Source organism: Sphingomonas sp. CD22 (assembly GCF_034556155.1).
In the GTDB taxonomy this organism is placed as follows: domain Bacteria; phylum Pseudomonadota; class Alphaproteobacteria; order Sphingomonadales; family Sphingomonadaceae; genus Sphingomonas.
Genome location: NZ_JAYDYX010000005.1, coordinates 224791 through 282461 on the forward strand (window position 1 = coordinate 224791; position 57671 = coordinate 282461).

Consider the following 57671-nt stretch of genomic DNA (forward strand, 5'->3'; position numbering starts at 1 on the left):
GATAAACACTCCGGTGCGTTCCCGGCCGGGTTAACCCCTGTAAGCACCAATGGTGCAGATTAAAGATTTCGCGCAACCGAGTAATTCGCCGATCTTAGCCTAGCGGATGCGATCGACACCGCGACGATCATGCTTTGTACCGGAAATATGAAGTGTCGAAGCCAATTCGGGACGCTATCGTGAAATTGTTCCTTTGACTTTCAGCCGTCAAACTGCATGTAGGTTATAGCCGAGCCTCCCCCAGGTGTCCGGCGCATATTGTCCGACTAAGCGAGTACCCCCCGATGACGACGGAAACCAATACGGTCGAACTGGCCACCGAGCTGACCATTGCCTGGCTCAGCAATCCCAATACCCGCACCAATGCCGACGACGTGCCGGCCTTCCTCCAGTCGATGCATGCCGCGGTCGGCCGCCTCGCCAGCCCGGACGCCGCCGAGCCCGAGCAGGCGCAGCAGGACTATGTTCCCGCCGTTTCGGCGCGCAAATCGCTGGCATCGCGCGATCACATCATCTCGATGATCGACGGAAAGCCGTACCGCACGCTGCGCCGGCACCTGACCACGCACGGCCTGACACCGGACGAATATCGCCAGCGTTATGGCCTGAAGCCCGATTATCCGATGGTCGCGCCGTCCTACAGCGAGAGCCGCAGCGCGATGGCCAAGACGATCGGCCTGGGTCGCAAGGCCGGCCAGAAGGTCGATCAGGGCGCCGGCGCCGCTGCCGGTGCCGCCAAGGCGCCGCGCAAGGGCGGCAAGGCCGCGCTGCAGGCGGCCAAGGATACGCTCGGAACCGACGAGGAATAAGCGCCTCGCGGTGCTAACCGCCGGCGGCCCTCGTCGAGGGCCGCCGGCGACACGTCACATCATTCCAGGTCGTTTTCGCTGATCACGATCAACGGCTGATCCGGGTTGCGCGCCAGCGCGGCGAGCCCCGCCTCGGCAATCTCGTCCGAGAAACGGTTGAACATCTCGACCGCATCGTCTTCCTCGGGTGCATCGCCGCTCAACGCTTCGAGCACGTCGTATTGGACAGCGAACTGCAACTCCTCGGCGTCGACCTCGCCGGAAAACTCGACTTGCCGCTCGTTCGGATTGTCGAGGATGGAAGCATTGTCGATTTCGAGCTTGTCTGCGGCCACGTGATACCTCTTTCTTCAAATCATCCCGCGATCCGCGGGTCAGGTCGGATAGCGCTGGGCGTCCTATGATGTTCCATGCCGACGCGCCATCGACCATGACGCGCGGGCGTGAACACCGCGATCAGGCGGCAGTGCTGCCGGTCATCGCGGTGCGCAGCACCGGCTGCGGCGCGGCCAGCATCGGCGCCAAACGACGATAGGCCGCCAGCGCCTGTCCCACCACCTGGTCCATATTGTAGTAGCGATAGGTCGCCAATCGCCCGACGAAGCTGACATTGGGCTCGGCCACCGCCAGCGCCTCGTAACGCTTGTAGAGCGCCTGATTCTCATCGCGCGGGATCGGATAATAGGGATCGCCGGTCTCGCTGGGGAATTCGTAGGTCAGGCTGGTCCGCGCGGCGGTCTGGCCGGTGAGATGCTTGTATTCGGTGATGCGGGTGTGCGGCACCCCCTCGTCGGGATAATTCACCACCGCAACTGGCTGGAACTGCTGGGCTTCTAGGGTGCGATGTTCGAAGCGCAGCGAGCGATAGGGGAGATGACCGAAACGATGGTCGAAATATTCGTCGATCGGGCCGGTGAAGACGAGATGGTCGTGCGGATAGGCGTCGCGCACGTCCTTATAGTCTACGCCGAGCAGCAGATCGATGTTGGGATGATCCAGCATCGCCGCGAACATCCGCGTATAACCGTCGCGCGGCATCGCCTGGAACCGGTCGGTGAAATAGCGGTCGTCGGCATCGGTGCGCGTCGGCACGCGTGCGGTTACCGACTTGTCGAGCTCGGACGGGTCCATGCCCCATTGCTTGCGGGTATAGCCGCGAAAGAACGTCTCGTAGAGTTCGCGCCCGACCTTCGACACGACGACGTCGGCGGAGGTGCGGATCGGATCGACCGGCTCGGCGCGACTGGCAAGGAAGGCGTCGACCTCGGCATCGCTCGACAAATCGAGGCCGTAGAGCATGTTGAGCGTGGTGCGATTGATCGGCATCGGCAGCAGCTGCCCCCCGACATCGGCGAGCACGCGATGTTCGTACGGCCGCCACGCGGTGAAGCGCGAGAGATAGTCGACGATCTCGGTCGAATTGGTGTGGAAGATGTGCGGGCCGTATTGGTGGATCAATATCCCCGCGGCATCGAGACGGTCGAAGGCGTTGCCGGCGATATGCGACCGCTTGTCGACCACCAGCACGCGCTTGTTGCCGTCCGCGGCGAGCCGTTCGGCCATCACCGCGCCGGCGAAACCGGCACCGACGACCATCACGTCATAGCGTTCACGCGCAGCGGGCCAGACGATCGGCGACACCACCGGTTCGTGCCGGTTGCGTCCGGCGATCCCGGCCTCGATCAGCGCCGCCATGTCGCGCGCGGTGCTGCTCCACGAGCCGCGCGCGATCTGCGCATCGGCAGCGTCGCGCCACGCGGTGTCGCCGTGGCGCATCGCCAGCGCGGCCTCGCAGGCGGCGACGAACGCCCCCGCCGTGTCGGCGATCGCCACGGCTGAGAGGTCGCCGTAATGGCGGACGACATCGACGATCGGCGTCGACACCACGGGACAGCCGGCGGCGAGATACTCGGGCGTCTTGGTCGGGCTGATGAAGCGCGTCGCCTCGTTGATCGCGAAGGGCATCAGCGCGACGTCCCAGCCCGCCATATACTCAGGCAGGTCGGCATAGGATTTGCCGCCGAGATAATGGATGTTGGCGCGCATCGGCAGATCGTTCGGGTCGATCTTGACCACCGGCCCGACGATGACGAGCGACCAATTGGGGCGGGCATCGGCGACGGCGGCGAGCAGATCGATGTCCATCCGTTCGTCGACCACGCCGGCGAAGCCGAACCGCGGTGCGGGGATCGCCGCCTGATCCACCGGCGTCGCCACCGGGCCGCGGGCGCGGGCGAAATGGTCTGCATCGATGCTCGACGGGAAGGCGTGGACGTTCGAATGGCGACCACGTTTCGCCTCGTAGAGGCTGGTGCCGCCGGTGAAGACGATATCGGCGCGCTCGATTAGTCGCTGTTCGCGCTCCAACAATTCCGGCGGCGCGTTCTTGAACGCCGACAGTTCGTCCATGCAGTCATAGACGATGCAATCCGCCGCGACATGATCGGAGAAGGGCAGCATCATCGGCGTATAATACCAGCGGATCGTCCGCCCGGTCGCGCCGGCGAGCGCACCATCGAGCAACCTGGCGAGTTCCGCCTCGTCGTTCCCGCGCAGGCCGTCGTCGAGCAGCGGCGTCATGACGGTCACGCCGCTGTCGGGGCAGACGTGACGGCGCAATTGCGAGGCGCCGAGGCCGTGCGAGAATTCCGGTTCTTCCCAGAACAGCACCCGGTTGGCGCGCGCGAACCGCGTCATGAGATGCTGCGGGCGTTGAAATACGAAGGCCCAGCGCAGGTGACTAAAACAGATTAGCGTCGGCCGCTCGCCCGGTCGGGCATCTATAGTGGAAACGATATCGGCGGTCGGCGCAAGTACGGCCACGTGGATCCCCTTGATTTCGATCATTTACCATCGAGAAACAAGAAACATCACTTGATTGTTCCTCTAAACGCTTGATTCACAATGTAAATCAACACGATTTCAGGAACGTTGTGGGACCGCATCCGTTGGGCGCGGCGGGAGACGCACATGCATGACCTGGAGCTTTGGGGCGGTGTCGAATGCACCGTCAACCGAACCGGTGCGGGCTATCTCGACCAATCCGCGCTGAGCGGTCACGACCGGCGCGACGACGATCTCGACCTGTTCGCCGGCCTGGGCCTCACCGCGATCCGTTATCCGGTGTTGTGGGAGCGGGTGTCGCCCGACGCGGCGGTGGCGCCGGACTGGCGCTGGTCGGACGCCCGGCTGGCGCGGCTGCGCAGTCTCGGCATGCGGCCGATCGTCGGGCTGGTGCATCACGGCAGCGGGCCGCGTCACACCGACCTGCTCGACGACGGCTTCGCCCCCGGCCTCGGCGAGCACGCCCGGCAGGTCGCCGAACGTTATCCCTGGGTGGAGGAGTGGACGCCGGTCAACGAGCCGCTGACCACCGCGCGCTTCGCCGCGCTTTATGGCCATTGGTATCCGCATGCCACCGACGAGGGCGCGTTCTGGCGGGCGTTGCTCAACCAGATCGACGGCACCCGCGCCGCGATGCGCGCGATCCGCCGGGTCAATCCGGCGGCGAGGCTGATCCAGACCGACGATCTCGGCCGCACCTATGCGACGACGCGGCTCGGGGAGCAGGCGGCGTTCAACAATCTGCGCCGCTGGGCGAGCTGGGACCTGTTGTTCGGCCGGGTCGTGCCGCAGCACGCCTTGTGGCAGCGGATCGCGCGTCACGGGCTCGGCGACCGGCTGCGCGCGATCGCCGACGATCCCTGCCCGCCCGACGTGATCGGCGTGAACCATTATCTGACCAGCGACCGCTTCCTCGACCACCGGCTGCAACGCTATGCGGTCGAGACGCATGGCGGCACCGACCGGCTGGCCTATGCGGATACCGAGGCGGTGCGGGTGCTCGATCCGGCACCGGCGGGGCTCGGCGGAGCGATGCGCGAGGCGTGGCAGCGCTATCGCGTACCGCTGGCGATGACCGAGATCCACAACGGCTGCACCCGCGAGGAACAGCTCCGCTGGGCGGCGGAGGCCTGGGACACGGCGGTGACGCTGCGCGGCGAGGGGATCGACGTGCGGGCGGTCACCGCCTGGTCGCTGCTCGGCAGCCACGGCTGGAACAACCTGCTAACTCGGCCGCCGACCGGGCCCGATGCTTACGAGCCCGGTGTGTTCGACGTCTCGTCCGGCACGCCGCGGCCGACCGCGCTGGCGGCGCTGTGGCGCGGTCTGCCGGGCGGGGCGCCGCGCCATCCGGTGACCGCGGACGAAGGCTGGTGGCGCCGGCCGCAGCGGCTGATCTACCCGCCCCTGCTTCGCCCAGCGGGCACGCGGCCTGCCGATGCCGATGCCAATGCCGATCCGGCGCCGGTGCTGCTGATCTGCGGCGCGAGCGGGATGCTCGGCCGGGCGTTCGCGCGCGCCTGCGCGCTGCGCGGCATCCGATATGCGCTGACCGGGCGCGGCACGCTCGATCTGCGCGACGGCGCAGGGATCGGCGGCGTGCTCGACCGGCTGCGGCCGTGGGCGGTGGTCAATGCGACCGGCTGGGTGGCCGTCGACGGTGACGAGATCGAGGCGGCCGAGACCGACGAGGCCGCCTGTCACGCGGTCAACGCCACCGGCGTAATCGCGCTGGCGGCGGCGTGCGCGGCGCGCGGCATCGGCTGCCTCGGCCTGTCGAGCGACCTTGTCTTCGACGGCGGGCTCGACCGGCCCTATGTCGAATCCGATACGCCGCGGCCGCTCGGCGCCTATGGCCGCAGCAAGGCGGCGATGGAGGCGGGCTGCGCCGCCCAGCCGGGATCGCTGGTGATCCGCACCGCGGCGGTGTTCTCGGCGTTCGACGCGCGGAGTTTCGCGGTCGCCGCCGCCGGCACGCTGGCGCGCGGCCAGCCGTTCGCGGCGGCGCACGATCATGACGTCAGCCCCGGCTTCGCTCCCGATCTGGTCGATACCGCGCTCGACCTGCTGATCGACGGGATGACGGGCATCTGCCACGTCCCCGGTGGCGAGGGGATGAGCTGGGCCGCCTTCGCCGTGCGGATCGCGCACGCCTGCGGGCTCGACCCGCGGCTGGTGCGGCCGGTGGCGGGCGCGGCGCTCGGCTGGCGCGCGCCACGCCCGCGCGCGGTGACGCTGGCGAGCGACCGGATCGCGCTGCCCGGGTCGCTCGACACCGCGCTGGCGCGCTTCGCCGGCGATCGGCGGCAGCAGTGCGCGGGCGCGCGCGCGGCCTGAGCGGCCTTGCCTTCCCGGCGGCGAATGCGCAGATGCCCGCGCATGACCTCTTCTTCCCGCCGCGGCTTTCTGCGCGATGCCGGCCTCGGCCTCGGCGCGCTCGCGGTGCCGTGGCTGCCGGCCTGGGCGCAGCCGGTGTCGGCGGGGCTCGCGCCGGCGCTGCCGACGCTGAGCGGCACCGATATCGCGCTCACCGTCGATCACCTGATGGCGACGATCGACGGCCGGCCCATGCATGCGATCGGCGTCAACGGCACGTTGCCGGCGCCGCTGCTCCGCCTGCGCGAGGGACAGCGGGTACGGCTGACGGTGACCAACCGGCTCGCCGAGGAGACGTCGATCCACTGGCACGGGCTGCTGGTGCCGTTCCAGATGGACGGCGTGCCGGGGATCAGCTTTCCCGGCATCGCGCCGGGCACCAGCTTCACCTACGACTTCCCGATCGTGCAGGCGGGGACCTATTGGTATCACAGCCACTCCGGCCTGCAGGAGCAGATGGGGCATTACGGCCCGATCGTGATCGATCCCGCCGGCGCCGATCCGGTCGCGGCGGACCGCGAGCACGTTATCGTGCTGTCCGATCACAGCCCGCTGCACCCGCATGCGATCTTCACCAAGCTGAAGCAGCAGGGCGGCTATTTCAACTATCAGAAGCAGACGCTGGCCGGGCTGCTCGCCGGGCGGGACCAGCCCGCCGCGGATCGGCGCGCCTGGGGCGGCATGCGGATGGACCCCACCGACGTGTCCGACGTGACCGGCGCCACCTACACCTATCTGGTCAACGGCCATGGCCCCACGGACGACTGGACCGCGCTGTTCGCGCCCGGCGAGCGCGTGCGGCTGCGCATCGTCAACGCCGCGGCGATGACCAATTTCAACCTGCGCATCCCCGGCCTGCCGCTGACGATCGTGCAGGCGGACGGGCAGAACGTGCGGCCGGTGACGGTCGACGAACTCCAGATCGCGGTCGCCGAAACCTATGATCTGATCGTCACGCCGGCGGATCGCGCGTATGCGCTGGTCGCCGAGGCATGGGACCGGTCGGGGATGGCGCGGGCGACGCTGACCCCGACACCCGGCCTGCGCGCCGAGGTGCCGCCGCTGCGTCGGCGCCCGCTCGCGACGATGCGCGACATGGGGATGGGCGCGATGGCGGGGATGGCCGGCATGCACCACGGCATGCGCGACTTCGCCGCCGCGCCCGGACTGCCGCGCACGCCGGCCGTCCAGACGATCGCACCGATGCCGATCGACCGGACCGGCGAGCCGCCGCAGGGCCTCGCCGATGCCGGCCACCGGGTGCTCGTCTATCGCGATCTCGTCGCGCTCGACGCCAATCCCGATCCGCGCGCGCCGTCGCGGCAGTTGCGCATCCACCTGACCGGCAACATGGAACGTTATATGTGGGCGTTCGACGGGGTGAAGCTCAACGTGGTGACCGCGCCGATCGCGTTCCGCGAGGGCGAGCGCGTCCGCGTCACCCTGGTCAACGACACGATGATGGCGCACCCGATCCACCTGCACGGCCATTTCTTCGAACTGGTCACCGGCCATGGCGACCACAGCCCCCGCAAGCATACGATCAACGTCGCGCCCGGCGGCACCGCGACCTTCGACCTCACCGCCGATGCGCCGGGCGATTGGGCGTTCCATTGCCACATGCTCTACCACATGCATGCGGGAATGATGCAGGTGGTCAGCGTCCGCTCCGATCCCGCCCCCGGAGCGGGGGCGTGAGCGCGCTGCTGGCGACGCTGGCGCTCGCCGCGGCGCAGATGCACGACATGGGCGGGATGCAGATGCCCGGCATGCCCAAGCCCGCGCGCGCCAAGGTCGCGCCGAAGGCCAAGGCGAAGCCGCGGCCGGCGAAACCGCGAACCGCCGCGCCCGCCGCCTGCCCGCCGGAGCATGCGGCGATGGGTCATTGCAGCCCGCCCGCCGCGACCGGGGAAGCGATGCCGGCGATGCACGACATGCCCGGCATGGCCCCGGCCTCCTCGCCTGCCTCCACGTCTGCCGCGGCTGCGGCCGTCGGCACGGATCAGCCCGCCGGCGACGCGCCGCCGCCCGCGCCGCCGCGCGACCTCGCCGCGGCGCGCTTCTACGATCCGGCCGCGATGGCGGCGGCGGACCGGCGGATGCGCGCCGAACATGGCGGCATGACCTTCGGCCAGATCCTGTTCGACCTCGCCGAGGTGCAGGTGCGCGACGGGCGCGACGGGCTGCGCTGGGACGGCGAGGGCTGGTATGGCGGCGACATCCACCGGCTGGTCGTCAAGAGCGAGGGCGACGGCAGCATCGACCGGATCGACCGCGCCGAGGTGCAGGCGCTCTATTCGCGGGCGATCGGCCCCTATGTCGATCTGCAGGGCGGCCTGCGGCAGGACCTCGGCGCCGGTGCCAAGCGGACCTATGCGACGATCGGCGTCGAGGGGCTGGCGCCCTATTGGTTCCAGGTCGAGGGCGCGCTGTTCCTGTCCGACAAGGGCGATCTGCTCGGCCGCGTCCAGGCCTATTATGACCAGCGCGTCACCCAGCGGCTGATCCTGCAACCCCGCGCCGAACTCAATCTCGCCGCGCAGGACGTGCCGGCGAGCGGCATCGCCGCGGGATTATCGGAGGCGGAACTCGGCCTGCGCCTGCGCTACGAGATCAAGCGCGAGGTCGCGCCTTACGTCGGCGTGTCGTGGCAACACCGGCGGCGGGTGACGGCGCGCGACGATGCCGGCGGCGCGGCGCTGGTGCTCGGCGTACGCGGCTGGTTCTGACCGCCGGGAGGGATCGACGTTCATCGTCGTAGCGGAATTCCCCTCTCCCGCCAGGGCAGGGTGATCGCATACGGCCCTCCCCGTAAGTCGTTCGCCCTCCAATTCACTCCGTCACCCCGGCCCTGCGCCGGGGTCCCGCTTCTTTGAACGGCGCAAAGAACCGAGATGCCGGAGCAAGTCCGGCATAACGGATATGGGAAAGCCGTTGCAACACCCCGATCGGTCATACGCGATAGCCCTGCCCCGCCAGGGGGAGGACTTGTCATCTTCCACGAGATGAATGTCGATCGGCCCTGGACCCAAGCCCGATCAAAACCATTCAAAATAACATATTTTAAGCAGTCCTCAATGTCGACGCTGCAAAGGAGCATCATGCGGTGGCGGTGGTGCTCCTTTGCTGTGGTTCTGGCGGGTGCCGCATTCGGGTTGACCGGCTCGGCGGCGCGTCCGACTCCCGCCGCCATCCCCGTTCCCATCCCCGGCCTCGCCGCGGCCACCACGCCACACGCCGACCCCTGGGCCGGGGCCGCCGATCTGTTCTTCAAGGTCGCCGCGCGCGACGACGCCATTCCCGACGCCGGCCTGCCGCGCGCGGTCGCGCAGGACGGCGACGGCTTCATCTGGCTGGGCACCGACGGCGGCCTCGCCCGCTGGGATGGGACCGGCTTCAAGACCTATTCGACCGAGCCCGCCGACGGCGCCGGCGCGCTGCCGGAGCTGATGGTCAACACGCTCTTCACCGACCGCAGCGGGCGGCTGTGGCTCGGCATGAGCGCGGAGGGGCTGCTGTGGCGCGACCCGCTCACCGACAGCTTCCACCGCCCACCCAATCGCACGCCGCTGGACCGCGCGCATGTCGTCGCGATCGTCGACGACGACGCCGGGGGCCTGTGGGTCGGCAGCGAGGCCGGGTTGAGCCACATCCGCGGCTCCGATCATCATGCGACGCTCGTCACCGGCCTGCCGCCGGGCCGGATCGGCGCGGTGCATCGCGACCGCAACGGGCGATTGTGGGTCGGCGACGAATCGCGCCTGTTCCGCCGCGACGCCACCGGCGGCTTCGTCGCGGTGCCGGTGCCCGGCGTGGTCGGGGTGATCACCGCGCTGCATGCCGATGACCAGGGCCGGCTGTGGATCGCCACCGCGGGATCGGGCTTCCACGTCATCGCGGCGGACGGCAGCATCCGCCACCTGCCGGTCACCGTCGACGGGCATAACGTGCCGCTCGGCGCGATGATCGATGCCGGCAACGGCGAGATATGGACGGCGTCGCGGGCGGGCATCGTCGGGATCGATCCCGCGACGATGCGGATGCGGCGCCTCGCGCATGATCCGTACCTGCCCGCCAGCCTTGCCGAGAACGGCCTCAACCATGTCATGCGCGACCGATCGGGGCTGGTGTGGATCGTCGGCGACGCGACGCTGAGTTATGTCGATCCCGCGCCGCGCCGCGTGCTCGGTCTGGTCAACGCGTTGCGCGCCGATCCGCGGCAACAGCCCGACAGCGCCTGGTCGCTCGGCGTCGCGCCGGACGGGGCGCTCTGGTACGGCTCCGCGGACATCCCGGGATCGCGCCTCGCCCCCGCCCCCGCCGGCGGCCTCGCGCCGCCGCAGCGCCTGCCGGCCGCGGTGCGCAACGTCCAATCGATCGCCTTCGCCGCGGACGCCGCGTTCACCGCCGGCGAGAGCGGCCTGTTCCGCCTGTCGCTCGACGGGCGCCGCGTGCAGCGGCTGTCGGCGCAATCCTGGTCGCGCGTGCTGCTGCGCGGCGACCAGCTCTACGTCGGCAACGGCCTCGGCGTCGCGCTCGCCGATGCGCGCCGTCCGGGGCCGCCGCGGCGGCTGCCCTGGTCGGACGCGCTCACCGACCTGCGCGTCCGTTCGCTCGCCTTCACGCCCGACGGCCTGCTGTGGGTGGGAACCGCGCGCGGGCTCAACCGCGTCGATCCCGCCAGCGGTCGCGTCGTCGGCATCCGCCCCGGCGACGCAGGCGCCAACGCGCTGCGCGCCAATTTCGTCGGCACGTTGCTGTGCGATGCCGACGGGCGATTGTGGGCGGGGACGATCGGCGGCGGCATCACCATCTTCGGCCGCTCCGCCGGCGCGTGGCATGCGGTGGCGCATCTCGGCCGCCGCCAGGGGCTGCCGCACGATACCGTCGACAAATTGCTGCTCGGCAGCGACGGCGACGTCTGGGTGAGCACCGACGGCGGCATCGCGCGGATCGATCCGGCCAGCCTCACGATCACGCCGCTCCACGCCGCCGACGGCGTCCCCTTCACCGCTTATTGGACCGGCGCCGGCGCTACCCTGCCCGATGGCCGGCTGGTGTTCGCGGGGTTCGGCGGGCTGACGATGATCGATCCGGCGGCGCCGTCGCGCGAGACGGCGGACGCGCCGCTGCGCTTCACCGCGGTGCGCGGCAACGGCAAGGCGTTCGTGCCGACGCCGGGACGGATGCTGACCATCGGCGCCGGCGAGCGCAGCCTCACCGCCGACTTCGCGCGGCTCGATTATGCCGCGGCGCGCGATCAGGCCTATGTCTACCGCCTGTTCCCGCAGGAGACCAATTGGACGCGGGTCGATGCGCTGCACCGGAGCGCCCGCTACACCAATCTGCCGCCGGGCCGCTCGACCTTGGTGGTCCGCGCCTTGGGCACGGCGGATCGCGGCAGCCTGCACGTCGTCGGCGCGCCGCTGACGCTGGAGATCGACGTCGAGACGCTGTGGTACGAGACCACGCTGTTCCGCATCGTCGCCGCCGCGGTGATCGTCGCGACGCTGCTCGCGCTGCTCAACCTGCGGCTGCGCGCGGCGCGCAAACGCGAGCGGCAGCTCGAATCGCTGGTCGAGCGGCGGACCGCGGAGCTGCTCGTCAGCCAGTCCGAGTTGGAGAAGCTCGCCTATACCGACACGCTGACCGGGCTCGGCAACCGCCGCCTGTACGGCGAGATGCTCGGCCGCCACCTCGGCGGGGCGCGGCATGCGCCGTTCGGGCTGCTGCTGATCGATCTCGACCGGTTCAAACGGGTCAACGACGCGCTCGGCCACGACGTCGGCGATGCGCTGCTGATCGAGGTCGCCGACCGGCTGAGCGCGACGATCCGCCAGAACGACAGCATCTTCCGCCTGGGCGGCGACGAATTCGCGATCATCCTCGCCGGGCTCGACGGCGAACCCGCGATCGACGAGATGTGCCGCCGCCTCTACGCCGCCTTCGCCGCGCCGGTCACCGCGGGCATCCACCGCCTGCAGGTGGCGCTGAGCATCGGCGCGGTGGTCGCGCGGGCGGAGGGGATGTCGACCGAAGCGGTCTACAAGCTCGCCGATCTCGCGCTCTACGACGCCAAGCGCGCCGGCCGCGGCACCTGGCGCCTCTCGCCGCTCGATCCGGAGGGATAGGGGAGCGGCACAGTGTTCCTGCGTTCGCAGGATCATTGGTGGGGTTGAGCCGGCGCTCGCGTGGACCGCGGCCGCCGCAGCATTCCACCGATGCCCGGGAGCAGGCGAAAGCCCGGCAGGCGCGCTCGCCTCCACTCGTCGTGCGTGCGGAGCGCTTCGGCGGAGGAAACCGCTCGTGACGCCCCCGCCCCCGGCGTTGGCGCAGGCGCCCCGCCTATAAGGAGGAAGGGTCTGGGGTAAGGGAAGCGGGATCGCGTTGAACAAGCCGAAACCGCGGCAGGCGGGGCAGCGCTTCGCTCGCTTGCGTCACCGGCTTGCCGACGCGCGCGTGCGGATCGAACGCTGGTTCCCCGATCGCGAATTCATCATGCGCTCGCAGGGGCAGGTGCGCTTCCTCCGCGTCTCCGCACGCACGCAGAAGCGGGCGGCGACGGGCGTGGCGGTGCTCGCGCTGGCCTATGTCGGCTCGATCGTCACGCTGGCGGTGGTCCGCTGGCGCGAATCCTACGACATCGACGCGCTGCTGACCCGGCAGGCGCGCGTCGAGAAGGCCGAGAATCGCGTTTCCGCCTATCGCAGGAATATCGACGGCGTCGCATCCGACCTGCAACGACGGCAGGACTTCATCGAGAAGGTGACGCAGGCGCATCTCGGCAGATTGCCCAAGGACGCCAAAAGCGACGAGACCGTCACCAACAGCAGCGGCGAAGCGCGCAGGACGATCGACAAGGTCAGCGCCGCGGTGCCCGAGGCCGGCGCGCTCGCGCGGGCGGAGGCGCGCCAGCTCGCCTTCGTCGAAAGCCTGACGCGCTATGCCGACCGCCGCGCCGCGACCGACGCCGCGACGATGCGCCGGCTCGGCATCAACCCGCGGACGATGCTGGCGGCGCGCGACGATGGCGCGGCGATGGGCGGGCCGCTGTTCGCGCTGTCGACCAACGCCGACGGCTCGATCGATCCGCGCTTCGCCCGCCTCGGTGCCAGCCTGGCGCGGATGAGCGCGCTGGATCAGGCGCGCTCCCGCATGCCGCAGGTGCTGCCCGCCAGCATGGATTCGATCTCCAGCGGCTTCGGCTATCGTTCCGATCCATTCACCCGGCACGGATCGTTCCACCCCGGCCTCGACTTCCGCGGACCGCTCGGCGCGCCGATCTACGCCGCCGCGCGCGGCGTGGTGCGCTTCGTCGGCCAGCGCTCCGGGTACGGCAATTGCGTCGAGGTGACGCACGGCCCCGGGCTGGTCACGCGCTACGCCCATATGTCCGCGTTCCACAGCCATGTCGGCCAGCAGGTTTCGCCGGGGCAGACGATCGGCGCGATCGGCTCCACCGGGCGATCGACCGGCCCCCATCTGCATTTCGAGGTGCGGATCAACGGCCGTCCCACCAACCCCCGCCCATTCCTGGAGGCGCGCAGCCATGTTTCACCGAAGATCGTCCGCCAATCTGCCGGCCCCGCCACGACCGCCGGCGCCGCCGAAGATACCGGTCCAGACAAGGGTAGCGACTGACGCCATGAGCAAGAATTCCACCTTCTCGATGATCGGCGCCGATGTCGTCATCACCGGCGACGTCTCCGCCTCGGCCGACGTCCATATCGACGGCCGGATCCACGGCGACATCAACTGCCTGGCGCTGGTGCAGGGCGCCGGCAGCGAGCTGATCGGCACGATCACCGCCCAATCGGCGCATCTCGCCGGCACGGTGCGCGGCAGCATCGTCGTCGACGACCTCGTCATCCAGCGCAGCGCGCATGTCGTCGGCGACGTGCATTACGAGACGCTGACGATCGAACAGGGCGCCCGCGTCGAGGGCACGTTCGCCAAGGGCGGCGCCGGGGCACCGGGCACGACGAGCCCCGCCGAGCCGGCCGCCCGCGAACCCTATGAGAACCCGCCGCTGACATGGCAGGGCGACGACACCGACAGGACGGCGGAATGACTTGCGGGCCCGGCTATCCCTGCCAGCCCGGTCGCAGTGCCAGCCGCAGGACGCGGTCGTTCGCGGTCATGTAGAGCGCCCGGCCGTTCTCGCCGAACGCGCAATTGGCGATCGGCGCGCCGCTTTCGATCAGACCGAGCGGCTCGGCCTCGGGCGTCATGAGCATCATGCCGCCCGGCACCGAACAGACCAGAGTACCGTCGCGCGCGACCTTCATCCCGTCGGGCAGGCCCGGCCCGCCGGCCGCCTTCATCGCCTTCGCGTCGAGCAGCACGCGCCCTGCCCCAGGCTTGCCGGCGGCGTCGAGGTCGTAGACCATGATCCGCGGCGCCGCCTCGTCGGAGACCGAGACGTAGAGCCGCCGCTCGTCGGGCGACAATGCGACGCCGTTGGGGCGGGTCAGCCCGCCCTCGATCAGCGTCACCTTGCCGTCGGGATGGCGGCGGTAGACGCCGTTGACCGCTTGCTCCTTGAGCGGCGAGGCATCGCCGTCGGCGAAGCCATAGGGCGGATCGGTGAACCAGATGCTGCCGTCGCGCGCGACGTGGAGGTCGTTGCAGCTATTGAAACGCTTGCCGTCGTAGCGATCCGCCAGCACCGTCCGTTTCCGGCTGGCGAGATCGACGCGGTCGATGCTGCGCCCGCCGCTGTTGGCGATCAGCAACCCGCCGCCGCGATCGAGCGCGAGCCCGTTCGAGCCCGCCTCGCGCACCAATTTGGGGTCGGTGCCGGCGGCGCCCGACGGGCTGAGGAACGGCGTCGCGCCGCGGCCGCGCTGCCAGCGCCGGATGAGGTTGGCGGGCGGGTCGGAGAACAACAGATAGCCCCCCGCCGGCACCCACACCGGCCCCTCCGCCCAGCGGATGCCGGTGGCGATCACCTCGGGCTGCGTGCCGGGTGCGATCATCCTGTCGAGCCCGGGCGCGAGCCGGCGCACGCGCGGCGCCTCCGGCGTCTGCGCACCGGCCCGCGTCGCGAGGAGCGCCAGCCCGCCGGCCAGCATCGTGCGGCGGTCGAGCGCCATCATTCCGGCGCGACCTGCGCGGTGCCGGCGCGGGTCAGCGTCAGCATCGGCCGGGCGGTCGCGGTATAGCGGCCCCAGGCGGGCAGATCGGGTCCGTTGGGATCGCCCGTCTTCACGAAATTGACCAGATAGCGGCTGATCGTCCGCGCCGCGGCGCGATCGGTGTCGCTGGTCGCGGCGCCATATTTGATCGCGGCGGTGTCGAAGAAGAAGGGGATGTCGGTGGCGTGGCCGGCGCCCTTGGTCTGCGGCGTCTGCGCGGAGGTCGCGACATAGTCGAAGCGATAATGATAGACGGGCACGCCCTTGCTCGCGAGCAATGCGGCGACGTCGCGCGCGCCGGCGATCATCGGTCCCGTCGGGCCGCCGATGTCGGCGCTGGTCGCGCCGATCATCACCGGCACCTTGGCAAAGCGGCCGGCATCGTATGCGGCGCGCGCATCGACGAAGGTGCGCCCGTCCGGCACCGGCCCGCTATAGCCGCCCTGCCCCATCGATGCGAGGTTCAGGCCATCGACCACCTGTTCGGCGGGCAGCGCGCGCAGCTTGGCGGCGGCCTGCGGATCGTCGGCGGCGATGCCCTTGCCGCTGGCGAAGCCGACGCCCGCCGCCTCTGCGGTGGCCAGCGACACGCCGTGGCTCGACCCGTCGCCACCCGACTGGACCACCGCGCGCTGGAACAGCCCCGCCGCCGCCGGCGAGCTGAGCATCGCATGGACCGACATGCCGCCGGCGCTCTCGCCGATGATCGTGACGTTGCCGGGGTCGCCGCCGAAGCGCGCGATATTGGCCTTCACCCAGCGCAGCGCCGCGAGCTGGTCGAGCAGCCCGTAATCGGCGTCGGCGGGCTTGAGGCCGGGATGCGCAAAGCTGCCGAACCGGCCGAGCCGATAGTTGAAGCTCATCACCAATATGCCCGATCGCGCCAGCGCCGCGCCGCTATAGGTCGGCGGCGACGAGCCGCCGTTGACGAAGCCGCCGCCGTAGATCCACACCATCACCGGCAGCTTCCTGGCATCGCCCGCCGGCCGCCAGACGTTGGCGTAGAGGCAATCCTCCGCCGGCGCGGTGCCGAGCGGCGCGGCGTCGCTCGGGAAGGGCAATTGCATGCAATCGGCGGCATAAGCGGTGGCGTCGCGCACCGCGGTCCAGCGCGCCACCGGCTGCGGCGCCCGCCAGCGCAATGCGCCGACCGGCGGCGCGGCGAAGGGGATGCCCTTGAAGGCGACGATCCCGCCCTCGGTCGCGCCGCGAACCGGCCCGTCGACGGTGCGCACCACCGGCCGGTCCTGCGCCGCCGCCGCGCCCGGCACCGCCGCGAGCAGCAGCGCCAGCCGTAAATATCCCGATATCATGCACCGCTCTCCGGTCGTTTCTTGTCCGCCCCTCGATGACACGCCGACGCCCCCTTGGGCAACGACTGGATTGATCCGGCCCGACGACCCTGACCAAAGTCGATAGGTGCCCGGCGTCACTCGAGATAGGCGGCGAGGCGCTCGGCGGTGCCGGCGGGCACGTGCAGGCCGAGCTTGCTGCGCCGCCACAGCACGTCTTCGGCGGTGCGCGCCCATTCCTGCGCGACGAGATAGTCGACCTCCGCGGTGAACAGCCCGCCGCCGAGGTCCTGCCCCGGATCGCGATCGAGGATCGCAGTCGCGCGCGTGCCATAGGCCCGCGCCAGCCGCCGCAGCAGATCGCGCGACACGTCGGGATAGCGCACCTGCAAGCCGGACAGGAAGCGGCCGAAATCCGCATCCGGCATGTCGCCGCCGGGCAGCGCCGCGCCCGCCGTCCACGCCGCCGCCTGCGATCCGAGCAGCGGCGCAAGATCGCGCAGCGCGTGTTCGGCGAGCTTGCGATAGGTGGTGATCTTGCCGCCGTAGACGCTGAGCATCGGCGCCCGCCCCTCGCCCGCGTCGAGATCGAGCACGTAATCGCGCGTCACCGCCGAGGCATTGGCGGCCTTGTCGTCGTAGAGCGGCCGGATACCGGCATAGCTCCAGACGATGTCGTCCTCGCCGACCTTATGCTCGAAATAGCGCGCGATGGTATCGAGCAGATAGCGCGTCTCGTCCGCGTCGATCGTCGCGCGGCCGGGGGGCGCGTCCCACGCCGTGTCGGTCGTCCCGACCAGGGTGAAGCGGCCTTCGTAGGGGATGGCGAAGACGATTCGCCGGTCGTCGTTCTGGAGCATGAAGGCGTGATCGCCCTCGTACAGCTGCGGCACGACGATATGGCTGCCCTTGACCAACCGGACGCCGCGGTCGTTGCGCGCGCCGGCGGTGCGCCCCAGCACGTCGGCGACCCACGGCCCCGCCGCATTGACCAGCGCGCGCGCGCCGACCATCTGGACGTGGCCGTCCTTGTCGGCGATCTCCGCGGTCCAGCCGTCCGCACCGCGCTGCGCGCTCACCAGCCGCGTCCGCGTCGCGATGGTCGCGCCATGCTCCGCGGCGTCGCGCGCGTTGAGCACGACGAGCCGGCTGTCCTCGACCCAGCAATCCGAATAGACGAACGCTTTGCCCGCCCGCGGCGCCAGCCCCTGCCCCAGCGGCGACCGCGCCAGCGCGATGCTGTCCGTCGCCGGCAAGCGCTTGCGCCCGCCGAGATGGTCGTAGAGGAACAGCCCCGTCCGCACCATCCACGCCGGCCGCGGCGAGTGCGTCTGCGGCAGCACGAAGCGCAGCGGCCAGATGATGTGCGGCGCCATCCCCCACAAGCGCTCGCGCTCGATCAGCGCCTCGCGCACCAGCCGGAACTCGCCATATTCGAGGTAGCGCAGCCCGCCGTGGATCAGCTTGGTCGAGGCGGACGAGGTGTGGCTGGCGAGATCCTCCTGCTCGACCAGCAGCACCGACAGCCCCCGCCCCGCCGCGTCGCGTGCGATGCCGGTGCCGTTGATGCCGCCGCCGACGACCAGCATGTCGACGCTCTCGTCCGGCCCCCGCTCCATCGTCAAAATCCTTCGCTTTCGTGGCGCTGCGAGCAATACCGCATCCCGGAGCAAAACGAAGCACGAGGAGAGACGGGTGGCCAAGACGCACATTCTGGTCATCGATCAGGGCACGACCTCGACGCGCGCGATCGTCTTCGACGGCGCCGCGCGCCGCGTCGCCATCGCCCAGACCGAATTCGCGCAACATTATCCCGCGCCCGGCTGGGTCGAGCACGATCCAGAGGACATCTGGCGCGACGTGCTCGCCACCGCGCGCGATGCGCTGGGCAGGAGCGGCCTCGCCGCCGCCGACCTCGCCGCGATCGGCATCACCAACCAGCGCGAGACGGCGGTGGTCTGGGATCGCGCCACCGGCGAGCCGATCCACCGCGCGATCGTCTGGCAGGACCGGCGCGGCGCGGCACGCTGCCAGGCGTTGAAGGCCGATGGCGCCGAGGATCTGGTCCGCGCGCGCACCGGTTTGCTGATCGATCCCTATTTCTCCGCGACCAAGATCGCCTGGCTGCTCGACCATGTCGCCGGCGCGCGGACGCGGGCCGAGCGCGGCGAACTCGCCTTCGGGACGATCGACAGCTTCCTGCTCTGGCGGCTGACCGGCGGCGCGGTGCACGCGACCGACATCACCAACGCGTCGCGGACGATGCTGTACGACATCCACCGCCAATGCTGGGATGTCGAGCTATGCCGGCTGCTGCGCGTGCCCGAAGCGATGCTGCCGCAGGTCCACGACAATGCGCATCTCTACGGCACCACCGTGCCCGATCTGCTCGGCGCGGCGGTGCCGGTCGCGGGGATCGCCGGCGACCAGCAGGCGGCGCTGTTCGGACAGGCGTGTTTCGCACCCGGCATGGCCAAATCGACCTATGGCACCGGCTGTTTCATGCTGCTCAACACCGGCACCGAGGCGGTCGCCTCGCAGCATCACATGCTCACCACACCGGCCTATCGCCTCGACGGCCGCACCGTCTATGCGCTGGAAGGGTCGATCTTCGTCGCCGGTGCCGCGGTGAAGTGGCTGCGCGACGGCATCGGCGTCATCACCCACGCCAGCCAGACCGACGATCTCGCCACCCGCGTTCCCGACAATCACGGCGTCTATATGGTCCCCGCCTTTACCGGGCTCGGTGCGCCGCATTGGGACCCGGACGCGCGCGGGGCGATCTACGGCCTGACCCTCGGCGCCGGCGCCGCGCATCTTGCCCGCGCCGCGCTGGAGGCGGTGGCGTTCCAGACGATGGACCTCGCCGCGGCGATGGCGGCGGACGGCGGCGGCCGCCCGGCGATCCTGCGCGTCGACGGCGGCATGGCGGCGAACGACTGGCTGTGCGGCTTCCTCGCCGACATGATCGACACGCCGGTTGAGCGCCCCGCCGACCTCGAGACGACCGCACGCGGCGCCGCCTTCCACGCCGGGCTGGCGACGGGGGTCTGGTCGGGCCTCGACCACCTCTCGCGTCTGTGGTCGCGCGACCGCTGCTTCGAACCGACGATGCGCGCCGAAGAACGCGCGCCGCTCGCCGCCGGCTGGCACGATGCCGTGCGTCGGACGCTGACGACGTATTAAGCAAAGGCGAAGTGGCCTGTAATCCGGAGCACTTACGGCAAGTCGAGCCGCGTCCCTAGCAGCAATATCGCGGCCAAATGTCTCGCCGCAAACGTTAATTCGATTTTCCTGCCGCCAGCAGCTTTAGTGTCAACAAGGACAAACCCGCGATCGAAAGGTTTTATCATCAGTAAAAATCGGAGTTGCTGCGCCAGACAGCCATGCGGAGTCTCTACAAGGACTGGACAAATAAAACGATCCAGGGGGACTTTTATGCGCTATCGTCTTTCGCTTCATGCACGATGCTTGATCGCCGCCTCCGCTGCCGCGCTCGCAGCATCACCGACCAGCGCCCAGACGCAGGGGGCAGCGCCCAAACCGGATACCGTCAAGGAGGGCGCCGACGGCGAGATCATCGTCACTACGACCGCGCAGAAGCGGTTCGAGAACCTTCAGAACGTGCCCATGCCTGTGCAGGTCGTACTGCCTTCGCAGCTCGATGCGCAGGGCGCGCATCACTTCCAGGATCTCGACAAGGTGATGCCGTCGCTCGTCATCCGGCCGGCGAACCATCCGGTGAATTACAACGTGGCGATGCGCGGCATCGGCACTTTCGCTTATGCGATCGGAGTGGAATCGAGCGTTGCGGCAACCGTGGATGGCGCGCCGGTCGCGTTTCTGGCGCGCGCGATCACCGACCTGCCCGACGTCGCGATGATCGAAGTGCTGCGCGGGCCGCAAAGCACGCTGTACGGCAAGTCCGCATCGGCGGGTCTCATCAAGATCATGACAACGCAGCCGACCGACCAGCTGCATATCCGTGCCAATGCCCGCATCACCGGCGATCATGAATTCGCCGAGCAGCTGAGCCTCACCGGGCCGCTGACCGATACGCTCGGCTTCGTCTTCTCGGGCGGCTACACGCATTGGGACGGCAACGCGCGCAACCTTGGCAACGGCAAGCGCGCCAATGGCCGCGAGACGCTCAATTCGCGCGCCAAGCTGCGCTGGAAGGCCAGTCCCGGCCTCACCTTCACCCTGTCGGGCAATTATCTGACCGGCAATTCCGCCGCCGCGCGGCCGTTCGTGGCGATGTCCCCCGACGCACGGTTGCGCGGCGATCCCGCCCTGACCAGCGCGGTGGTGCTGCCGGGGGTCGCGATCGGTCCCGGCAATCAGGACGTCGCCTACAACGACCGTTCGGGCACGCAATATCACGGCGGCGGCGGACTGCTGCGCACCGAACTCAATCTGGGTACGCTGAACCTGCTCAGCCTGACGGGCTACGACCGGTTCAAGCTCGACGACTATTTCGACTATGACGATACCGCTGCGACGAAACGCATCGGCAATGCGCGCGAAATCGGCACCTTCCGGTCGCGGCTGTTCAGCCAGGAGGTGCGGCTGCTGTCCCCCGACGATGCGGCGTTCCGCTATGCTTTGGGCGTCTATTATGCGAACACCGGCTTCGAACGCCCGTTCGACCGCGGTCCCGGTTTCGCCTTGTCCAACCTGTACGCCACCGCGGGCTCGCGGCAGGTCGCCGGCTTCGGCCAGATCGACTGGGAGTTCGTGCCGCACCTCACCGCGACGGCCGGCGGCCGGGTCCAGAACGAGCGCGTCACTTATACCTATGCCAATCGCCTGCTGGCCCGACGCGATCCAACCGCGAAGAGCAATTTCGCCGGTCACGACAGCGACAATGTCTTCACCTACCGTCTCGGCCTCGATTATCAGGCGACCCGCGACCTGATGCTCTTCGGCAGCTATGCGACCGGCTACAAGGGGCAGGCCTATGACCTGTCGACGGGGTTCGACCAGCAGCGCGCCGACAGCGGCCCGATCCGGCCCGAACGCTCGCGCGACAAGGAAATCGGCGTGCGTAGCCAGTGGTTCGATCGTCACCTGACGTTCAACCTCACCTTCTTCAACACCCATTATCGCGATCTGCAGGCACAGACGATCGAGACCTTTCCCGATGGCACGTTCATCAACCGGCTGACCAACGTCGGCCGGCTGGTGACGCGTGGCATCGAGATTGAAAGCTCGGTACGGCCGACGGACGATTTCACGCTGACCGGCAATGCCACCTATCTCCGCGCGAACTACGTCTCCTTCCCCTCCGCGCCCTGCTATGCGTTGCAGACCGAGGCGCTGGGTTGCACCGGCAGTCCCCGTCGCCAGAACCTCAGCGGCGAACGCCTGCCGCAGGCGCCGACGTGGCGGATCAATGCGAGCGCGGAATATTCGCCCGCGCTCGACGACCAACGGCGCGGCGTGATGCAGGTCGCGTGGCAATATCAGGGCGCGCTTTATTATGCGCCGCGCGACCCGCAGGTGCTGCAGAACGCCTATCACATCGTCAACGTCAATCTCGGCGTGCGCGATCAGGCGCACCGTTGGGAAGCAGTCGCTTTCCTCGACAACGTGTTCGACCAGCGCCACTATAGCGCGATGGTCAACGTCGCGAGCAACTTCGACAATCGTGTCGCCACCGTCGCGATGCTGCCTCGCGACTATCGCCGCTACGGCGGCCTCCGCGTCGGGCTCAACTTCTAGCCCGAGCATAAGCCTCGGATATACGACGATAATCCAGCTTGTATCTGTCTGACCGCCTCGACTACCAAGGTTGCGAGCCGTGAGTCGCGGCGGCAGACACATCGCTCGTCGGAGCGGCACAACGAGCCGGGCGATCCCCGGTCGGGAGGAGGAGCATGATGGCGATCGGATGCCGCCTCCGGTGCGGCACGACCCGGGCGTTCGATCCGTCGCGGCACGCGGCAGGCGCATCATCCGGCGCGCCGCTTATCCTGCACATCGGAGCCTGACATGGACATCGGACGTCGTGACCTCCTGCTGTCGGCGGCGGCGCTGACCGTCGGCTCCAGCGCGATCGGGCGGGCGGCGCCGGACCGGCCGCTCGGTTATGCCATCGTCGGGCTCGGCAGCTACGGCCTGGGCGTGATCATCCCGCAATTCGCCAATTGCACGCACAGCCGCCTCGTCGCGGTGGTGAGCGGCGACGCCGCCAAGGCGCAGCGCGTCGCGGCGGAGCACGGCCTGCCGGCGCGATCGGTCTATTCCTACGCCAATTTCGACACGATCCGCGACAATCCCGACGTCGACATCGTCTATGTCTGCCTGCCCAATTCGATGCATGCCGAATATACCATCCGCGCCGCCAAGGCCGGCAAGCACGTCATGTGCGAGAAGCCGATGGCGGTGTCGGTCGCCGAATGCGAGGCGATGATCGCCGCCTGCAAGAAGGCCAATCGCAAGCTGATGATCGGCTATCGCTGCCATTTCGAGCCGTTCAACCTTGAGGCGATGCGGCTGGCGCGCACCGGCGCCGCCGGCAAGATCCGCTACGTCCGCACCGAGCACGGCTTCACGCAGGGCAGCCCGTCGGCATGGCGGCTCAAGCGCGCGCTGGCGGGCGGCGGCTCGCTGATGGACATGGGCGTCTACAGCCTGCAGGCGGCGCGCTACATGACCGGCGAGGAGCCGATCGCGGTGACCGCGCGCGAATCCACCGACCGGCGCGATCCGCGCTTCACCGAGGTGGAGGACATGATCGAATGGACGCTGGAATTCCCGTCCGGCGCGATCGCCGGCTGCCAGTCGATGTATAGCGCCAACCAGAACCATATCCTGCTGATGGGCGACAAGGGCCGCATCGAACTGGAGCCGGCGACGCGCTACGACGGCAATCACATGTGGCTCGGCCGCGACGGTCGCGAGCGCGAGGTGACGCCGCCTGCCGGCCCGGCCAAGACGCAATTCGCCGGGCAACTCGACCACCTCGCGCAATGCGTGGTGAGCGGGCGCCAGCCGATCGTCTCCGGCGAGGAGGGGCTGCGCGACATGCGGATCATCGAGGCGATCTATCGCTCGGCCCGCGAGGGCCGGACGATCCGGCTGGACGGCCGCGCATGACCGTCGTGCGTCTTTGCGGCGCGCTGGCAATGCTGGTCGCCGCGCCGCTGCCGGCGCAGACTACCGCCCCCGCCCGCTTCGCCGCCGCCGCTGACGTACAGGCGCAGATCGCAACCATGGCCGAGGCGATGAAACCGGGCCAGGGCTTCGCCTGGCAGCCGCTGGTGCAGGCCAACGGCGATGTCGCCGCGCTGGAAATCTGGAAGAAGCCGGGACGCCCCGCGGTCCACCCCGCGCAGGCGGAATATGTCATGGTCGTCGACGGCGCCGGCACGATGATCTCGGGCGGCACGCTCGCCGATGCCACGCCGACCCGCGCCGACCTGACCGAAGGCAGCCGCATCGTCGGCGGCACGACGCGGACGCTGAAGCCGGGCGACGTGTTCCTCGTCCCGGCCGGCGTGCCGCATTGGTTCGGGATCACCGGCGACCGGCTGGTCCTGCTCGGCACCAAGCTTCCCGCCGCGCACTGACGGCCGGCACGCGCCGATCCTGCATCGCATTCGCACCCGATCCGCTGCAATTGCGGATCGGGATCGGCGATGGCCTACTATACGCAAATAGCCGTCCCTGACGCTGCACGCGCGACCCGCGTGCGACAGAATTTTGCGTGCGCGATGATTTTGCCGCGGCAACAGTTGCGGCATTAACGGCTTTTAAATCCATTCCTGACCAAAAGGCCGTCGTTAGCCGTCTCGCCCGCTTTAGCATCGGCCTGCCGGCAAACGGCGTTGCGGTGCTATAAATCAGCGAGGCGATCAAGACATGACCACCATGACGTTGGTGCTCAATGAAGACGCATGTCTGAAGACGATCGGCGATATTGCCGCTCGTCTACAGGATGCTGCGTCCGAGCATGACAGCATTTGCCTCGATCTCACCGCGGCGGGCAATATCGACCTGAGTATCTTGCAACTTATTGAGGCGGCACGGCGACACGCCGCGAACGGGGGCGCCGCGGTGACGCTGTCGCAGCCTGCCGCGCCGGCGCTCGCCGCGCTGCTCGACCGCACCGGCTTCCTCGCCGCGGCGTCGCCTGCCGACATCACCTTCTGGTTCCACGGAGAATTGCCGCAATGACCGCTTCCATCCTGACCGTCGACGACAGCGCGAGCCTGCGCATGGCGATCCGCATCGCCCTGACGGGCGCGGGCTATGCCGTGACCGAGGCGGGCGACGGCATCGAGGGGCTCGCCAAGGCAGCGGAGACGCGGTTCGACCTGATCGTCACCGATCTGAACATGCCGAACATGGACGGGCTGACGATGATTCGCGAGTTGCGCAAGCAGCCCGAACAGGCTGGCGTGCCGATCCTCTTCCTGACCACCGAATCGGACGGCGACGTCAAGGCGCAGGCGAAGGCGGCGGGCGCCACCGGCTGGCTGGTCAAGCCGTTCGTGCCAGAACAGCTCGTCAAGACCGCCCGCAAGGTGCTCGGCAGATGACCGAGGACCCCGCCGCCGCCTTCCGCGTCGAGGCCGCCGAACTGCTCGACCAGGTCGAACAGGGGCTGCTCGATCTCGGCCATCATCTCGGCGACATGGCCCTGGTCAATGCCGTGTTCCGCGGGCTGCACACGTTGAAAGGCTCGGGCGCGATGTTCGGCTTCGACGCGCTCGCCGCCTTCACCCATCATTGCGAAAGCGCGTTCGACAAGGTCCGCAAGGGCGAGGTGCCCGCGACCGAGGAACTCGTCGCGGTGATCCTGTCGGCGGGCGACCATATGCGCGCGCTGGTCGACGGCGATCCCGACGCCGGCGAGGGCGACGCGATCCTCGCGCGTCTCGCCGACGCGGTCGCAGCGGCGCAGAGCGATGGGCCCGCGGTCGCGGCGCCGGCGGTGGCGCAGCGCGGCTGGAAATTGTTCTTCCGTCTGCCCGTCGACGCGATGCGCAACGGCACCAACCCGCTGACCCTGCTCGACGAATTGCGTGAGCTGGGCGCGTGCACGATCGCGGTGCGCACCGATACGGTGCCGCCGCTGCCGGCGCTGGTGCCCACCGACTGCCATCTCGGCTGGGACGTGACGCTGACCGGCGACATCAGCCGCGAGGCGATCGAGGACGTCTTCATCTTCGTGATGGACGACATGACGCTCGACATCGAAGCGATCGAACCCGAGTCGCCGGTCGCGGAGGCGGTCGTCGCGGCAGCACCTGTCGAGGACGACGGCCAGAACGGGGCGAAGCTGCCCGTCAAGCCGGCGGCGGAGAGCGTCCGCGTTCCCGCGGAGCGGCTCGACCTGCTGATGGATCGCGTCGGCGAGTTCGTCATCGCGCAGAGCCGGCTGTCGCAGCTCGCGCATCAGGACGGCGGCGTCGCGATGCGTTCGGTGTCCGAGGAGATCGAGCGGCTGTCGGGTGAATTGCGGGATACGATGATGGGGCTGCGCATGGTGCCGGTCGGTGCGCTGTTCGGCCGTTTCCGCCGTCTCGTCCACGATCTCGCGCGCGATACCGGCAAAGCGATCGAGCTGGTCACCGACGGCGAGGCGACCGAGATCGACAAGACCGTCGTCGAACGCCTGTTCGATCCGCTCGTCCATATCGTCCGCAACAGCTGCGACCATGGCCTGGAGACGGCGGAGGTGCGGGCCGCCGCCGGCAAGCCCGCCGCCGGCACCGTCCGCCTGTCGGCGCATCAGGCCGGCGGCGAGGTGGTGATCACCATCCGCGACGACGGCCGCGGCATCGACCGCGCCCGCGTCCGCGCCAAGGCGGAGGCGAACGGCCTCGTCCAGCCCGGCCAGGTGCTGACCGACGGCGACCTGCTCGGGCTGATCTTCGCACCCGGCTTCTCGACCGCGGCGCAGGTGACGAGCCTGTCCGGCCGCGGCGTCGGCATGGACGTCGTCAAGCGCACGATCGAGACGCTGCGCGGTACGATCGACGTCGCCTCGGTCGATGGCGAGGGCTCGACGATCACCCTGCGCATCCCGCTGACGTTGGCGATCATCGACGGGCTGCTCGTCCGCGTCGGCGAGGGGCGTTACGTATTGCCGCTCGCCGCGGTCGAGGAATGCCTCGAACTCAGTCCCGAGGAGGATGTGCGCTCGCGCGGGCGCAGCCTGATCAGCCTGCGCGACCGGCTGGTGCCGTTCGTGCGGCTGCGCGACCTGTTCGCCACCGGCACCGCGCCCGATCCCTATCAGAAGATCGTCGTCGTCTCGATCGGCGCGGAGCGTGTCGGGCTGGTCGTCGACCAGATCATCGGCAACCACCAGACCGTCATCAAGTCGATGTCGGCGCTGCATCGCGACATCGGCTCCTTCTCGGGCGCCACCATCCTCGGCGACGGCAACGTCGCCCTCATCCTCGACATCGGCCATCTGGTCGATCTCGCCCAGCCCCGGGAGGAGCGGCTGCAGGCCGCGGGATAAGCCATGACCGATTCCACCTTCCTGCCCTGGACCGCCGACGGCACGCTCGAAGTGCTGTCCTTCGGCGTCGGCGGCGAAACCTTCGCGATCGAGGCCGTGCTGGTCCAGGAAATCCTCGACCTGATGCCGGAAACCGCGGTGCCGGGCGCCGATCCGCTGGTCGGTCACGTCATCAACTTCCGCGGCCGCGTCATCCCCCTCGCCGACCTGCGCCGCGCGTTCGACATGGCGCCGGCGGACACCAATCGCGACAACCGCATCGTCGTGATCGAACGGCCGATCGGCGAGACGCTCGAACTAATCGGCCTGCGCGCCGACCGGGTCAATGAGGTGACGACGCTGTCGGCGGCGGATTGCGAGGCGGCACCGGCGATCGGCATGCGCTGGCGCCGCGACCACATCCGCGGACTGATCCAGCACAAGGGCGAGATCGTCGTCCTGCCCGACCTCGACGCCATCTTCGCGACCCTCGTCCACTGATCAGCCGCCGCCGGCACTCGCAAGACAATAATAGGGGAGAACCTGTCATGACCGCATTCACCAATCTCTCGATACCGAAGAAACTGATCGTCTGTTTTACGATCCTGCTGCTGTTCGCGATCGGCGCCAACACGGTCATCTACAACAAGTCCAACGACTTGAAGGCGGCGACCGAGATGAACCAGCACACCTTCGCGGTGATCGGCGCAGCCAATCGGATCAAGGAGAATGCGGTCAATCAGGAGACCGGCTATCGCGGCTTTCTGCTGTCGGGCGACGCCAAATTCCTCGAACCCTATCGCAAGGGCGCGACCGACCTCAGCGCCGCGCTGGACGAGGCGCGCAAGCTGACCGCGGACAATCCGCGCCAGCAGGAGCGGTTGCAGAAGATCAAGTCACTGGTCGACGACTGGCACGACCGCGTCGCCGAACGCGCCATCCACCTGATGGGCAATCCGCAGACCGTCGGCGAGGCCCGCCAGATCGAGATCAGCGGCGCCGGCAAGCAGGTGTTCGACAGCCTGCGCGCCGAGATCGCCGCGGTGACCGATGAGGAGAACCGGCTGATGACCGAGCGCCAGGCCGCCCAAGCCGCGGCGTTCGCCACCATCGAGCGCGCGATCTTCATCGGCACCGCGCTGACGCTGGTGTTGCTCGTGGCGATCGGCTTCGGCATGACGGCGACGATCGCCCGCCCCGTCGGCCGCGTCGCCGAGCTGCTCGGCACGCTCGCGACCCCGCTCGCCACCGATCGCCGCGACGAGGTCGGGCGGATGATGGGCAGCGCGCAGGCGGTCGAGGCGGCGTTCCGCGACGTCTCCAACGTCGTCGCCGCGGTGTCGCTGGGCGACCTGTCGAAGCGGCTTGAGCGCGACTACGGCGGGCTGAGCAGCGAGGTCGGCCAGTTGCTGACGACGATGACCGTCAATCTCACCGCGATGGCGACCCTCGCCGACCGGATCGCCAACGGCGACCTGACCGTCGATCATTCGCCGCTGTCGGACAAGGACGTGCTCGGCCGCGCGCTGGCGACGATGATCGACCGGCTCGGCGTCGTCGTCGGCGACGCGATCGCCGCGGCGGAAAGCGTCGGCGCCGGCAGCCAGCAATTGTCGGCATCGTCGGAGCAGATGAGCCAGGGTGCGACCGAACAGGCCGCCGCCGCCGAGGAAGCCTCGGCATCGATGGAACAGATGGCCGCCAACATCAAACAGAACGCGGACAATGCCGCACAGACCGAAAAGATCGCGCGCCAGTCGTCGAGCGAGGCGGAGCGCAGCGGTGCCGCCGTCCAGCGGGCGGTGGGCGCGATGCGGACGATCGCCGAGAAGATCAGCTTCGTGCAGGAAATCGCCCGCCAGACCGATTTGCTCGCGCTTAACGCGGCGGTCGAGGCGGCACGCGCCGGCGACCATGGCAAGGGCTTCGCGGTCGTCGCCGCCGAAGTGCGCAAGCTCGCCGAGCGCAGCCAGGCCGCCGCGACCGAGATCAGCGCGATGTCCTCCGATACGGTCGGTGCCGCCACCGAGGCGGGCGACATGCTGATCCGGCTGGTGCCCGACATCCGCCGCACCGCGGAACTCGTCTCCGAGATCAGCGCCGCCTGCCGCGAACAGGATATCGGCGCGTCGCAGATCAATCAGGCGATCCAGCAGCTCGATCAGGTGACGCAGCAGAACGCCTCGGCGTCTGATCAAATTTCCTCGACCTCGGATGCGCTCGCCGATCAGGCGGAGGAATTGCAGCAGAGCATCGCCTTCTTTCGCCTTGCCGACGCCGACCGCGCCGTGCCGGCCCAACCCGCCGCACGCAAGGCGATCGCCACCGCTCCGACGCGCCGCCGCGCGCCGATCAAGGGCACCAAGACCGCCAGCCTGACCAAGGTGAAGCCGGGGACGATCACCGACCAGCAGTCGCGCGTCCGTGGCTACGCCCTCGACCTCAGCGTCGGCGGCCCGGATGCCGAGGACGCCGACTTCGGCCGCGCCGCCTGATCGACGGATCCGGATGGCGGCATGATCGCCATCCGGACCGCGAACGGGCGTCGGGCGACAAACCCCTTCAACGCGCGATCCAGCGCTTCCGATTTTTTTAGGATTTCACCATGCGGGCAACGATCAAGATGAAGCTGGGGATCGCATTCGCGGTCCTGACGGCGATGTTGCTGATGGTCATCGGCCTCGGCATCGCCAAGTCGAACACCCTCAACGACGCGATCACCGACGTCATCGCCGGTCCGGCCAAGCAGCTCCAGTCGGCGCAGCAGGTCGAGGCGCATCTCGGCTACATGCTGTCGAACCAGAAGGCGCTCGCGCTCAATTCCGATCAGCAGATCATGGCCGGCTACAACACCGACACCGCCCGCCGGATGCGCCAGTTCGAGACGCTGCTCGCGGATGGCGAAACCCGGGCCGCCGCGGACGACAAGCCGTTGTGGCGCCAGGCGCGGCAGGATTGGGAGGCGCTGAAGCCGGTCTACGAACGGATCAGCGCGCTCGGCACTGCCAACGAGAACGCCAAGGCCGGCGAGCTCACCGAAACCGAACAGAAGAAGATGGTCGAGGCGATCGTCCGCGACGTCAGCGGCATCGTCGATCGGCAGAGCGCGCACATGCACGAGGCGGACGAAGAGACGAACGTGCTCTATGCCAATGCGCGCAACCTGCTGATCGGCGTCGGCTGCGCCGCGACGCTTTTGGCGGCGGCCTGCGCGATCTGGATTTCGATGCTGGTGTCGCGCGGCCTGAAGCGGATCGGCGCTGCGATCGACGCGGTGGCGATCGGCGATCTCGACCATGATGTCGCCGCGACGAACAACGACGAGATCAAGGATTTGATCGACACCGTCAATCGCATGACGGTCAACCTGCGCCAGAGCGCGCAGCTCGCCCAGTCGGTGTCGACCGGCGATCTCACCATCGATCACAAGCCGTTGTCCGACAAGGATATGCTCGGCCATGCCTTGGTTACGATGATCGAGAAGCTGCGCACCGTCGTCGGCGATGCGACGCAGGCCTCCGCCAGCGTCGCCGCGGGCAGCCAGCAATTGTCGTCGGCGTCCGAACAGGTCAGCCAGGGCGCGACCGAACAGGCCGCCGCCGCCGAGGAAGCCTCGGCATCGATGGAACAGATGGCCGCCAACATCAAACAGAACGCCGACAACGCCGACAACGCCGCGCAGACCGAGAAGATCGCCCGTCATTCGTCGAGCGAGGCGGACCGCAGCGGCGCCGCCGTCCAGCGTGCGGTGGGTGCGATGCGGACGATCGCCGAGAAGATCGGCTTCGTGCAGGAAATCGCCCGCCAGACCGATCTGCTCGCGCTCAACGCGGCCGTCGAGGCGGCGCGCGCCGGCGACCATGGCAAGGGCTTTGCGGTCGTCGCCGCCGAAGTGCGCAAGCTCGCCGAGCGCAGCCAGGCCGCCGCGACCGAGATCAGCGCGATGTCCGCGGACACGGTCGGTGCCGCCACCGAGGCGGGCGACATGCTGATCCGCCTCGTCCCCGATATCCGCCGCACCGCGGAGCTGGTCTCCGAGATCAGCGCCGCCTGCCGCGAACAGGATATCGGTGCCTCGCAGATCAACCAGGCGATCCAGCAGCTCGACCAGGTGACGCAGCAGAACGCCTCTGCCTCCGAGCAGATTTCCTCGACCTCGGAAGCGCTGTCCGATCAGGCGGAGGAACTGGAGCACAGCATCGCCTTCTTCCGGCTCGCCGACGATCGGCGGGATAGCGCGCCGCAGGCACGCCGCGTCGCGAAGGCCGCTCCGGTGCGCCGCGCCGAGATCAAGGGAACCAAGATGGCCCGATTGTCCAAGCCCAAGGCGGGATCGATCGCCGATCAGCAGACCCGCGTGCGCGGCTTCGCGCTCGACCTGACCAATGGCGGCCCGGATGCGGAAGACGCCGATTTCGGACGCGCGGCATGAACGGCGGCGACGGCACGCTGCAGACGATCGTCTTCGGCATCGGCGACGAACTGTTCGCGTTGCCGATCGGCGTCGTCCGCGAGATCCTCGATCACGGCCCGGCGTTCCGCGTTCCCAATGCGCCCGACTGGCTGATCGGCCTGTGCGACGTGCGCGGCCTGTCGGTGCCGATGGTCGATTTCCGCATCTGCCTGGGGCTGCCCACCGCCGCGGTGACACCGGCGACGCGCGTGCTGGTGGTCGAAGCGGACACCGGCGGCGAGCGTGCGCTCGTCATCGGGCTGGTGGTCGACCGGGTGCTCGACGTCAGCACCTGGTCGCGCGAGGCGATCGAGCCGCTACCCGACACCGGCACCGCCTGGCATTCGCGCCATGTCGTCAGCGTGCTGCGTCGGGAAGGCGGCTTCGTCGGCCTGCTCGAACTCGACGGCGTGCTGGCCGGCATGGCGGAGATTCTGGCCCAGTCGAGCACGGCGACGCCGGTCGCGGCGGTGTCGTGAGCGACTTCAGCTATGACCGCATCACCGAGGATCTGCTGTCGGCGCGCGATTTCGCCCGCATCTCCGCCTATGTGACCGATGTCTCGGGCATCAAGATGCCCTCCAACAAATCGTCGATGCTCAGCGGGCGGCTGCGCCGCCGGGTGCGGGCGACCGGCCACGACACGCTCACCGACTATTGCGGCTGGCTGTTCGAGGATGGCGGCCTCGCGGTGGAAGCGGAGCATCTGATCAACGCGATCACCACCAACAAGACCGATTTCTTCCGCGAGCCGGGCCATTTCGACTTTCTGAACGCCACACTGCTGCCCGCGCTCGTCGCGGAGGGCCGCAACCGCATCCGCGTGTGGAGCGCCGGCTGCTCGACCGGCGCGGAGCCCTATACGCTGGCGATGCTGCTCGACGCCTTCGCGCAGGATCGCGGCGGGCCGGATTTCGGCATCCTCGCCACCGATCTCGATACCGACGTGCTGGCGGTCGCCCGGCGCGGCGTCTTCCCGCGCGTCGCGGTCGAACCGGTGCCGCCATTGCTCCAGCAGCGCTACGTGCTGCGCCCCACGGCGCCGGGCCGCGACGAGGTGCGCATCGTGCCGGCGCTGCGCGCGGCGATCGGTTTCGCGCCGCTCAACCTGATGGACGATCATTATCCCGTCGGCGCGCCGATGGACATGATCTTCTGCCGCAACGTGCTGATCTACTTCGATCGCGAGACGCAGGAGAAGGTCGTGCGGCGGCTGCTCGCCAATCTGCGCTCGGGCGGCCATCTGTTCCTCGGCCATTCGGAATCGATCGCCGATCTCGACCTTCCGCTCACGCTGGTGGGCAACACCATCTTCAGGCGCCACTGACATGCCGGCCAAGCCAGTCCGCGTCCTGATCATCGACGACAGCGCCAGCGTGCGCCAGGCGATGACCCGCATCCTCTCCGCCGACCCGGAGATCGAGGTGATCGCCGCCGCCGCCGATCCGTTCGCCGCGGCGCGCTACATCCAGGCCGAGGTGCCCGACGTCATCACCCTCGACGTCGAGATGCCGCGGATGGACGGCATCACCTTCCTGCGCCGGATGATGGCGCAATGCCCGACGCCGGTCGTGATGTGCTCGTCGCTGGTCGAGGAAGGGTCGGAGACGCTGCTCCAGGCGCTCGAGGCGGGCGCGGTCGATGTCATCCTCAAGCCGCGCGTCGGCATCGCCGATCATCTGGTCGAGACGCATCTGCATATCTGCGAGACGGTGAAGGGCGCCGCCAAGGCGCGGCTCGGCCGCCGCCAGCCCGCCGGTACCGCGCCGCAGCAGCGATTGACCGCCGACGCGGTGCTGCCGCCGCCGAGCGGCCGCGCGATGAGCCGCACGACCGAGATGGTGGTGTGCATCGGCGCCTCGACCGGCGGAACCGAGGCGCTGCGCGAGGTGCTGACCGCGCTGCCCGCCAATTCGCCGGCGATCGTCGTCGTCCAGCATATGCCGGAAAGCTTCACCCGCGCGTTCGCCCGGCGGCTCGACGGCATGTGCGAGGTCGACGTCAAGGAGGCCGAGGACGGCGACACGGTGATGCGCGGCCGGGTGCTGATCGCGCCGGGCGGCCTGCGCCACATGATGCTCGAACGCCAGGGCGCGCGCTATGTCGCCGCGGTGCGCGAGGGGCCTCTGGTGTCGCGGCATCGCCCGTCGGTCGACGTGCTGTTCCGCTCCGCCGCGCGCAACGCCGGTTCGAACGCGGTCGGCATCATCATGACCGGCATGGGCGACGACGGCGCGCGCGGCCTGCTCGAAATGAAGGAAGCGGGCGCCCGTACGCTCGCGCAGGACGAGGCGACCTCGATCGTCTTCGGCATGCCCAAGGAAGCGATCGCCCGCGGCGCGGCGGATCGCGTCGTGCCGCTCGGCGCGATCGCCCGTGAACTGCTGCTCGCCGCCGCGCGATAACAAGGACAAGACGATGTTCCAGGATAGCAACGCGTTGGTCGTGGTCGAAACCGCGGAATGCCCGATCCGGCGGGGGCTGGCGCAGCTCGCCGCCAATCTCGATACGCGCTTCCTGCGCGCGGGTACGACGCTGGCGGAGGCGATCGGGATGATCGACCGGATCGTCGGCGGCCTCGACACGATCGTCGATGCGCTCGACGCGAGCAACGCCGGCGCCGCCGCCGCCGATCTCACCCAGGTCGCCGAACGCATCACCGCTCTGCCCGCGGCGCTCGCCGGCCGCACCGGGCGGATCAAGACGATCGCCGGCATCGCCGCGCTGCTGCGCCAGCATGTGCTCGACATGCACCGGTCGCTGCGCGTGCTCGGCATCTACGGCATGAACATCAAGATCGCCGCCTCGGGCGAGCCGCAATTCGTCGGCTTCGTCAACGGCATGAACGGCAAGCTCGCCGCCGGCGAGACGCTGCTGACCGAGGTGATCAGCAAACTCAAGGAGCTGGAGACGGGGCTCGCCAGCGTCCAGCAGGTCGATCGCCTGCTCACCGCCGAATGCGTCAAGGCGGTGCCGGCGGTGCCGCAGCGGCTCGCCGCGGATGCGGCCGCGCTCGGCGTCCACCTTCAGGGCGCCGCGCAGCTCGCCCGCCGCGTCGCCGCGATCGCGCGCAGCATCCAGACCAAGGTGGCGGTGCTGCTCGGCGCGTTGCAGGTCGGCGACAGCACCCGCCAGCGGCTGGAGCATGTTGTCGCCGCGCTGCAACTGGTCGAATCGCACGGCTGCGGCCCGGGGGCGGCGGCGCATGTCGATCGCCTGCTCTCCGCGCAGCTCGACGCCGTCGTCCACGATTTCGGCCGCGAGACCGGCGCGCTGGTCGCCTCGCTCGATGCGCTGATCCCCGATGGTCACGCCTTGCTCGACCTGATCGCCGAACAGGCCGGCGAGGACAATCGCGGCTTCCTCACCCGGCTGGAGGAGAGCGTCACCGGCATGGACCGGATCATCGTCCAGCTCCAGTCCGCGCATCAGCAGGCGGAGGGAATGACCGGGCTGATCGATGCCACCGTCACCGAGCTGACGCAGCGCGTCGGCCGGCTGAGCGCGATCCGCACCGACGTGCAGGACATCGCCACCAACACGCGGCTGCTCTGCCGCCGCCACGGTGCGGTCGGCCGCGCCGTCGCGGTGGTCGCGCAGGAGGTGGACGCCTATGCGCGCGATCTCGGCGCGACGACGATCGACGTCGGGCGGACGATCGGGCGGCTCGGCGATGCCGAAGTCTCGCTGGCGCTTGGCGACGACGAGCCGGATGTCGCCACGATGCTCGCCCGCGCGCTGCTCGTGATCCGCAAGGCGTGCCGCCGTACCGAACAGGTCGTGCTGCAGGGCGGCGACGACGCGCAACGGCTGGTCGAGCTGGTCGAGGCGACCGCGGTCGATCTCGCGCAGGAGCTGTCGCTGACCGGCACGATGGAAGAGGCATCGGCGATCCTGGCGGAACGCGCCAGCGACCTGCCCGAGCTGACCCCGGACGACGAGGGCGCGTTGCACGCCGTCCTGCCCACAATCGCCAAGCTCTACACGATGGCGGCGGAGCGCGACGTCCACGCCCGCTTCCTGCTGCCCGGCATGGCGACGACCGCGCATGCGGCGAACGACGATGACGACGACGACGGGCTGTTCTGAGCCGCGTCGGCGCCACCGTCACCGGCCTGACCCAATCCGCGGCTAGCCCGCCGCGGATGACGCTCCTCCGCCTGCTGCCCGCCGCCCTGCTCCTCTTCGCTGCGCCCGCGCCGCTCGCCGCGCGGCCGGCGCTTGCCGTCGAGCGCGTCGTCGTGCTGATGCGACATGGCGTGCGCGCGCCGATCGACGGCGAAGCGCCGGCGGGCACGCGTACCGCCGCGCCCTGGCCGCGCTGGCCGGTGCCGGCGGAGCATCTCACCCCACGTGGCGCGCAGGCGATGACGCTCCTCGGCGCGGAGGATCGCCGCGTGTTGGTCGCCGCCGGGCTGGTGCCGCGCACCGGCTGCCCCGCCCCGCGCACCCTGCGGATTCACGCCAACACCGCCGAGCGCACCATCGCCAGCGGCATCGCCTTCGCCGCCGGCGTCGCGCCGGGCTGCACGATCCCGGTCGAGCACCTCGCGCCCGATCGCGCCGATCCGCTGTTCGAGCCGCTGCGCGCCGGCGCGACCCGGTTCGATCCGGCGACCGCGATCGCCGACATCCAGCGCCATACCGGCGGCATCGACGCGCTCGCCCGCCGCCATGCCGCGGCGATCGCGGAGCTCGACACGTTGCTCGGCTGCGGCGCGCCGCAGGGGTGCAGCCCGATCACCCCCTCCCGCATCCTCCCGTCCGCCGACGGCCGCGGCATCGACCTCAGCGGGCCGATCCGCACCACCTCGGGCACCGCGCAGGTCCTCCTGCTGCAATATGCCGAGGGGCTCGATGTCCCCGGCTGGCCGCGGATCGACGCGGCGGCGCTCCGCCGGGTCGGCACGCTGCACGCCGCGCTGTTCGACGTCTTCACCCGCCCGCCCTATATGGCCGCGCATCAGGCGGCCGTCCTGGGCCGCCACATGCTCGCCGCGCTGACCGAAGCGGACGCCGCACCGGTCGACATATTGGTCGGCCACGACACCAACGTCACCGCGCTGGCCGCCGTGCTGCACGTCCCCCTGCACGCACCCGGCTATGCCGAGGGCGACGTCGCCCCCGGCGGCGCGATCTGGCTCGAACGATTGTACGATCCCGCCCGCAAGCGGCGCTACGTCCGCGCCTCCTATCGGACGCAATCGCCGGACGATCTGCGCCGCCTGTCGCCCAGGGTGACGGTCACGCCGCTGCCGATACCCGGCTGCGGCGTGAGCGGTCTATGCGAGCTGGCGACGTTCGACCGGATGATCCGCCGCCGCCTCGCCCCGGCTCAATAAGCGGCGGTGAAGCGGCCGCGGCTGTGCTGCGGCCGTTCGAGTTCGTCGACCATCGCGATCGCGAAATCGGCGAAACTGATCCGGCTCTCGCCATTCGCATCGACGACGAGCTGGTCGCCGCCGGTGCGATACCGGCCGGTCCGCGGTCCTTCGAAGATCAGCGCCGCCGGCGAGAAGAACGTCCAGTCGACCTCCCGCTCGTCCCGCAACGCATCGAGGAAAGCGATCCCGCCGGCCGCGAACGGCTTCCACTCCTCCGGAAAGTCCGGCGTGTCGAACAGCCGCCGGCCCGGTGCGACCTCCAGGCTGGCGGCACCGCCGGTCACCAGCAGCCGCGGCACGCCCGCGCGCTTGACCGCCGCCAGCAATGTATCCGCCGTGACGTCGAAATGCAGCGCGCTGATGACCGCATCGCTGCCGCGGATCAGTTCGGCGAGCGCCGCCGGGTCGGACGCGTCGCCCGCCACCGCCTCGATCCCGTCCGCCTGCGGGATCGCCGCGGGGTTGCGGGCGATGCCGCGCACCTTGTGGCCGCGCGCGGCGAGTTCCTTGGCGATCTCCGATCCGGCGTGGCCGCTCGCACCCAATACCGATATTTGCATGTCGCAACTCCCTTTGGTTTCCATCGGTGACCAACATCGGTAAAGGTGACCTATGATGCAAGACGGCACCTTCGACTCCCTTGGTCACTCGCGCGAAACCACCATCGGACGCGGCGACGCTTATGCGCGCGACTGCCCGACCCGCCAGTTGCTCGACCGGATCGGCGACAAATGGAGCGTGCTGATCCTGCTGCTGCTCGGCGATCAGGAGCGGCGCTTCGGCCAGCTCAAGCAGCGGATCGGCGGCATCTCGCAGAAGATGCTCAGCCAGACGCTGCGCGCGCTCGAACGCGACGGGCTGGTGACGCGCCACGCCGTCGCGACGGTGCCGGTCACCGTCAGCTATCGCGTCACGCCGCTCGGCCGCGACCTGCTCGCCGCGCTGCGGCTGATGATCGACTGGGCGGAGACGCGCATGCCAGAGGTGGCGGCGGCGCAGGGCCGTTACGACACGCGCACCGCGGCGAGCCACTGATCGGACGCGCGCGCTCCCGCTGCATCGCCTGCCCGGTCTAAGCGTTGATCCACGATGGCCGTCTTCTTCACCGCCGATACGCATTTCGGCGACCACCGCACGATCAACATCCAGCGCCGGCCCTTCGCGGACACCGCGACGATGGACGCGACGCTGATCGCGCGCTGGAACGCCCGCGTTGCGCCGGGCGACATCGTCTGGCACCTCGGCGACGTCGCGCGCCGTGCCGGCGATGTCACCGGGCTGCTCGACCAGCTGCACGGCACCAAGCATCTGCTGTCCGGCAATAACGATCCTGACGGCACCCGCACCGCCGCCGGCTGGGCGAGCGTCGGGGATTATGCGGAGGTGTCGCTGGACGGTCATGCGCTCGTCCTCTGCCATTATCCCTTCCGCAGCTGGAACGGCCAGCATCGCCGCGCGATCAATCTGCACGGCCATAGCCACGGCCGCCTGAAGCCGATGCCGCGCCAGTTCGACGTCGGCGTCGACGCCCGCGATTTCGCGCCGGTCACGCTTGCCGAATTGCTGGCCCCGATGCTGCCGGCCGCTCGTTGAGCAGACACAACGCCAAGGATATCATCATGATCGACCAGCCAGACGACGCAACCGACCGCCCCGATACCGACGACACCGCCGGCAAGACGACCCGCGTGATCGAGGAATCGGGCAGCAGCGGCACCGACGATAAGCACGTCGGCAAGGCGCAGGAGGATCTCGACGCGGACGACCTGAAAGGCTTCGTCAAGGATCCCCTCGAACAATGACGGATCGCGACACCTTCGGACGCGATGCCGGCCCGCGCGACGGCGCCGCCGGCAACCGCCCGTTGATCCGGCGGGTGATCATCGTGATGATCGCCTTTCTCGCCGTATCGATGGCCGGGATGCTGGCGCTCGGCATCGCGCTCTATCGCAGTTGACCGCCGTCGCCGGTCAATCCGCGTCGGGCATCATCCGCGCGGACAGGTCCATCAGGTTGCGCGCCGCATCGCGATCGGCGGCATCCTCGAACACCGCATCGAGCGCCGGCGCCGCATCCAGCATGTAGAGCAACGTCCACAAGGCGAACCGCCGCGCCCGGTCGCGCTCCAGGCCGAGGTCGACGCGCATATGCTCGATCCCCGCGGCGATCGCCTCCGGCGGCACCGTCGCCAATTGGTCGGTGCCGAAATAGCGGCGCATCTGGTCGTCGAGGTCCATCGCCGAGCCTCCTAGCGGCAGATCATCCGGCGGCAAGCCCGCGGGGCCGCCGGCTCATCCTTCCTCCGCCGGATTGTCGCGCCAGATCCGTTCGGCGAGCAGCGTGGCGAAGCCGAGCCAGGCGACGAACGGCACGCCGACCGCCGCCGCCGGCCGGTCCACGCACGCCGCGGTCGCGACATAAGCGGCGCTCGACGCCACCATCGCGCCCGACGCCACCGCGCTCGCACCGAGCTCCTTCTCGCGGAAGAACAATTGCGTCCACCCGCCGACCATCGCGGTATTGAGCAGCCAGAGCCCGACCGCGGCATTGCGCGCCGGCCCCGACGGCCGTCGCAGCAGGCGATAGCCGCCGACCGCGAGGCCCGTCTCGAGTACCGGCCATACCGCGCCGAATGCCGCATCGGGCGGGGTGAAGCCGGGCTTGTCGAGCCGGCGATACCAGCGGCGGATGCCGGGATGCGACGGATCGGGCGCGTTGCGCCGGCCGAGCACCGCGCTCGCCCCGAGCACGACGCCCACCGCGCCGAGCGCGAGCAGCGGCGACAGCCCGCTCGCCACCGGCGCCGCGGCGACGGTTGGCGTCCGCGGTGGCGCGGCGATCGTCGCGTCGGTCGGGATCGCGTCGGCGTAGCGCGACAAATCGAGTTCCTTCGGGCTGCCGCCGAACACCTTGCCCACCATATTATGGACGATCGGCCGGCTCGCCACCGCCAGCACGCCATGCAGCAGCCGGATGGCGAGCCGGCTCTGCGGGTTCATCAGGCGCGGCGCGATCTTGGGGACGCCCTGCGCATCCTCCACCATCGGGCGCATCGCCTCGTCATAAGCCGCAAACGCCGCGGTCACGTCGTCGTGCCGCGCCAGCTCCGCCGCCAGCACATAGGCGCCGGTGATCGCCAGCGTCGTGCCGATCCCGGCGATCGGCGTCGCGCACCAGGCGGCATCGCCGGTCAGCACCACCCTGCCCCTCGACCAGCGCTTCATCCGCACCTGTCGCAGCACGTCGAAATAGAAATCGTCGGTGGTGTCCATGCCGTCCAGCACGCGCGCGGCCTGCCAGCCGGCATCGGCGAACCGCTCGCGCAGCCACGCCTTCTGGCGATCCGTGCTCCAATCCTGCTCGCCGCCCGGCCGCTGCTGCACCGACAGCATCGCGCGGGTCGTGCCGTAACGGTCGGGGCGCAGCGACACGCTGCGGCCGCCGGTCGCATTGTACCAGCGCCACAATCGCCCGTCGTCCGGAGTCCGCGGGATCGTGAAATACGCGATCGTCAGGTCCATCCAGCGCGGCGCATTCTCGTTCGCGAAGACGCGCGATCGGGTCGCCGATCCCACCCCCTCGGCGACGATGACCGCGTCGTATCGCGCTGTGCGTCCGCTGGCGAAGGTGACAATCGCCGCCTCGTCATCCTCGTCGATCGCCGCCACGCTGTCGCCGAAGCGATAGGTGGCGCGCGCCGCGGCGGGTTCGTAGAGCAAGCGGGCGAGATCGCCTCGCAGGATCTCCATCTCGGCGGTGGGTCCGTCGGCACCCAGGTCAGCGGTGATGAACTGCGCGGCGACGCTGCCGTCGCCGTTCACCCAGGCGGTGCCCTCCTCGCCGGTGCCCCGGTCCAGCGCCGCCTGCTCCAGCCCCATCCGCCGCAGCACCTCGCGGCCGACGCCGCGCACGTCGATATTCTGGCCGCCGTCGCGAAACGCAGGCGTCCGTTCGACCACCTCGACATCGAAGCCGGCGCGGCCCAGCCACCACGCCGCGGTATTGCCGGCGACGCTGGCACCGGTGATCAGGATACGGCGGGACATGGCATATTCTCCTCTGCCCCGCACAACGGTCGAGGTGACGGAAGGTCGCGTCTCCTCAACCGTCACGCCGCGCCAGCCGGCTCACCACCGGCGTGATGATCACCGCGAGGATCGCGATCGCCGCCGCGACATAGCCGACCGATCCCAGTCCGAGATGCTGGATCACCGATCCCCCGATGATCGCACCCAGCCCGATACCGGCATTGGCCATCGACACGTTGAGCGTCCCCGCCAGCGCCTGCGCATGGCTGGCGGATTGCATCACCCGGACCTGGCAGATCGGGTAGAGCGCGGTGTTGGCGATACCCCAGACGGCCAGCGCGATCGCGAGCCAGAGCGGCGAGCCGGCGAGCAGCGTCGTCGCGGCCATGCCGATCGCGAGAACCAGCGCGGTGATCGCGGTGACCATCAGCGGCCCGCGCCCGACGAACTGGCCACCCAGCCAGTTCCCGGCAAGCCCGACGATGCCGAAGCCCATCAACCACCAGCCGACCTGCCCTGCCGGAATATGCGCGATCTGCTCGAGCGTGTCGGCAAGATAGGTGTAGGCGGTGAACATCGCGGTGAACACGACGACCGACAGGATGACGTTGCCCAGGAAATACGGGTCCTTGAGGATCCGCGCCTGTTCCGCGAGCTTCACGCGGGCAGGACGGGCCAGCGTCGGCATCACGACGAGCAGCAGCACCGCCATCAGCAACGACAACCCCGACAGGGTCCAGAACGTCCCGCGCCAGCCGAATGCGGTCGACGCCAGCGTGCCCAGCGGGATGCCCAGCACCATCGCGCCGGAAATGCCGAGATAGACGTTGGCGACCGCCTTGCCGGCCTTTTCCGGTCCGGCGAGTTCCCCGGCGGTCTCGCTCGCCGTCCCCCAGAACACCGGCAGCGCCAGCGCCGGCAGGAACCGCGCGATGCCCAGCACCCAGATATTCGGCGCCGCCGCGGCGAGCGCATTGGCTCCGGCGAAGATCACCAGGATCACGACGAACAGCCGCTTGCGTTCGACATGCGACAGCATCGCCGTCAGTACCGGCCCGGCGAGCATGACGGTGAACGCGAACAACGTCACGAGCTGCCCCGCGACCGCGATCGACAGGCCAAGATCCCGCGCGAGCTTCGGCAACAATCCGACGATGATGAATTCGGTCGTGACGATCACGAAGGCGGAGATCGCCAGCAGCAGAACGGCCAGGCCATGGCCCGCGGCGGTCGCGGCCGGCGGCGTCGCGGTAATCGAATGGGCGGGGGACGACATCGGCAAACTCCTGTATCCCGCCGGCTCTAGACGCGACACGAAGCACCGTCCTGCGGCATGAATTCGCGCTTGGCGGGATAATAATTCCAGAATGGAAGACGCCGATGATCCCCTCCGAACGCCTGAAGGGCATCGAAGCCTTCGTCTGCACGGTCGATGCGGGCAGCTTCACCGCCGCCGGCATGCGGCTGAACCTCACCAACTCGGCGGTCAGCAAGAGCGTGGCACGGCTCGAGGCGCGGCTCGGCAGCCGGCTCTTCGAACGGACGACCCGCCGCCTTACGCTGACCGATGCCGGTGCGGCCTTCTACGACACCTGCGTTCGCGTCCTGGGCGACCTCGCCGATGCCGAAGCGGTACTGGCGGCGCATCGGTCGGAGATCGTCGGACGGCTGAAGGTCGACGTGCCGATCGCCTTCGGGCGGATGCAGGCGATGCCGGTGCTGCTCGCCTTCGCCGAACGCCATCCGAACCTCCGACCAGTCATCACCTTCACCGACCGCAAGGTCGACCTCGTCGAGGAGGGCGTCGACGTCGCGATCCGGATCGGCGCGGCGGAGCCGTGGGCGGACCATCTCGGCCACCGCTATCTCGGCAGCGAACGCGTCATCTTCTGCGCCGCTCCCGCCTATATCGCGCGCTGCGGCACGCCGTCGTCGGCGGACGATCTCGCCGCCTTCGACTGTATCCTCTACGGCCGCAGCGACGGCAGCACGATCAACTGGCGGTTCGCCGATGCCGCCGGCCGCACCGAGGAGCGGGCGATGACACCGCGCATCGTGCTCGGCAGCGCGGAAGCGCAGGTCGGTGCGGTCAAGGCCGGCTTCGGCATCGCCCAGCTCGCGACATGGCTGATCGAGACCGAACTCGAACGCGGCGAGCTCGTCGAGATCCTCCCCGACCGCGCCACCGTCGGCCTCCCCCTCCACCTCGTCTGGCCGCGACGACGGCAGCTCACCCCGAAGGTCGACGCGGTGCTCGACGCACTGACGCACGGATTGCGGATCGAATGATGGGAGGGGTGATGGGATGTCCCGAAACTAAACGACTTGATACAAGTGCGCTTATCGGAGCTCAACTCGTTTCGCAGTGAGAAGGTGATGGCGGTAGCCGACGCTAAGATTTAGCGGAATTTCCATACAAGCTTCTTACTATTAGTTAACCACGCATTCGAATGCGTCGAGGCGGCCTACGGCGCTCTGAATTATCGAGCAGGCGCAGCTTTGATGGCGCTGTCGGTCGCAGTAGTTTGAGTTACTGCGACCGACCGTCACCAGCGCACCAAGCGCTCCCGCTTATATCTTGTTATCAAGCATTGCAAGACACATCGGCTATTGCTATTCACCTCAACTTTTTAGACCACTTGTCCGGATCGTACCGTTCATCCCCGCCGGGAAGAACGCCCCCGAGGATGCGACTGATGCGTTGGCGTAGAGGACGCCCAACGCTTGTTCGGGCGTGCGACGGATCGCAACATAATTGGCATCGGTCACGCCGATATTCGCCTGAAGATTGTTTACCGAGCCGCTGCCGATACCTTGATCGCGGTCGCCAGGACCGTCGAACTGATCGCGACCATCGCTCATCACGTTGGCGCGCGAGAACAGCGATGTCGCGCCCGTCGTGCCCGCCGCGGGCTCGCGCGCGGCGAGCGTGAAAAGCGCATTGCGGAACACAGAGTCATGGGCTGCCACGCTTGCGGACAGCGCACCCATCGGGCCGCGCAGGCTGGCGGCATACCCGGACGCCAGATTGGTGATCGCACTCGTCGCCACCGCGTGGCAGCTGGTGCTCAACGTGACGCTGTTGCACGCACTGCAGGCGCATGGCGCGGGTGCATGGAATTATCCGTCATGGTCGATCAGTGCAGAGTGGATCGCATATTGCGCCTTTCCGTTGCTTTCCGCCGCCATCCTGCGGCGCGGGGACGGTCATGCTGGAAGACGATTGATCCCGTTGGGAATCGTGGTCCTCCTCGTATGGGCGGTGGCGCCGCTCGCGTTCGGGACGGGGCTCTTTGATCTTCACGCCAACTTCGGCTGGGCCCGCATACTGCCCGAATTCGCATTCGGCATCGCGCTCTATGCGTGGGGCCGTCGGGTGCAGCTTGCCGCCTTGGCATCCTCGATGGCCTTGCTGCTGCTATGTGCGGCTATCGCCGTTCTCGCATGGTACGGCATGACGCTCGCCATGCTGGCGCCACTCGCGCTGCTCATTCTCGCTGGCGCCGAAATGGCGCGAAGCGACGGCGTCCGCTTCCTTTCGCTGCCACCCTTCATCGAGGCCGGCGAAATCTCGTACGCGCTCTACATGATCCATCTGCCCGTAGCGACGGTCGTGTTGCGTGGTACGCGCGGCGCGGGCGGTGTGACACCGCTGTGGGCACTTCCCCTGGCCGCATTCCTCGCGCTGATAGCCGCCATCGCCTGCCATCGCTTCGTCGAAAAACCGGGCCATCGCCTCATCATGCGCCTTTCGCCCAATTCCAGGAGACAGACATGATCTCGATCGTCGTTCCGACCCGCAATCGCGCTTACACGCTACGCAAGGTGCTGCCGTCCTACTTCGTTCAGGATGGCGTCGACGAGGTGCTGCTGGTCGATGACGCGGGGGATGACGAAACAGCCGACATCGCGGCGGCGATTGCCGAGAATTTCCCGAACGTGGCGCTGCGCATCGTCCGCCACGATCAGCGCAGGGGTGCCGCAGCGTCGCGTCAGGACGGCGCCGCAGCGGCCGCGGGTGAATTCGTGCTGTTCTGCGACGACGAATATCTAGAGCCGGGATACGCGGCTGAATGCCTCAGACTTTTACTGGAACACGGCGCGGGAGCCGTATCCGGGCGCCGCGTGTACATGCTGGCCGGCGAGACGCGGGCGCATGCCCTGCACAGGTTCGGCAACGGCATGCGGCGCGGAAAGCCGTTCGACTACGCCCTGTGCGAGAACGTGAATGGCGCCGTCTTCGAAGGGGTGGTGAGCTTGCCGATTACCAACTCCAACATCTTGACGCGTCGCAGTTATGTTGAGCGCTTCGGTTTCGACCCCCACTATGCGGGCGGGAATGGATACCGCGAGGAAAGTGACTTCCAGATGTCGCTGTTTCTGTCAGGGCACCCGATCCTGGCCAGCAACGATGCGCATAGTGTCCACCTGCCGATGGGGGAGGTAAGGACAGGTGGACAGCGCGTCCATGCAGCGCGCAAATTTTTTTGGTCGGTACGCTACAACGCTTATTTTCTTGAAAAGCATTATGGTCGATATGCCAGAAAGGTCGGCTTACGCCAGCCGCTCTGGCTCGCCAAATTGCACGCGCTCTTCTACCTGGCTTGGCGCAACTTCTTCCGCCCCCCATTATATGCGATCGTCATGTCGGCTCGGTTCGGCTTACGCACGTGATCGCAGCACCCGCCCGACCGTTGCGGATCCTGTTGTCAATACATCACAGGCTTGAGCGGAGCAGCGGCGCTGCGGGTGTCGTGATGCGGATCGCCGAGGAATATCGCCATCTTGGCCACGACGCCACGGTTGCGTCGCATGAGGACGTGCCGACGATCGTACCGAAGTTATTACGCGGCTTGCTGTTCCCCTTCGTTCTCGCAGCGATGATCCGCCGGCGGCAACCGGATGTCGTCGACGCGAGCAGCGGCGACGGCTGGTTCGCCTATTCACGGGATGCTGGTCGAGCCCGTCTGCATGTCACACACAGTCATGGGCTCGAGCACCTTTCGTCCGAGCGCGAGTGTGCTGGAGGCCGCTTCCTGCCATTCCATAAGCGGATTTGGCGGCACGGGCTGAGGCTGCGACTGGTAGCCCGATCCTTTGCCCTCGCCGATCTTTCTCTAGTGCTTAATGACGCCGAAGCCGACCACCTGAGCAAGGCTTTGGGCATAGAGCCATCGACAATTCATCGTATACGGCTCGGCACCGATCATGCCGGCATCCTCGTCGACGATGGCCCCCGCCATCCCGCAGCGATCGTCCAGATCGGGGCCTATACGCAAAGGAAGGGGGTGACGGTTGTTGCGGCCGCGATGGTGCCGATCTTGGAAGAAACGCCAGGTTCTTCCATGATGTTCGTCGGGACAGGTGTACCGCGCCAAATCGTCCTCGACGACTATCCGGATCATCTTCACGATCGGATCATTGTCGTCGAACATTATAGCAATGATATGCTGCCCGGACTGCTGGCCGATCGGTACATCTGCCTCATGCCATCCTTGTTCGAAGGATATGGCATCGCGAAGCTCGAAGCCATGGCCTGCGGCCTCGCAGTCGTGGTCAGCGATGACGCGGGTGCGAAGGCAGATGTCATAGATGGCTGCAACGGTCTGATCGTGGCGTGTGGCGAAGCAGAGGCCTTGCGTCAGGCCGTCAGGACATTAGTGGCGCAGCCGCAATATGTCAGGCGCTTACGAGCAGCGGGTTTCGAGACCAGCAAAATACTCTCTTGGGACAAAATAGCACGAGATAGGGCATCGCTTTATGCCACTCATTTTGCATTAAAAGAGGCCCGAAATCGTCAACATATAGGTTATTCTTGTCCGATGCCGCTGGCTTCGGGCGGTAGAAAGGAACATAAGAATTTATCGTCTGTGCCTTCTTTGTGAGCACGCAGACGGCAGAGAGATTATGTCTCCCGCTTGCAAAATCGGGTGTTCTTTTCGTGGATTCTTATAGCATCGCCTCTCAGGCCAAAATTGCGAAGCCGGGGATGAGCGCACTCCCTGTTTGGACAAATTTTGTTCAAAGCCGATCTGGCCGTGACTTTTATCCAACAGGTGCATCGCATTGTGGTCAGGACAACGGGTCAGACAGCCAGCGCGACGGTGAACCACGATGAGCAACCATTTGCGCCCTCGCGTGGATAGGGATCGGGTTGCATCGCGCGCGATGAACTTGGATGCGAGCCCAGCTGACGTCACCGCTCTTTGCATCACCATGGGCATCCCATCAGCGCAATCGAGCCTTTGGCCACCAGTGGAACGCACGTCGTTGTTATGAACATGACCGATGCAACTCTACTGCGAGACGCGTTTGGTTCTATGGTACTCACTCATGACGTGCTACGTAATCGCTGGTTATTCCATGCCACCTAAGCATAGTCCGCGCCCTATAAGCAACGTTGCAACTTTAGATTTGTGATTAGTAGGTCGCCATTTTGAGCTCACGAGCCTAAGCGGCATCGAACCGATTAAAGCGCTTAGGCATCTTACAACTGAAAACCATACTATCACTTTGTGTAAATCTAGGCAGAAACACTTTTGGAATTTTCCGAACGTGAATGCTGTCCAAGTAAGTGGTATGGAACACACCGCATTGAACGCCTTGAGCTTAATGCGGCTGAGAGCCAGTTGCTCCCGCGCCGAGGGGACGCACGCTATGGACCTCAATTACATGCTAAAGCGCGAGCAGTACCAGTTGCATTTGGCAACGACGTCCCAATCCATGTCTGCTCGAACGGCCCATCGCGCTTTTGCAAAGGAATACGGGCCGGCGATCGCGGCGAGCGGGTTTCCCCACTCGTTCAACAAGCCAGGCGGTGCGTATCATGTCGTGAACGAGGCCCGCATTGTTGAACATAGGCCACTTCAGGATTGGGAAAACGAAGGCGGCAGCTTAAGCAATCCCAAGCATAAGCCGAATTGATGCCTGGCATCTACAACAATTGGCTGAAAATAAGACTATGACTGGAATACCCCTGATTGGGAGGGCACATCTCGACAAAGCGTACGAAGAGGGACGGCTTGCGGGGAGCGAAATAAATGTGGAGGAGCAAGACTGCCCCTTTCGCGGTCACACTGGTCCGACGTTGAGACACGCTTGGCTGCGGGCTTTTCAAGCGACGCGGGCTCCTATAGCGGCGTAAGTAGTCGCCAGATGTCCGGTAGCTTATCGCTGCTGCATCACGTTTAGCTGTTCGACATCTCGTACGCGTTTGACGTTTTGACCGAGCATGTTTCGGTACCCGATGCCAACTATATCGAAGCCTGACACAACCGAGACCAATAGTAAAAATTGTCGACCCGTTTGCGACAGCCGGACGGTCCTTGAATCTCTGTTAGGCCAGACTTTAGTCCATATCTGCCCATGCCATCACGCCGGATATCGGACAGCGGCCATCCAGCTAGGCACTGTTGTTGGGATTAGGAGTACGGACAATGAGTAGGGAACGGATCACCAGATCGCTCCTCTGGCTGGTCGTGACGTGCTCCCCAAAGCTCTACCGGTCATAACTGGAGTCCGGGGTTGGAATGGTGCCCCTCGGGGCGGTGTTGCACAACCCGCCTGGCAGCATCGGCGGGCGTCAGCCCGCCAACACCGCTATGCGGTCGCACGTGGTTGTAGTCGTCGCGCCAGAGCCGCAGCACCGAGCGGGCGTGACCGAGCGACACGAACAGCGTCTCGTTGAGGCACTCGTCACGCAGGCGCCCGTTGAAGCTCTCAACGTAGCCGTTCTGCTGCGGTTTGCCGGGTGCGATGTAGTGCCACTCGACAGGCCGCTCCTGCGTCCATCTGAGGATCGCCAGACTGGTCAGCTCGGTGCCGTTGTCGCTGATAATCATCAGCGGCAGCACGGCCCCTTGCGGCACGTTCTCGCGCGTCAGCAAATATCCATTCGAGAATGCGATCAAGAATTACACGCGCCGGCAGGAGGTGCGCGAGCGCGAGTTCGCCAAGCTGGACGTGCCCGCCACAGCGGCAGTCGCGGCCACCGGAACGGGAGTCGCGGTGACGGCGGGCATCCGGAAACTGGCGGACGGCTTCTATTCGATCGCGGGCGGCGCGGTCGATGCCAGCGGCAAGCTCTACTTCATCGACCGCTTTCACCACCGCATCCATGGCTGGTCGCAGGAGGAGGGATTGTCGCTGCTGACGGATACGCCGCTCGACCCGGTGAATCTGGCGGTCGGCCGCTCCGGCAACCTGATGGTGCTCTCGTCGGCAGGGACGGACGCCAGCGTGTACAGCATCGATCCCGCGCATCCCGAGCAGATCCGCACGATCACCGCCACCCCGGCGCGCAGACACAGCGACGCGGCGACGCTGCTGCCGGTCAACATCTATGCCAATGGCGAGTTCGCTGATCGGCTCGATCCCAAGACCTATGCCTTCCCGCCCCTGTCAGCATTCTTCGTGGACAAGATGGCCGACGCCAAGTCGCAGGAATATGTCTCGCCCGACGGGTCGCCGGTGCTGCCGGCGTTTCGCGTCTGGAACCAGAGCACGGCGGACAATCTCGGCTGGCGCTGGTCGGACTCGCTCGACGCTTATGGATTGGTGGCCGCGAAACAGGGTGAACGGGTGGTCCTGACGAATGCATCGGAAAATCGGACGTACAGCGGACTGGTCGGCATCGGCGGACAATTGACCGACCTGAAAGAGGTAGCCGACCGTGGCGGCGAGAGCGTCGCGCGGGATAACGCCGGGAACCTCTACGTCGCAAACGGGCAGGTGTTCGTATACGGTGCGGACGGAAAGCAGGAGCGCCGGATCGACACCCCCGAACGGCCGTTGCAGTTGTTGATCGGGGGCAAGGGCAAGCGCACGCTGTTCATTCTTACACATCACGCGGGTCGTGTCCGTCAACGTGGTGTAATTTGGGGTGTGGCCCCGGGCTGCATCGTTCAGGCGGCCTTGGGTGTAATCTGTAGCGGCGTCACCTCCTCGATCTGTGGTGTGGCGAGAGCGACCATGCCCTCGATCTGCATGTAGCGGTTCTGGAGCTGGTACTCGTCGTTCTGCTCGAGGAGCACGGCGCCAATGAGCCGGGTGATGCTGTCCTCGTTGGGGAAGATGCCCACCACGTCAGCCCGGCGCTTCACCTCCTTGTTGAGCCGTTCGAGCGGGTTGGTGCTGTTCAGCTTCACCCGGTGCTGCTCGGGAAAGGTCATGTAGGCGAGCACGTCGTGCTCGGCGTTGTCCATGCAGGCGCCGAGTTTCGGCCATCTGGCGCGGAGCTGGTCGGCGACATGGCGCCAGGTTCGGGTGGCGGCGGCATGGTCCGGCTGGAGGAAGACCTGCCGGATCGCGGCGGCGACCATGGTGTTGTGGCCCTTGGGGACGTGCGCCAGCGCGTTGCGCATGAAGTGGACGCGGCAGCGCTGCCAGGTGGCGCCGACGACGCGGGTGACGGCGGCCTTCAGCCCCTCGTGCGCGTCGGAAATGACCAGCTTCACGCCCTTGAGCCCGCGCCGGACGAGATCGCGCAGGAAGGTCGACCAGAACGGCTCGGCCTTGCTCGGGCCGATGTGCAGGCCGACGATCTCGCGCTTGCCCTCGGTGGTGACGGCGACAGCGATTATGGCGGCGACGCTGACGATGCGGCCGCCCTCGCGGACCTTGAGGTAGGTGGCGTCGAGCCAGAGGTACGGCCACTCGCCGGCGAGCGGGCGCTTCAGGAAGGCGTTCACCCGTTCGTCGATGTCCTTGCACAGTTTCGACACGCTCGACTTCGAGATGCCGCTCATCCCCATCGCCTGGACCAGATCGTCGACGCGCCGCGTACTGACGCCGGCGATCCAGGCCTCCTGGATGACGCTGACCAGCGCCTTCTCGACCGTCTTCCTCGGCTCCAGGAAGCCGGGAAAGTAGGCGCCGGTGCGCAGCTTGGGGATCTTCAGGTTGAGCGTGCCCAGCCGGGTATCCAGGCTGCGGTCACGGTAGCCGTTGCGCCACGTGCTACGCTCGCCGGACCGCTCGTGGCGGCCGGCGCCGATGAGGCCGTCGACGTCGGCCTCCATGATGATCTGCAGCACGCTCTCGGCAACGCTGCGCAGGAAATCGCCGTCTCCGGTCTTCGCCATCAACTCGGCAAGCGGTAGTCTGTCGTCGGTCATCGGGAAAAACTCCTCGGATGTTGGTGAAGCTCGACACTTCCACCTTAACCGATGAGCCCGGTGGCCACCGAGACGCCGAAGCCGGGGTGGGGCCTCGGCCCCACCCCGGCATACACCGTCATCTACACCGGGAAATTACACCACGAGCGCGGACGCTACCCATCACGCGCTCTATGCCATGCCGCTTTGATCATGATGGCCTGATCAACTAATGCGCCTCAGGTTGGAGCTCATTGATGTGAATATCGTGATTCGTTTGAGCCTCCAAAATGAGATAGTGGATGAGCGACCTCGACTAGCCGACGGGTGATAGACACTGCGCAGTCTCGACTTTAACGGCCGAAAAAGCGTAGATCGCGGTCCCGCAGCTTACGGCGGCGTGGATCCAGAGTCGGCGGTTCGCGGCACCTTTTGAACTTCCCAAACCCGGCCATTCATCAATGTCAATCGGGGGCGACCCAATACCGCCGCTCCATGACGACCATCACGTCGCCCGACCAAATGCGAAAAACTTCAGGACGACCAGAAGGTGACCCAGATGGCAGACTTCTGTTCCGAGCCGTGACGGAGTAGCACTACCCCTTCTTCGCGAAAGGCACTTCATGCGTCCTAACTCCGCCCTGCTCGCTTTGGTGCTCGTCGCCGGCTCTGTTGCTGCCGCTCAACCGGCATTGACGCCAGTCCTGAAAGCAGCAGTGAAGGCGTCGACGCGCTCTCCTGCCAACATCGCTCGCGATCGCTATCGCCACCCCGTCGAAACGTTGAGCTTCTTCGGCGTTAAGCCAACGGACACTGTAGTCGAGATCTGGCCGAGCGGCGGGTGGTACACCGAAATCCTCGCTCCTTATCTGTCCGCGCACGGGACGCTATATGCGGCCGGGCCGGACGACAAAGGGCTTGCTGCCGTAAAGAGTAAGCAGTCAGCCTCGCCGGCTGCGTACCGCTCCGTAAGGTTTGCGACCTTTCCAGCCGAACGGGGCGCGACTCCGGTACCAGCCGGCACCGCCGACGTCGTCCTGACCTTTCGCAATGTACATAACTGGCGCTTCGGTGCGACCGACCAGACGCAGACGGCATTCGACCAGATGTTCGCCATGCTCAAACCCGGCGGCACCCTGGGCGTCGTCGAGCACCATTTGCCCGAGATGTCCGGGACAATCGAGGAAGCGCGCAGCGGTTACATGAAGCGGTCGTCCGTGATTGGCTACGCAACCAAAGCCGGCTTCAAGCTTGCCGGCGAGAGCCCGATCAACGCTAATTCGAGGGACACGCACGATTACCCCAAGGGGGTTTGGACACTGCCACCGGGCTTTGCGGACGGTGATCGCCATCGGGCGCGTTACGCGGCCATTGGCGAGAGCGACAGGATGACCCTGAAGTTCATAAAGCCGAAGTGATCGCCCAATCGGTCGCCCAGCATTCTGGCGGAGAGAACCCAACTCCTGTCATTTGGCGAGGTTTACCGCCGCCCCTACTCCGGACGCTTGTTCAGGATCTGCTTCCACCTCGGGCCGGCCATCGTCAGGCGCGAAGCCGAGCGGATCGAAGAAGCGTTGCGCATTGCGGGCCCCCGTCGCGAACGCTCTCACTGCTTGATCGTGACGACATTTAGGCGTTCACTGCTGGCGACGAGAGGAGACGCGCCATGCAAATCGACCGCAGGAAACTACTAATAGTTGCCGCGGCGTCGACGGTGGCGTGGCCGCGCCGCGTCACCGCCGCAACGTTGGCCGTCCCCGCCGTCGATCACCTCGAACTGACCGTCCTGGTCGACAGCACGACGGCGGTCTTCGGCACACCGATCGACACGCCGATCATCAAGGTGACGCCGCCCCCGATAACGCGCGACTATCATCAGGCATTCGCTGGTCAGTGGGGCTATTCTTTGTTCGCGCGCTCGAGAATCGGAGCTGCGGCGCGCGCTACGCTGATAGACTTTGGCTACACGCCTGAGGCGCTGCTCGGCAACATGGCGCTGCTCGGCATCGACCCGGCGACGGTCGATGCGATGGTGTTGAGCCACGGCCATTACGATCATTTCGGCGGCCTTGACGGCCTGCTCGCGGGCGGCCGCATACGGCGCGGCACACCGCTATTTGTGGGTGGTGAGGAGGCGTTCTGCGCACGCGTCCGCGGTACCGACCCCGATGGACCACCGTTCGGTGCGATCGACCGTCCGGCGCTGCTCCGCGCAGGCGTGGTCCCGGTTATTTCAGGAGATCCAAGGATCGTGGCGGGCCAAGGCTTCACCACGGGTCGTATCCCGTTCGTCTCGGCCGAGCGGCCGCGGGTCCCGACCGGCATGTTGCCCGGCCAGGGTTGCGACCGCGCGCTGCTCGATCCGGCCAAGCGAGGAACGAGTTTCTTCATCGACGATGCTGTTCACGAGCTTGGCACGGCATATCATGTCGCTGGCCGAGGTCTTGTCGTGATCGGCTCGTGCAGCCATCGCGGGATCATCAACACTGTACGGCAGGCGCAGACAGCCTCCGGCGTGGACCGTGTGCACGCGATCGTTGGCGGTTTCCACCTCGTGGCGCCGCAGACGGCCGCGCAGGCGCAAGAGACCGTTGCGCTGATGCAAGCGCTCGACCCCGATATCCTCATTCCCGGTCACTGCTCCGGCGAAACCTTCATCGCGGCAGCGCAAGCGGCGATGCCGGGGAAGGTGATCCGCTCGATTGTCGGCACCCGCTACCTGTTCGGCCGAACATGAGGAAGATCGATGCGTGACGTCTTTGCCGCCGCCCTACTGCTTGCAACGCTTGGAGCACCCGTCCGCGCTCAGCCCGTGGCGCCGGCGCCGGCGCCGGCTCTATTGCTCGATCATGTTGGCATCCAGGTGGCGGACGTTGAACGATCCGTGGCCTTTTACGCGCGGGTCCTTGGCCTGCGCGAGGTTCCGGCACCGTTTCCGCGTGATGCAGCCCGCTGGTTCGCGCTCGGCGGCGGCCGGATGCTGCATATCGTCGCCCACGGCACGCCGGGCGCTCCACACAACCGTTGGGATCATTACGCACTGGCCTGCGCAGATTTCGACGCGATGGTCATGCGACTAGACGAACTCCACGTCGCGTGGAAGGACATGGACGGCCACCATGCGATCCAGACCCGACCGGATCGCATACGCCAGATTTTTGTGCGTGATCCTGACGGCTACGTCATCGAGATCAACGACGCGCATCCCACCGTGTAAGATTGACCCATATCCCGACATTCACCGCGCCATTGCCGCTTCCACAAACCGGACGCTTGTTCAGTTGTGGACCCGCTCGACATTCGACAAGCCTATTGACCGGATCAGGCAAGAGGTGCCTCAGACTCGTCCCTCGCCGCTTCTCTAACGGGAACTTCGTGAGTGCGCGGAGTCTGAGGATCCTCGATCAGGCAATACGCTCTGCCGCTTCTGCCCGGGAGGATTGACGACGCTGGTTGCAGGAGTACTCCTACAATCGAGATAGGGAGACGGACGTGAAACATTGGCTCGGCATGGTAGCGCTCGCGCTTGGTTCTGCGTTGGCTGCGATCCCGGCCGTGGCGACCGACACCCCCGGCTCCAATCCGATCATCCGCGATAAATTTATCGCCGATCCGGCACCCCTCGTTGTGGGCAACACGCTTTACCTCTACGTCGATCACGACGAGGCCAAGGACGGCGAGATGTTCAATATGAGCGAGTGGCTAGTCTACTCGACGACGGACATGAAGCATTGGACTTCTTACCCTTCGATCCTGAAGATCAGTGATCTTAAGTGGGCAAAGAAGGATGCGTGGGCACCGCAGGCTATCGCCAAGAATGGAAAGTTCTATCTGTACGTGCCCGCCGAGCATGACGACACCCACCCAGGCAAGGCGATCGGCGTTGCGGTATCAGACAGGCCGACCGGCCCTTTCAAGGACGCGCGCGGATCAGCGCTGATCACCAACGAGATGACGCCCAAGGGCAAACATAGCTGGGAAGACATCGATCCCACCGTGCTGACCGACACTGACGGCACAACTTGGATCGCGTGGGGCAACCGCGAATGCTACATCGCCAAACTGAAGCCGAACATGATTGATCTCGATGGACCAATCCGGGAGATTACCCCGCCTTTCTACGTAGAAGGCCCATGGTTGCACCGGCGCGGTAACCTCTATTACCTTACCTATGCCTCTATGGACCCAGCAGCGAAGCCGGGGGCCAAACCCGGGGACGAACACGTGTCCTACGCAACGGCGCCGGCAATCACCGGCCCGTGGACGTTCCGTGGCGAGCTGACCGGACCGGCGAAGAATAGCTTCACCATCCATCCCGGCATCGCCGAGTTCAAAGGCAACTGGTATCTGTTCCTGCACAATGCTGCGCTGACGATCGGCGCTCAGAAGGGTGCGCTCGGACGTCGCGCGGTCACCGTAGAACATCTCTACTACAATCCTGATGGCACGATGAAACCGGTTGTCCAGACCGAAGCCGGGGTGTCTGCCCCGCCGCTCGAGATTCAGCGATGAGATGTTGCGCCTCTTGCTCGCTGCACGTCGCCCGTCCCGCGTTAGGTAAGCAAATGGGAAGTCTAAGATGACGCGATCTGGTTTGACCTTGCTTTGCGCCCTGGCCGCGATGTCGGTACCGGCCGCAGGCGCGCCACCGCGCCCTACGGCCGCGCGGGCCGCCTCGGATCGCACGTGGGTCGCGGCGTGGGGGTATGTCGTCTCGCCACCACCGCCCGGTCAGCAGCCCGCCCCTTTCACGCCTCCCGCCGGAACGGTCATTCCGCTTGGTCCTGCTTCGGCACCGGCCAGGCCGCCCACCCCGCCTCGGCTGATCGACAACCCGGGCCAAATGGCGGTAGACACCGGCACTGGCGATCTCGTCAACGCGACCATCCGGCAGGTGGTTCGCGTCTCCGCAGCAGGAAGCGCCGTTCGTCTGCGGTTGTCGAACGAAGGCGGCGTAGACGCCCTTGCAATTGGAGCGATGCACGTCGGGCTTGCGGGGCCGGACGGATCGGTTCTGCCCGGGACCGATCACATCGTCACCTTCGCCGGTCTGCCTAGCACCAATATCCCGGCCGGGGCGCCATTGCTAAGCGATCCTATCACGCTCCCCGTAAAGGCACTCGATAAGCTCGCCGTCTCGCTCTACGCCCCGGGTCGGCTGCCGGTCCGTAACGTGCGAGCGCTGTGGCAGTATGTCGCGGGCCCGAGCGGCGACAGCGGCGCAATGCCGGTGCTGCCTCAGGTCCGCCTGGTGAACGCACCGGTCATCCTCACGCAAGTCGAGGTCGCACCGATTCAGCCGACGAGTGTAGTCGTCGCACTCGGCGACTCGATCACTGAAGGCTACGGCTCAACCAACAATGCCTTCCGCGGCTGGACCGATCGGCTAGCCGAGCGATTGGCGGCGCGGCAGGGCAAACAACGCTGGGCGGTGGTGAGTGCGGGGATCGGCGGCAATCGCCTGCTCGGCTACGGTGCAGGTCCGAATGCACTCGCACGGTTCGATCGCGACGTGCTGAGCGTGCCAGGTGTGAAGGCCGTCATCTTGCTTGAGGGCATCAACGATATTGGACGCAGCTTCAGCCCCCGCGGACCAAGCGATCCGGTAACGGCGGACGCCCTGATCGCGGCGGACAAGCAGATCATCGAGCGGGCGCACGAGCACGGCATCCGCGTAATCGGCGCTACGCTCACCCCGTACAAGAACGCTGGTTATGCCAGCGAGCAAGGCGAAGCGGTACGACAGGCGCTCAATGGCTGGATCCGAGGTTCGGGTGCCTTTGATGGCGTAATTGATTTTGCGTCTTCGGTCGCTGACAAGACCGATCCGTTAAAGATCGACTCTGCGTTCAACGACGGTGACAAGCTCCACCCGAACGATGCGGGCTATAAAGCCATGGCAGACGCGGTTGACCTGCTAGTTATTACCGGGATGTGAGCGGCTCGCCAGTATCAGAGTCTCTATCCTCTTACCGCCGTCCAAATATGGGGCGTTAAGTGCTTTCTCCCCAGCTGAGGTCGGCGGGGCCTCGGTCGCCACGACCCAGACCCGGTCATTCGCGGCCTCTTTTCAGCTCTCAACCTTCTGCCATTCATTCATGTTGGCAGCGGAGGAGGTGCCGAGCCTCAGCACTGCCCGCTGCCCCGCCAGCTTTCCCAAAAAGGATCGTGTTTCGAGAAGCGCCTAAGCTGACACCTTACCGATATTATGACACCCGCTTGCAGTTTGGCGTGTCGATGCTCGTCGCGCCCTTCGCGTCGAACCACACCGTTCCGTTCGACACCATCGCCAATCCGTCATGAACGAACATCTCATGCGGAACGGCCAGCTTCAAACGTGACAGGAGGCATGGTGTAAATATCTCATCCCAGCGTCGGAACAGCTCTTGCCTGGTGCGGACGAGACCCCGGCGGCTACCGATGTTCAAGGGAAATGAAGTCGCCGATGCCGCTTCAGTTTTGTTGCCGGACAGCGCGCCGTCTATGAAGTGTCGCGCTCTTGCCTCGAACACGTTCGCCGATTCCTTCGTCACATCCTCGTACCGGCTGGCCCCTTGCGGCCCACCGATGAGATTCATTCCGAGCGTTACCTGCAGCGTCGTTGTGCCCTTCGTCCATGTTCCCACAAGCGACGTCGAATTATAGAATGTCAGAGGCGGTTTCGATGCCGGGCTGACGGTCTCGAAGTGTAGATTGAACGTTGATCCGTCATCACCATGCAGGACAAGATGATCCCCATCCATCCCGCCGGTGAGTCCTATGTCGATGGGGTTCCGTGCGTAGAAGTAGTGGCCG

Annotated in this window: 50 protein-coding genes and 1 pseudogene (1 of these 51 running past the window's edge); 38 read left to right on the top strand and 13 right to left on the bottom strand. The window is 67.2% G+C overall.

The genetic code is table 11. The features are described 5' to 3' along the window. Nucleotides 1-284 precede the first annotated feature (284 nt). Nucleotides 285-809, top strand: a complete 525-nt coding sequence (locus tag SFC76_RS11810; protein ID WP_322849665.1) for a MucR family transcriptional regulator — start codon at nucleotides 285-287, stop codon at nucleotides 807-809. A gap of 59 nt (nucleotides 810-868) precedes the next feature. Here SFC76_RS11810 and SFC76_RS11815 read toward each other — a convergent pair whose 3' ends face one another. Continuing rightward, nucleotides 869-1144, bottom strand: a complete 276-nt coding sequence (locus tag SFC76_RS11815; RefSeq protein WP_038658953.1) for a DUF1488 family protein — start codon at nucleotides 1142-1144, stop codon at nucleotides 869-871. 121 nt (nucleotides 1145-1265) lie between these two features. Next, the gene (gene glf / locus SFC76_RS11820; RefSeq protein WP_322849666.1) at nucleotides 1266-3506 is read right to left on the bottom strand and encodes a UDP-galactopyranose mutase; all 2241 of its coding nucleotides are present in this window, start codon (nucleotides 3504-3506) and stop codon (nucleotides 1266-1268) included. Nucleotides 3507-3779: 273 nt separating this feature from the next. Between glf and SFC76_RS11825 the strand changes: the two genes are divergently transcribed. The 6 genes from SFC76_RS11825 to SFC76_RS11850 all read left to right on the top strand — a co-directional run bounded on the left by SFC76_RS11825 (nucleotide 3780) and on the right by SFC76_RS11850 (nucleotide 14100). Then, nucleotides 3780-5990 carry a family 1 glycosylhydrolase gene (locus tag SFC76_RS11825; protein ID WP_322849667.1) on the top strand — a complete coding sequence of 737 codons (2211 nt, stop codon included), beginning with the start codon at nucleotides 3780-3782 and terminating at the stop codon, nucleotides 5988-5990. Nucleotides 5991-6032: 42 nt separating this feature from the next. Next, the gene (locus SFC76_RS11830; RefSeq protein ID WP_322849668.1) at nucleotides 6033-7727 is read left to right on the top strand and encodes a copper resistance system multicopper oxidase; all 1695 of its coding nucleotides are present in this window, start codon (nucleotides 6033-6035) and stop codon (nucleotides 7725-7727) included. Nucleotides 7728-7765: 38 nt separating this feature from the next. After that, on the top strand, nucleotides 7766-8758 hold the full coding sequence (locus SFC76_RS11835; RefSeq protein ID WP_416222418.1) for a copper resistance protein B: 993 nt from the start codon (nucleotides 7766-7768) through the stop codon (nucleotides 8756-8758). 372 nt (nucleotides 8759-9130) lie between these two features. Next, nucleotides 9131-12160, top strand: coding sequence for a diguanylate cyclase domain-containing protein (locus SFC76_RS11840; RefSeq protein ID WP_322849670.1), 3030 nt, complete (start codon nucleotides 9131-9133; stop codon nucleotides 12158-12160). A 256-nt stretch (nucleotides 12161-12416) separates the two neighbouring features. Next, the gene (locus SFC76_RS11845) at nucleotides 12417-13670 is read left to right on the top strand and encodes a M23 family metallopeptidase (protein ID WP_322849671.1); all 1254 of its coding nucleotides are present in this window, start codon (nucleotides 12417-12419) and stop codon (nucleotides 13668-13670) included. Between the two features lie 4 nt (nucleotides 13671-13674). Next, entirely contained in the window at nucleotides 13675-14100 is a 426-nt protein-coding gene (locus SFC76_RS11850) for a polymer-forming cytoskeletal protein (RefSeq protein WP_322849672.1), read from the top strand. A gap of 13 nt (nucleotides 14101-14113) precedes the next feature. Here SFC76_RS11850 and SFC76_RS11855 read toward each other — a convergent pair whose 3' ends face one another. From SFC76_RS11855 to SFC76_RS11865, 3 genes are all read right to left on the bottom strand, one after another. Continuing rightward, complete coding sequence (locus SFC76_RS11855; protein WP_322849673.1) at nucleotides 14114-15127, bottom strand: SMP-30/gluconolactonase/LRE family protein; 1014 nt, start codon at nucleotides 15125-15127, stop codon at nucleotides 14114-14116. Next, nucleotides 15124-16479 (bottom strand): carboxylesterase/lipase family protein, encoded by a 1356-nt coding sequence (locus tag SFC76_RS11860; RefSeq protein ID WP_322849674.1) that lies wholly within the window; start codon nucleotides 16477-16479, stop codon nucleotides 15124-15126. The genes SFC76_RS11855 and SFC76_RS11860 overlap by 4 nt, the downstream gene beginning before the upstream one ends. Before the next feature lie 116 nt (nucleotides 16480-16595). Next, nucleotides 16596-18077 (bottom strand): glycerol-3-phosphate dehydrogenase, encoded by a 1482-nt coding sequence (locus SFC76_RS11865; RefSeq protein WP_322849675.1) that lies wholly within the window; start codon nucleotides 18075-18077, stop codon nucleotides 16596-16598. Nucleotides 18078-18153: 76 nt separating this feature from the next. Between SFC76_RS11865 and glpK the strand changes: the two genes are divergently transcribed. From glpK to SFC76_RS11945, 16 genes are all read left to right on the top strand, one after another. After that, nucleotides 18154-19644, top strand: coding sequence for a glycerol kinase GlpK (gene glpK / locus SFC76_RS11870; protein ID WP_322849676.1), 1491 nt, complete (start codon nucleotides 18154-18156; stop codon nucleotides 19642-19644). Nucleotides 19645-19929: 285 nt separating this feature from the next. Continuing rightward, nucleotides 19930-22182 carry a TonB-dependent receptor gene (locus SFC76_RS11875; protein WP_322849677.1) on the top strand — a complete coding sequence of 751 codons (2253 nt, stop codon included), beginning with the start codon at nucleotides 19930-19932 and terminating at the stop codon, nucleotides 22180-22182. A 270-nt stretch (nucleotides 22183-22452) separates the two neighbouring features. After that, on the top strand, nucleotides 22453-23559 hold the full coding sequence (locus SFC76_RS11880) for a Gfo/Idh/MocA family oxidoreductase (protein WP_322849678.1): 1107 nt from the start codon (nucleotides 22453-22455) through the stop codon (nucleotides 23557-23559). After that, nucleotides 23556-24032 (top strand): cupin domain-containing protein, encoded by a 477-nt coding sequence (locus SFC76_RS11885; protein ID WP_322849679.1) that lies wholly within the window; start codon nucleotides 23556-23558, stop codon nucleotides 24030-24032. Before SFC76_RS11880 ends, SFC76_RS11885 begins: the two co-directional genes overlap by 4 nt. 137 nt (nucleotides 24033-24169) lie before the next feature. Continuing rightward, nucleotides 24170-24304, top strand: a complete 135-nt coding sequence (locus tag SFC76_RS11890) for a hypothetical protein (RefSeq protein WP_322849680.1) — start codon at nucleotides 24170-24172, stop codon at nucleotides 24302-24304. Between the two features lie 20 nt (nucleotides 24305-24324). Then, nucleotides 24325-24639: an STAS domain-containing protein gene (locus SFC76_RS11895; protein ID WP_322849681.1), complete on the top strand. Its 315-nt coding sequence runs from the start codon at nucleotides 24325-24327 to the stop codon at nucleotides 24637-24639. After that, on the top strand, nucleotides 24636-25004 hold the full coding sequence (locus tag SFC76_RS11900) for a response regulator (protein ID WP_322849682.1): 369 nt from the start codon (nucleotides 24636-24638) through the stop codon (nucleotides 25002-25004). The genes SFC76_RS11895 and SFC76_RS11900 overlap by 4 nt, the downstream gene beginning before the upstream one ends. Then, a complete protein-coding gene (locus SFC76_RS11905; RefSeq protein ID WP_322849683.1) occupies nucleotides 25001-26938 on the top strand; it encodes a chemotaxis protein CheA in 1938 nt (645 codons plus the stop codon). Before SFC76_RS11900 ends, SFC76_RS11905 begins: the two co-directional genes overlap by 4 nt. A gap of 3 nt (nucleotides 26939-26941) precedes the next feature. Beyond that, nucleotides 26942-27418, top strand: coding sequence for a chemotaxis protein CheW (locus SFC76_RS11910; protein ID WP_322849684.1), 477 nt, complete (start codon nucleotides 26942-26944; stop codon nucleotides 27416-27418). A 47-nt stretch (nucleotides 27419-27465) separates the two neighbouring features. Further along, nucleotides 27466-29412 (top strand): methyl-accepting chemotaxis protein, encoded by a 1947-nt coding sequence (locus SFC76_RS11915; protein ID WP_322849685.1) that lies wholly within the window; start codon nucleotides 27466-27468, stop codon nucleotides 29410-29412. A gap of 110 nt (nucleotides 29413-29522) precedes the next feature. Then, nucleotides 29523-31349: a methyl-accepting chemotaxis protein gene (locus tag SFC76_RS11920; RefSeq protein WP_322849686.1), complete on the top strand. Its 1827-nt coding sequence runs from the start codon at nucleotides 29523-29525 to the stop codon at nucleotides 31347-31349. Next, nucleotides 31346-31849, top strand: a complete 504-nt coding sequence (locus SFC76_RS11925) for a chemotaxis protein CheW (RefSeq protein WP_322849687.1) — start codon at nucleotides 31346-31348, stop codon at nucleotides 31847-31849. The genes SFC76_RS11920 and SFC76_RS11925 overlap by 4 nt, the downstream gene beginning before the upstream one ends. Next, a complete protein-coding gene (locus tag SFC76_RS11930) occupies nucleotides 31846-32697 on the top strand; it encodes a protein-glutamate O-methyltransferase CheR (RefSeq protein WP_322849688.1) in 852 nt (283 codons plus the stop codon). The genes SFC76_RS11925 and SFC76_RS11930 overlap by 4 nt, the downstream gene beginning before the upstream one ends. Before the next feature lies 1 nt (nucleotide 32698). Further along, nucleotides 32699-33775 (top strand): protein-glutamate methylesterase/protein-glutamine glutaminase, encoded by a 1077-nt coding sequence (locus SFC76_RS11935; protein WP_322849689.1) that lies wholly within the window; start codon nucleotides 32699-32701, stop codon nucleotides 33773-33775. 13 nt (nucleotides 33776-33788) lie between these two features. Next, the gene (locus SFC76_RS11940) at nucleotides 33789-35459 is read left to right on the top strand and encodes a hypothetical protein (RefSeq protein ID WP_322849690.1); all 1671 of its coding nucleotides are present in this window, start codon (nucleotides 33789-33791) and stop codon (nucleotides 35457-35459) included. Nucleotides 35460-35515: 56 nt separating this feature from the next. Then, entirely contained in the window at nucleotides 35516-36712 is a 1197-nt protein-coding gene (locus SFC76_RS11945) for a histidine-type phosphatase (RefSeq protein ID WP_322849691.1), read from the top strand. Here the strand turns inward: SFC76_RS11945 and SFC76_RS11950 are convergent. Beyond that, complete coding sequence (locus tag SFC76_RS11950) at nucleotides 36706-37314, bottom strand: NAD(P)-dependent oxidoreductase (protein ID WP_322849692.1); 609 nt, start codon at nucleotides 37312-37314, stop codon at nucleotides 36706-36708. The two genes, SFC76_RS11945 and SFC76_RS11950, sit on opposite strands and share 7 nt — an antisense overlap. A gap of 55 nt (nucleotides 37315-37369) precedes the next feature. Here SFC76_RS11950 and SFC76_RS11955 point away from each other — a divergent pair, with 55 nt between their 5' ends. Genes SFC76_RS11955 through SFC76_RS11970 form a run of 4 tightly spaced genes read left to right on the top strand, consistent with a single transcriptional unit; the run spans nucleotide 37370 to nucleotide 38711 of the window. Further along, the gene (locus SFC76_RS11955) at nucleotides 37370-37789 is read left to right on the top strand and encodes a helix-turn-helix domain-containing protein (protein ID WP_322849784.1); all 420 of its coding nucleotides are present in this window, start codon (nucleotides 37370-37372) and stop codon (nucleotides 37787-37789) included. A 54-nt stretch (nucleotides 37790-37843) separates the two neighbouring features. Further along, the gene (locus tag SFC76_RS11960) at nucleotides 37844-38347 is read left to right on the top strand and encodes a metallophosphoesterase family protein (RefSeq protein ID WP_322849693.1); all 504 of its coding nucleotides are present in this window, start codon (nucleotides 37844-37846) and stop codon (nucleotides 38345-38347) included. 26 nt (nucleotides 38348-38373) lie between these two features. Beyond that, nucleotides 38374-38556: a hypothetical protein gene (locus SFC76_RS11965; protein WP_322849694.1), complete on the top strand. Its 183-nt coding sequence runs from the start codon at nucleotides 38374-38376 to the stop codon at nucleotides 38554-38556. Further along, nucleotides 38553-38711 (top strand): hypothetical protein, encoded by a 159-nt coding sequence (locus SFC76_RS11970; RefSeq protein WP_322849695.1) that lies wholly within the window; start codon nucleotides 38553-38555, stop codon nucleotides 38709-38711. The genes SFC76_RS11965 and SFC76_RS11970 overlap by 4 nt, the downstream gene beginning before the upstream one ends. Nucleotides 38712-38724: 13 nt before the next feature. Here the strand turns inward: SFC76_RS11970 and SFC76_RS11975 are convergent, their stop codons facing one another. From SFC76_RS11975 to SFC76_RS11985, 3 genes are read right to left on the bottom strand one after another with little or no spacing between them, the layout of a single operon-like run. Further along, the gene (locus SFC76_RS11975) at nucleotides 38725-38991 is read right to left on the bottom strand and encodes a hypothetical protein (RefSeq protein ID WP_322849696.1); all 267 of its coding nucleotides are present in this window, start codon (nucleotides 38989-38991) and stop codon (nucleotides 38725-38727) included. Between the two features lie 54 nt (nucleotides 38992-39045). Then, on the bottom strand, nucleotides 39046-40800 hold the full coding sequence (locus tag SFC76_RS11980) for a tryptophan-rich sensory protein (protein ID WP_322849697.1): 1755 nt from the start codon (nucleotides 40798-40800) through the stop codon (nucleotides 39046-39048). A 55-nt stretch (nucleotides 40801-40855) separates the two neighbouring features. Further along, complete coding sequence (locus tag SFC76_RS11985) at nucleotides 40856-42058, bottom strand: MFS transporter (RefSeq protein WP_322849698.1); 1203 nt, start codon at nucleotides 42056-42058, stop codon at nucleotides 40856-40858. A gap of 104 nt (nucleotides 42059-42162) precedes the next feature. On the opposite strand from SFC76_RS11985, the gene SFC76_RS11990 reads away from it, so the two are divergent. Continuing rightward, nucleotides 42163-43071, top strand: a complete 909-nt coding sequence (locus SFC76_RS11990; RefSeq protein WP_322849699.1) for a LysR family transcriptional regulator — start codon at nucleotides 42163-42165, stop codon at nucleotides 43069-43071. 333 nt (nucleotides 43072-43404) lie between these two features. Here the strand turns inward: SFC76_RS11990 and SFC76_RS11995 are convergent, their stop codons facing one another. Next, the gene (locus SFC76_RS11995) at nucleotides 43405-43833 is read right to left on the bottom strand and encodes a hypothetical protein (RefSeq protein ID WP_322849700.1); all 429 of its coding nucleotides are present in this window, start codon (nucleotides 43831-43833) and stop codon (nucleotides 43405-43407) included. Between SFC76_RS11995 and SFC76_RS12000 the strand changes: the two genes are divergently transcribed. The 4 genes from SFC76_RS12000 to SFC76_RS12015 all read left to right on the top strand — a co-directional run bounded on the left by SFC76_RS12000 (nucleotide 43814) and on the right by SFC76_RS12015 (nucleotide 47706). Beyond that, nucleotides 43814-44560 (top strand): acyltransferase, encoded by a 747-nt coding sequence (locus SFC76_RS12000; protein ID WP_322849785.1) that lies wholly within the window; start codon nucleotides 43814-43816, stop codon nucleotides 44558-44560. The two genes, SFC76_RS11995 and SFC76_RS12000, sit on opposite strands and share 20 nt — an antisense overlap. Further along, on the top strand, nucleotides 44557-45456 hold the full coding sequence (locus SFC76_RS12005; RefSeq protein WP_322849701.1) for a glycosyltransferase family 2 protein: 900 nt from the start codon (nucleotides 44557-44559) through the stop codon (nucleotides 45454-45456). The genes SFC76_RS12000 and SFC76_RS12005 overlap by 4 nt, the downstream gene beginning before the upstream one ends. Beyond that, entirely contained in the window at nucleotides 45453-46667 is a 1215-nt protein-coding gene (locus SFC76_RS12010) for a glycosyltransferase family 4 protein (protein ID WP_322849702.1), read from the top strand. The genes SFC76_RS12005 and SFC76_RS12010 overlap by 4 nt, the downstream gene beginning before the upstream one ends. A gap of 772 nt (nucleotides 46668-47439) precedes the next feature. Continuing rightward, nucleotides 47440-47706: a hypothetical protein gene (locus SFC76_RS12015; RefSeq protein WP_322849703.1), complete on the top strand. Its 267-nt coding sequence runs from the start codon at nucleotides 47440-47442 to the stop codon at nucleotides 47704-47706. A 581-nt stretch (nucleotides 47707-48287) separates the two neighbouring features. On the opposite strand, the pseudogene SFC76_RS12020 reads toward SFC76_RS12015, so the two are convergent. Then, nucleotides 48288-48629, bottom strand: a pseudogene (locus tag SFC76_RS12020) (integrase core domain-containing protein); the annotation flags it as partial. Here SFC76_RS12020 and SFC76_RS12025 point away from each other — a divergent pair. Continuing rightward, nucleotides 48607-49773 carry a hypothetical protein gene (locus tag SFC76_RS12025; RefSeq protein ID WP_322849704.1) on the top strand — a complete coding sequence of 389 codons (1167 nt, stop codon included), beginning with the start codon at nucleotides 48607-48609 and terminating at the stop codon, nucleotides 49771-49773. The pseudogene SFC76_RS12020 and the gene SFC76_RS12025 overlap by 23 nt on opposite strands. On the opposite strand, the gene SFC76_RS12030 is transcribed toward SFC76_RS12025, so the two are convergent. Next, nucleotides 49686-50897, bottom strand: a complete 1212-nt coding sequence (locus SFC76_RS12030; protein WP_322849705.1) for an IS256 family transposase — start codon at nucleotides 50895-50897, stop codon at nucleotides 49686-49688. The two genes, SFC76_RS12025 and SFC76_RS12030, sit on opposite strands and share 88 nt — an antisense overlap. A gap of 602 nt (nucleotides 50898-51499) precedes the next feature. Between SFC76_RS12030 and SFC76_RS12035 the strand changes: the two genes are divergently transcribed. The 5 genes from SFC76_RS12035 (at nucleotide 51500) to SFC76_RS12055 (ending at nucleotide 56814) form a co-directional block, all read left to right on the top strand. Then, complete coding sequence (locus SFC76_RS12035) at nucleotides 51500-52294, top strand: class I SAM-dependent methyltransferase (RefSeq protein ID WP_322849706.1); 795 nt, start codon at nucleotides 51500-51502, stop codon at nucleotides 52292-52294. 248 nt (nucleotides 52295-52542) lie between these two features. Further along, nucleotides 52543-53613 (top strand): MBL fold metallo-hydrolase, encoded by a 1071-nt coding sequence (locus SFC76_RS12040; protein ID WP_322849707.1) that lies wholly within the window; start codon nucleotides 52543-52545, stop codon nucleotides 53611-53613. Between the two features lie 9 nt (nucleotides 53614-53622). After that, entirely contained in the window at nucleotides 53623-54093 is a 471-nt protein-coding gene (locus SFC76_RS12045; RefSeq protein WP_322849708.1) for a VOC family protein, read from the top strand. A gap of 275 nt (nucleotides 54094-54368) precedes the next feature. Continuing rightward, nucleotides 54369-55388, top strand: a complete 1020-nt coding sequence (locus SFC76_RS12050) for a glycoside hydrolase family 43 protein (protein ID WP_322849709.1) — start codon at nucleotides 54369-54371, stop codon at nucleotides 55386-55388. Between the two features lie 331 nt (nucleotides 55389-55719). After that, nucleotides 55720-56814, top strand: coding sequence for an SGNH/GDSL hydrolase family protein (locus tag SFC76_RS12055; RefSeq protein ID WP_322849710.1), 1095 nt, complete (start codon nucleotides 55720-55722; stop codon nucleotides 56812-56814). 268 nt (nucleotides 56815-57082) lie between these two features. Here the strand turns inward: SFC76_RS12055 and SFC76_RS12060 are convergent, their stop codons facing one another. Further along, nucleotides 57083-57671 carry the 3' end of a hypothetical protein gene (locus SFC76_RS12060; RefSeq protein WP_322849711.1) on the bottom strand. The gene runs 641 nt beyond the window's last position, so 589 of the gene's 1230 nt are visible here — the last part of the coding sequence; its start codon lies beyond the right edge, outside the window; its stop codon occupies nucleotides 57083-57085.

Bases quoted from the DNA above. Each gene is read 5' to 3' on its own strand.
- SFC76_RS12040 (WP_322849707.1), top strand. From the start codon at position 52,543: ATGCAAATCGACCGCAGGAAACTACTAATAGTTGCCGCGGCGTCGACG.
- SFC76_RS11925 (WP_322849687.1), top strand. From the start codon at position 31,346: ATGAACGGCGGCGACGGCACGCTGCAGACGATCGTCTTCGGCATCGGC.
- SFC76_RS11905 (WP_322849683.1), top strand. From the start codon at position 25,001: ATGACCGAGGACCCCGCCGCCGCCTTCCGCGTCGAGGCCGCCGAACTG.
- SFC76_RS12055 (WP_322849710.1), top strand. From the start codon at position 55,720: ATGGCGGTAGACACCGGCACTGGCGATCTCGTCAACGCGACCATCCGG.
- SFC76_RS11855 (WP_322849673.1), bottom strand. From the start codon at position 15,127: ATGATGGCGCTCGACCGCCGCACGATGCTGGCCGGCGGGCTGGCGCTC.
- SFC76_RS11975 (WP_322849696.1), bottom strand. From the start codon at position 38,991: ATGGACCTCGACGACCAGATGCGCCGCTATTTCGGCACCGACCAATTG.
- SFC76_RS11960 (WP_322849693.1), top strand. From the start codon at position 37,844: ATGGCCGTCTTCTTCACCGCCGATACGCATTTCGGCGACCACCGCACG.
- SFC76_RS11915 (WP_322849685.1), top strand. From the start codon at position 27,466: ATGACCGCATTCACCAATCTCTCGATACCGAAGAAACTGATCGTCTGT.
- SFC76_RS11895 (WP_322849681.1), top strand. From the start codon at position 24,325: ATGACCACCATGACGTTGGTGCTCAATGAAGACGCATGTCTGAAGACG.
- SFC76_RS11860 (WP_322849674.1), bottom strand. From the start codon at position 16,479: ATGATATCGGGATATTTACGGCTGGCGCTGCTGCTCGCGGCGGTGCCG.
- SFC76_RS11935 (WP_322849689.1), top strand. From the start codon at position 32,699: ATGCCGGCCAAGCCAGTCCGCGTCCTGATCATCGACGACAGCGCCAGC.
- SFC76_RS11865 (WP_322849675.1), bottom strand. From the start codon at position 18,077: ATGGAGCGGGGGCCGGACGAGAGCGTCGACATGCTGGTCGTCGGCGGC.
- SFC76_RS12005 (WP_322849701.1), top strand. From the start codon at position 44,557: ATGATCTCGATCGTCGTTCCGACCCGCAATCGCGCTTACACGCTACGC.
- SFC76_RS11955 (WP_322849784.1), top strand. From the start codon at position 37,370: ATGCAAGACGGCACCTTCGACTCCCTTGGTCACTCGCGCGAAACCACC.
- SFC76_RS11950 (WP_322849692.1), bottom strand. From the start codon at position 37,314: ATGCAAATATCGGTATTGGGTGCGAGCGGCCACGCCGGATCGGAGATC.
- SFC76_RS11885 (WP_322849679.1), top strand. From the start codon at position 23,556: ATGACCGTCGTGCGTCTTTGCGGCGCGCTGGCAATGCTGGTCGCCGCG.
- SFC76_RS11830 (WP_322849668.1), top strand. From the start codon at position 6,033: ATGACCTCTTCTTCCCGCCGCGGCTTTCTGCGCGATGCCGGCCTCGGC.
- SFC76_RS11985 (WP_322849698.1), bottom strand. From the start codon at position 42,058: ATGTCGTCCCCCGCCCATTCGATTACCGCGACGCCGCCGGCCGCGACC.
- SFC76_RS11980 (WP_322849697.1), bottom strand. From the start codon at position 40,800: ATGTCCCGCCGTATCCTGATCACCGGTGCCAGCGTCGCCGGCAATACC.
- SFC76_RS12015 (WP_322849703.1), top strand. From the start codon at position 47,440: ATGGACCTCAATTACATGCTAAAGCGCGAGCAGTACCAGTTGCATTTG.
- SFC76_RS12030 (WP_322849705.1), bottom strand. From the start codon at position 50,897: ATGACCGACGACAGACTACCGCTTGCCGAGTTGATGGCGAAGACCGGA.
- SFC76_RS11880 (WP_322849678.1), top strand. From the start codon at position 22,453: ATGGACATCGGACGTCGTGACCTCCTGCTGTCGGCGGCGGCGCTGACC.
- glf (WP_322849666.1), bottom strand. From the start codon at position 3,506: ATGACGCGGTTCGCGCGCGCCAACCGGGTGCTGTTCTGGGAAGAACCG.
- SFC76_RS11965 (WP_322849694.1), top strand. From the start codon at position 38,374: ATGATCGACCAGCCAGACGACGCAACCGACCGCCCCGATACCGACGAC.
- SFC76_RS11810 (WP_322849665.1), top strand. From the start codon at position 285: ATGACGACGGAAACCAATACGGTCGAACTGGCCACCGAGCTGACCATT.
- SFC76_RS11940 (WP_322849690.1), top strand. From the start codon at position 33,789: ATGTTCCAGGATAGCAACGCGTTGGTCGTGGTCGAAACCGCGGAATGC.
- SFC76_RS11850 (WP_322849672.1), top strand. From the start codon at position 13,675: ATGAGCAAGAATTCCACCTTCTCGATGATCGGCGCCGATGTCGTCATC.
- SFC76_RS12035 (WP_322849706.1), top strand. From the start codon at position 51,500: ATGCGTCCTAACTCCGCCCTGCTCGCTTTGGTGCTCGTCGCCGGCTCT.
- SFC76_RS11910 (WP_322849684.1), top strand. From the start codon at position 26,942: ATGACCGATTCCACCTTCCTGCCCTGGACCGCCGACGGCACGCTCGAA.
- SFC76_RS11840 (WP_322849670.1), top strand. From the start codon at position 9,131: ATGCGGTGGCGGTGGTGCTCCTTTGCTGTGGTTCTGGCGGGTGCCGCA.
- SFC76_RS11825 (WP_322849667.1), top strand. From the start codon at position 3,780: ATGCATGACCTGGAGCTTTGGGGCGGTGTCGAATGCACCGTCAACCGA.
- SFC76_RS11900 (WP_322849682.1), top strand. From the start codon at position 24,636: ATGACCGCTTCCATCCTGACCGTCGACGACAGCGCGAGCCTGCGCATG.
- SFC76_RS12045 (WP_322849708.1), top strand. From the start codon at position 53,623: ATGCGTGACGTCTTTGCCGCCGCCCTACTGCTTGCAACGCTTGGAGCA.
- SFC76_RS11835 (WP_416222418.1), top strand. From the start codon at position 7,766: ATGCACGACATGGGCGGGATGCAGATGCCCGGCATGCCCAAGCCCGCG.
- SFC76_RS11990 (WP_322849699.1), top strand. From the start codon at position 42,163: ATGATCCCCTCCGAACGCCTGAAGGGCATCGAAGCCTTCGTCTGCACG.
- SFC76_RS11945 (WP_322849691.1), top strand. From the start codon at position 35,516: ATGACGCTCCTCCGCCTGCTGCCCGCCGCCCTGCTCCTCTTCGCTGCG.
- SFC76_RS11920 (WP_322849686.1), top strand. From the start codon at position 29,523: ATGCGGGCAACGATCAAGATGAAGCTGGGGATCGCATTCGCGGTCCTG.
- SFC76_RS11970 (WP_322849695.1), top strand. From the start codon at position 38,553: ATGACGGATCGCGACACCTTCGGACGCGATGCCGGCCCGCGCGACGGC.